This window comes from Pseudoxanthomonas sp. F11, from assembly GCF_037046485.1.
Taxonomy (GTDB): domain Bacteria; phylum Pseudomonadota; class Gammaproteobacteria; order Xanthomonadales; family Xanthomonadaceae; genus Pseudoxanthomonas_A.
Map to the genome: position 1 here is coordinate 339845 of NZ_JBANLZ010000004.1, position 57671 is coordinate 397515.

At 67.9% G+C, this 57671-nt stretch carries 49 protein-coding genes (2 of these 49 running past the window's edge); 32 read left to right on the forward strand and 17 right to left on the reverse strand.

Annotation, left to right across the window (positions count from 1 at the left end):
- From V8246_RS14435 to V8246_RS14460, 6 genes are all read left to right on the forward strand, one after another.
- Positions 1-422, forward strand: the final stretch of a protein-coding gene (locus tag V8246_RS14435; protein ID WP_336189872.1) for a glucoamylase family protein. Its footprint begins 1204 nt before the window's first position; the window shows 422 of its 1626 coding nt (coding positions 1205-1626); the start codon falls outside the window, past its left edge; it ends in the stop codon at positions 420-422.
- Positions 423-524: 102 nt separating this feature from the next.
- On the forward strand, positions 525-1787 hold the full coding sequence (locus V8246_RS14440; RefSeq protein ID WP_336189809.1) for a sugar ABC transporter substrate-binding protein: 1263 nt from the start codon (positions 525-527) through the stop codon (positions 1785-1787).
- Positions 1784-2668 carry a sugar ABC transporter permease gene (locus V8246_RS14445; RefSeq protein ID WP_336189810.1) on the forward strand — a complete coding sequence of 295 codons (885 nt, stop codon included), beginning with the start codon at positions 1784-1786 and terminating at the stop codon, positions 2666-2668. The genes V8246_RS14440 and V8246_RS14445 overlap by 4 nt, the downstream gene beginning before the upstream one ends.
- A complete protein-coding gene (locus V8246_RS14450) occupies positions 2665-3486 on the forward strand; it encodes a carbohydrate ABC transporter permease (protein ID WP_336189811.1) in 822 nt (273 codons plus the stop codon). The genes V8246_RS14445 and V8246_RS14450 overlap by 4 nt, the downstream gene beginning before the upstream one ends.
- A gap of 70 nt (positions 3487-3556) precedes the next feature.
- On the forward strand, positions 3557-6670 hold the full coding sequence (locus tag V8246_RS14455; protein WP_336189873.1) for a discoidin domain-containing protein: 3114 nt from the start codon (positions 3557-3559) through the stop codon (positions 6668-6670).
- Positions 6671-6722: 52 nt separating this feature from the next.
- Positions 6723-7400, forward strand: coding sequence for a hypothetical protein (locus tag V8246_RS14460; RefSeq protein WP_336189812.1), 678 nt, complete (start codon positions 6723-6725; stop codon positions 7398-7400).
- 148 nt (positions 7401-7548) lie between these two features.
- On the opposite strand, the gene V8246_RS14465 is transcribed toward V8246_RS14460, so the two are convergent.
- The 3 genes from V8246_RS14465 to glk all read right to left on the reverse strand — a co-directional run bounded on the left by V8246_RS14465 (position 7549) and on the right by glk (position 11473).
- Positions 7549-8205 carry a bifunctional 4-hydroxy-2-oxoglutarate aldolase/2-dehydro-3-deoxy-phosphogluconate aldolase gene (locus V8246_RS14465; protein WP_336189813.1) on the reverse strand — a complete coding sequence of 219 codons (657 nt, stop codon included), beginning with the start codon at positions 8203-8205 and terminating at the stop codon, positions 7549-7551.
- Positions 8206-8322: 117 nt separating this feature from the next.
- On the reverse strand, positions 8323-10233 hold the full coding sequence (gene edd / locus V8246_RS14470; RefSeq protein WP_336189814.1) for a phosphogluconate dehydratase: 1911 nt from the start codon (positions 10231-10233) through the stop codon (positions 8323-8325).
- A gap of 232 nt (positions 10234-10465) precedes the next feature.
- The gene (gene glk / locus V8246_RS14475; protein WP_336189815.1) at positions 10466-11473 is read right to left on the reverse strand and encodes a glucokinase; all 1008 of its coding nucleotides are present in this window, start codon (positions 11471-11473) and stop codon (positions 10466-10468) included.
- Between the two features lie 386 nt (positions 11474-11859).
- Here glk and ugpC point away from each other — a divergent pair, with 386 nt between their 5' ends.
- Positions 11860-12942, forward strand: a complete 1083-nt coding sequence (gene ugpC, locus V8246_RS14480) for a sn-glycerol-3-phosphate ABC transporter ATP-binding protein UgpC (RefSeq protein ID WP_336189816.1) — start codon at positions 11860-11862, stop codon at positions 12940-12942.
- 148 nt (positions 12943-13090) lie between these two features.
- On the opposite strand, the gene V8246_RS14485 is transcribed toward ugpC, so the two are convergent.
- Positions 13091-14293, reverse strand: a complete 1203-nt coding sequence (locus tag V8246_RS14485; RefSeq protein ID WP_336189817.1) for an amino acid aminotransferase — start codon at positions 14291-14293, stop codon at positions 13091-13093.
- A 274-nt stretch (positions 14294-14567) separates the two neighbouring features.
- On the opposite strand from V8246_RS14485, the gene smc reads away from it, so the two are divergent.
- From smc to V8246_RS14565, 16 genes are all read left to right on the forward strand, one after another.
- Positions 14568-18071, forward strand: a complete 3504-nt coding sequence (smc, locus tag V8246_RS14490) for a chromosome segregation protein SMC (protein ID WP_336189818.1) — start codon at positions 14568-14570, stop codon at positions 18069-18071.
- Positions 18072-18105: 34 nt separating this feature from the next.
- Positions 18106-18840 carry a cell division protein ZipA gene (gene zipA, locus V8246_RS14495; RefSeq protein WP_185896396.1) on the forward strand — a complete coding sequence of 245 codons (735 nt, stop codon included), beginning with the start codon at positions 18106-18108 and terminating at the stop codon, positions 18838-18840.
- A 50-nt stretch (positions 18841-18890) separates the two neighbouring features.
- A complete protein-coding gene (locus V8246_RS14500; RefSeq protein WP_336189819.1) occupies positions 18891-19319 on the forward strand; it encodes a PIN domain-containing protein in 429 nt (142 codons plus the stop codon).
- A gap of 140 nt (positions 19320-19459) precedes the next feature.
- A complete protein-coding gene (locus V8246_RS14505; RefSeq protein ID WP_336189820.1) occupies positions 19460-19813 on the forward strand; it encodes a DUF2200 domain-containing protein in 354 nt (117 codons plus the stop codon).
- 122 nt (positions 19814-19935) lie between these two features.
- Positions 19936-20607 (forward strand): hypothetical protein, encoded by a 672-nt coding sequence (locus tag V8246_RS14510; protein WP_336189821.1) that lies wholly within the window; start codon positions 19936-19938, stop codon positions 20605-20607.
- 4 nt (positions 20608-20611) lie between these two features.
- Positions 20612-20956: a low molecular weight protein tyrosine phosphatase family protein gene (locus V8246_RS14515; protein WP_336189822.1), complete on the forward strand. Its 345-nt coding sequence runs from the start codon at positions 20612-20614 to the stop codon at positions 20954-20956.
- A complete protein-coding gene (locus V8246_RS14520) occupies positions 20953-21312 on the forward strand; it encodes a GFA family protein (RefSeq protein WP_336189823.1) in 360 nt (119 codons plus the stop codon). Before V8246_RS14515 ends, V8246_RS14520 begins: the two co-directional genes overlap by 4 nt.
- A gap of 23 nt (positions 21313-21335) precedes the next feature.
- Positions 21336-21866, forward strand: a complete 531-nt coding sequence (locus V8246_RS14525; protein ID WP_336189824.1) for a hypothetical protein — start codon at positions 21336-21338, stop codon at positions 21864-21866.
- A gap of 432 nt (positions 21867-22298) precedes the next feature.
- Positions 22299-24644: an NAD-dependent DNA ligase LigA gene (gene ligA, locus V8246_RS14530; protein WP_336189825.1), complete on the forward strand. Its 2346-nt coding sequence runs from the start codon at positions 22299-22301 to the stop codon at positions 24642-24644.
- 154 nt (positions 24645-24798) lie between these two features.
- Positions 24799-25770 carry an EF-P lysine aminoacylase EpmA gene (epmA, locus tag V8246_RS14535; protein ID WP_336189826.1) on the forward strand — a complete coding sequence of 324 codons (972 nt, stop codon included), beginning with the start codon at positions 24799-24801 and terminating at the stop codon, positions 25768-25770.
- Positions 25771-25878: 108 nt separating this feature from the next.
- Complete coding sequence (locus V8246_RS14540; protein WP_336189827.1) at positions 25879-26628, forward strand: DUF3011 domain-containing protein; 750 nt, start codon at positions 25879-25881, stop codon at positions 26626-26628.
- Positions 26629-26675: 47 nt separating this feature from the next.
- The gene (mtnA, locus tag V8246_RS14545; RefSeq protein ID WP_336189828.1) at positions 26676-27734 is read left to right on the forward strand and encodes an S-methyl-5-thioribose-1-phosphate isomerase; all 1059 of its coding nucleotides are present in this window, start codon (positions 26676-26678) and stop codon (positions 27732-27734) included.
- Positions 27735-27810: 76 nt separating this feature from the next.
- Positions 27811-28920, forward strand: a complete 1110-nt coding sequence (locus V8246_RS14550) for a GGDEF domain-containing protein (protein ID WP_336189829.1) — start codon at positions 27811-27813, stop codon at positions 28918-28920.
- Between the two features lie 108 nt (positions 28921-29028).
- Complete coding sequence (locus V8246_RS14555; RefSeq protein WP_336189830.1) at positions 29029-30831, forward strand: ATP-binding protein; 1803 nt, start codon at positions 29029-29031, stop codon at positions 30829-30831.
- Positions 30828-31268 carry a response regulator gene (locus V8246_RS14560; RefSeq protein WP_336189831.1) on the forward strand — a complete coding sequence of 147 codons (441 nt, stop codon included), beginning with the start codon at positions 30828-30830 and terminating at the stop codon, positions 31266-31268. The genes V8246_RS14555 and V8246_RS14560 overlap by 4 nt, the downstream gene beginning before the upstream one ends.
- Before the next feature lie 3 nt (positions 31269-31271).
- The gene (locus V8246_RS14565) at positions 31272-32780 is read left to right on the forward strand and encodes an ATP-binding protein (protein ID WP_336189832.1); all 1509 of its coding nucleotides are present in this window, start codon (positions 31272-31274) and stop codon (positions 32778-32780) included.
- A gap of 36 nt (positions 32781-32816) precedes the next feature.
- On the opposite strand, the gene V8246_RS14570 is transcribed toward V8246_RS14565, so the two are convergent.
- From V8246_RS14570 to V8246_RS14580, 3 genes are all read right to left on the reverse strand, one after another.
- Positions 32817-33134: a hypothetical protein gene (locus V8246_RS14570; RefSeq protein ID WP_336189833.1), complete on the reverse strand. Its 318-nt coding sequence runs from the start codon at positions 33132-33134 to the stop codon at positions 32817-32819.
- Between the two features lie 81 nt (positions 33135-33215).
- The gene (locus V8246_RS14575; protein ID WP_336189834.1) at positions 33216-33692 is read right to left on the reverse strand and encodes a hypothetical protein; all 477 of its coding nucleotides are present in this window, start codon (positions 33690-33692) and stop codon (positions 33216-33218) included.
- Between the two features lie 274 nt (positions 33693-33966).
- Positions 33967-34317 carry a hypothetical protein gene (locus V8246_RS14580; protein ID WP_336189835.1) on the reverse strand — a complete coding sequence of 117 codons (351 nt, stop codon included), beginning with the start codon at positions 34315-34317 and terminating at the stop codon, positions 33967-33969.
- A gap of 174 nt (positions 34318-34491) precedes the next feature.
- Here V8246_RS14580 and V8246_RS14585 point away from each other — a divergent pair, with 174 nt between their 5' ends.
- The 4 genes from V8246_RS14585 (at position 34492) to V8246_RS14600 (ending at position 39977) form a co-directional block, all read left to right on the forward strand.
- Positions 34492-36912 carry a DEAD/DEAH box helicase gene (locus V8246_RS14585; protein WP_336189836.1) on the forward strand — a complete coding sequence of 807 codons (2421 nt, stop codon included), beginning with the start codon at positions 34492-34494 and terminating at the stop codon, positions 36910-36912.
- Positions 36909-37778, forward strand: coding sequence for a ribonuclease H-like domain-containing protein (locus V8246_RS14590; RefSeq protein ID WP_336189837.1), 870 nt, complete (start codon positions 36909-36911; stop codon positions 37776-37778). The genes V8246_RS14585 and V8246_RS14590 overlap by 4 nt, the downstream gene beginning before the upstream one ends.
- Before the next feature lie 83 nt (positions 37779-37861).
- Positions 37862-38686: a hypothetical protein gene (locus tag V8246_RS14595; RefSeq protein WP_336189838.1), complete on the forward strand. Its 825-nt coding sequence runs from the start codon at positions 37862-37864 to the stop codon at positions 38684-38686.
- Positions 38687-38855: 169 nt separating this feature from the next.
- On the forward strand, positions 38856-39977 hold the full coding sequence (locus V8246_RS14600) for an HDOD domain-containing protein (protein WP_336189839.1): 1122 nt from the start codon (positions 38856-38858) through the stop codon (positions 39975-39977).
- 218 nt (positions 39978-40195) lie between these two features.
- On the opposite strand, the gene V8246_RS14605 is transcribed toward V8246_RS14600, so the two are convergent.
- Positions 40196-40624: a type II toxin-antitoxin system death-on-curing family toxin gene (locus tag V8246_RS14605; RefSeq protein ID WP_162110344.1), complete on the reverse strand. Its 429-nt coding sequence runs from the start codon at positions 40622-40624 to the stop codon at positions 40196-40198.
- 10 nt (positions 40625-40634) lie between these two features.
- Positions 40635-40856 carry an AbrB/MazE/SpoVT family DNA-binding domain-containing protein gene (locus tag V8246_RS14610; RefSeq protein WP_336189840.1) on the reverse strand — a complete coding sequence of 74 codons (222 nt, stop codon included), beginning with the start codon at positions 40854-40856 and terminating at the stop codon, positions 40635-40637.
- Between the two features lie 111 nt (positions 40857-40967).
- Here V8246_RS14610 and lexA point away from each other — a divergent pair, with 111 nt between their 5' ends.
- The 5 genes from lexA to V8246_RS14635 are packed head-to-tail and all read left to right on the forward strand — an operon-like array spanning position 40968 to position 47475.
- Positions 40968-41573: a transcriptional repressor LexA gene (gene lexA, locus V8246_RS14615; RefSeq protein ID WP_336189841.1), complete on the forward strand. Its 606-nt coding sequence runs from the start codon at positions 40968-40970 to the stop codon at positions 41571-41573.
- 1 nt (position 41574) lies between these two features.
- On the forward strand, positions 41575-42201 hold the full coding sequence (imuA, locus tag V8246_RS14620) for a translesion DNA synthesis-associated protein ImuA (protein WP_162110341.1): 627 nt from the start codon (positions 41575-41577) through the stop codon (positions 42199-42201).
- 9 nt (positions 42202-42210) lie between these two features.
- A complete protein-coding gene (locus tag V8246_RS14625; protein ID WP_336189842.1) occupies positions 42211-43629 on the forward strand; it encodes a DNA polymerase Y family protein in 1419 nt (472 codons plus the stop codon).
- Positions 43626-46874, forward strand: coding sequence for an error-prone DNA polymerase (locus V8246_RS14630; RefSeq protein ID WP_336189843.1), 3249 nt, complete (start codon positions 43626-43628; stop codon positions 46872-46874). The genes V8246_RS14625 and V8246_RS14630 overlap by 4 nt, the downstream gene beginning before the upstream one ends.
- A 7-nt stretch (positions 46875-46881) precedes the next feature.
- Positions 46882-47475 (forward strand): alpha-ketoglutarate-dependent dioxygenase AlkB, encoded by a 594-nt coding sequence (locus tag V8246_RS14635; RefSeq protein WP_336189845.1) that lies wholly within the window; start codon positions 46882-46884, stop codon positions 47473-47475.
- 198 nt (positions 47476-47673) lie between these two features.
- Here V8246_RS14635 and flgL read toward each other — a convergent pair whose 3' ends face one another.
- From flgL to flgE, 8 genes are all read right to left on the reverse strand, one after another.
- Entirely contained in the window at positions 47674-48876 is a 1203-nt protein-coding gene (gene flgL, locus V8246_RS14640; RefSeq protein ID WP_336189846.1) for a flagellar hook-associated protein FlgL, read from the reverse strand.
- Complete coding sequence (gene flgK / locus V8246_RS14645; protein ID WP_336189847.1) at positions 48873-50753, reverse strand: flagellar hook-associated protein FlgK; 1881 nt, start codon at positions 50751-50753, stop codon at positions 48873-48875. The genes flgL and flgK overlap by 4 nt, the downstream gene beginning before the upstream one ends.
- A 14-nt stretch (positions 50754-50767) precedes the next feature.
- Positions 50768-51820, reverse strand: a complete 1053-nt coding sequence (gene flgJ, locus V8246_RS14650; protein ID WP_336189874.1) for a flagellar assembly peptidoglycan hydrolase FlgJ — start codon at positions 51818-51820, stop codon at positions 50768-50770.
- Positions 51821-52004: 184 nt separating this feature from the next.
- Positions 52005-53186 (reverse strand): flagellar basal body P-ring protein FlgI, encoded by a 1182-nt coding sequence (locus V8246_RS14655; protein ID WP_336189848.1) that lies wholly within the window; start codon positions 53184-53186, stop codon positions 52005-52007.
- Between the two features lie 8 nt (positions 53187-53194).
- Positions 53195-53881: a flagellar basal body L-ring protein FlgH gene (gene flgH, locus V8246_RS14660; RefSeq protein WP_336189849.1), complete on the reverse strand. Its 687-nt coding sequence runs from the start codon at positions 53879-53881 to the stop codon at positions 53195-53197.
- Positions 53882-53903: 22 nt separating this feature from the next.
- Positions 53904-54689 carry a flagellar basal-body rod protein FlgG gene (flgG, locus tag V8246_RS14665; protein ID WP_185896369.1) on the reverse strand — a complete coding sequence of 262 codons (786 nt, stop codon included), beginning with the start codon at positions 54687-54689 and terminating at the stop codon, positions 53904-53906.
- 1001 nt (positions 54690-55690) lie between these two features.
- The gene (locus V8246_RS14670) at positions 55691-56443 is read right to left on the reverse strand and encodes a flagellar basal body rod protein FlgF (RefSeq protein ID WP_336189850.1); all 753 of its coding nucleotides are present in this window, start codon (positions 56441-56443) and stop codon (positions 55691-55693) included.
- Between the two features lie 116 nt (positions 56444-56559).
- Positions 56560-57671, reverse strand: the 3' portion of a protein-coding gene (flgE, locus tag V8246_RS14675; RefSeq protein ID WP_185896367.1) for a flagellar hook protein FlgE. It continues 109 nt past the right edge of the window; 1112 of the gene's 1221 nt are visible here — the last part of the coding sequence; its start codon lies beyond the right edge, outside the window; it ends in the stop codon at positions 56560-56562.

A 57671-nucleotide genomic window follows, 5' to 3' on the forward strand; every position in this document is an offset into this window, starting at 1 on the left:
TGCACCGCCGTTACGGCGACTACCTGTATTCCAGCTACGGCTTTCTGGATTCGTTCAATCCCAGCTTCGACTACGACATTCCGCTGAAGACCGGCCGTATCGTGCCCGGCAAGGGTTGGGTGGCCAGCGACTACATCGGTATCGACCAGGGCCCGATCCTGGCGATGATCGCCAACTACCGCAACGATTTCGTCTGGAGCGTGATGAAGAAGAACCGCTACATCCGCGATGGGTTGAAGAAGGCCGGATTCCAGGGCGGCTGGCTGGACGCCGAGACCGGACCGGCGGTCCAGGCCCCGCAGACGTCGCCTTCGTCACCGGCGGATCTGGACGCGGCCGCGGCGCGCGCACTGGGTACGGCCGAATCGCGCGCAAACCAGGCCTCGCAACCCGAGGCGGCGCGTCCGCAGCAGCCGGAGTAAGCTGCGCGCATGATCGAGCGCGTGCCCGCGTCGTTCTCTCCAGCACGCATCAGGGCGGCCTTCTTGCGAAGGTCGACCCTGGTGCGCTGCTGTCTACTTCTGGTGGTCGCCGTCCTGGCCGTAGGCGCGGCCGGCTGCGCGCGCACCGACGACACACGTACCACGGTACGTTTCTGGGTGATGGGTTACGAAGGCGAAGTGGTGGCGAAGATGCTGCCGGAGTTCGAGCGCCAGCACCCCGACATCCATGTCGACCTGCAGATCGTCCCGTGGTTGTCCGCGCACGAAAAGCTGCTGACGGCGTTCGCGGGCGATTCGCTGCCCGACGTATGCCCGATCGGCAACACCTGGATTCCGGAGTTCGCCGCACTCGGCGCGCTGGATCCGCTGGATGACCGGATCGCCGCGACGCCCGGCTTCGACCAGGCGGACTTCTTCCCGGGAGTCTGGGATACCGGGGTGATCGACGGGCGCGCGTACGCGGTGCCATGGTATGTCGAGACGCGCCTGCCGTTCTATCGCCGCGACATGCTGGCGAAGGCCGGCGTGAAGACGCTGCCTACCCGCTGGGACGAATGGCGCGTGGCGCTGCGCAAGGTCAAGCAGGTGGCGGGTGAGGGCAACTATTCCATCCTGCTGCCGCTCAATGAGTTCGAGCCGTTGTTGAGCCTGGCCATCCAGCAGCCCGAACCCTTGCTCCGCGACGGTGGCCGCTACGGCAACTTCCGCAGTGCGGGCTTCCGCCAGTCGCTCGGGTTCTACAAGGAGATGTTCGAGCAGGGCTGGGCCCCGGTGGTGACCAACAACCAGATCTCCAATGTGTGGGACGAATTCGGCAAGGGTTTCTACTCGTTCTACATCTCCGGGCCCTGGAACATCGCCAAGTTCAAGGAGCGCCTGCCGGCCGCCCAGCAGGACGACTGGATGACGATGCCCTTGCCGGGACCGAAGGGCCCGGGCGCGTCGCTCGCCAACGGGACCAGTTTCGTCGTATTCAAGGACTCGCCGAACAAGGAAGCGGCCTGGAAGCTCATCGCCTGGCTGTCGTCGCCGCAGGTGCAGGCGGAATTCCATGCGCTGACCGGGGACCTGCCGCCGCGCCGTTCGCCATGGCTGACGCCGGCTTTGGCGGAAGATCCTCATGCGAAGGCGTTCCGCGAGCAACTTGAGCGTGCCGTCTCCACGCCCAAGGTGCCGGAGTGGGAGCGCATCGCCACGGAGATGCGGCTGGTGGGCGAGCAGGTGGCCAACGGGCGCATGACGGTGGACCAGGCGGCCGAGGAACTGGACCGTCGCGCCGACCGCATCCTGGAGAAGCGCCGCTGGATGCTGGATCAGGCCGACAAGGCAGGGGCCGCGCCGTGAGGTCGAACCACGCGCTCGCAGGCTGGCTGTTCGCCGCGCCGGCGCTGACGGTCATTGTGGTGTTCTTCGGCCTTCCGGTGCTGGCGGCGTTCGCATTGAGCCTCACCGATTTCGACATCTACGCGCTGGCCGATATCGGCAACCTGCGCTTCGTGGGGCTGGACAACTACCTGGGCCTGCTGCAGAACCCGTTGTTCTGGAAATCGCTGGTCAACACGGTCTACTTCGTCGTCGTGGGCGTGCCGTTGTCGGTCGCGGTGTCGCTGGGCGCGGCGCTGCTGCTGCATTCCAGACTGGGGCGCTTCAAGGGCTTCTTCCGCACCGCGTTCTTCGCGCCGGTGGTCACCACCGTCGTGGCGGTGGCGGTGATCTGGCGCTACCTCTTCCACACCAAGTACGGTCTGGTGAACTGGGGACTGTCGTGGGTGGGCATCGATCCGGTGGATTGGCTGGGCGATCCGGCCTGGGCGATGCCGACCATCATCCTGTTCGCCGTGTGGAAGAACTTCGGCTACAACATGATCATCTTCCTGGCGGGCCTGCAGAGCATTCCCGAGGATCTCTACGAGGCCGCGCGCATCGATGGCGCATCGCGCTGGGCGCAGTTCCGCCACGTCACCCTGCCGCAGCTCGGCCCTGTACTTTTGCTGGTCGGCATCCTGACCATGGCCGGCTACTTCCAGCTGTTCGCTGAGCCCTACGTGATGACCCAGGGCGGCCCGCTGGAGAGCACCAAGAGCGTGCTGTACCTGATGTACGAAGAAGGCTTCAAGTGGTGGAACCTGGGCAACGCGTCGGCGGTGGCGTTCCTGCTCTTCATCCTGATGACGGCCGTCACCAGCGGACTGCTGTGGTTCGCCCGCAGGCGGGGCGTGGAATGAACCATCGTCTCACCGCCATCGTCGTCAACGGCCTGCTGGTTGCGCTCGCCGCGATCAGTCTTGGGCCGCTGCTGTGGATGCTGTCGGTGTCCTTCATGCAGACCGGCGAAGCAGGGCACTTCCCGCCGCCGCTGCTGCCTGCCGCACCCACGCTGGACAACTACCGCGACCTGTTCGTGCGCGCCGGCATGGGTCGCTACCTGGTCAACAGCTTCATCGTCTCTACCAGCGTGACGCTGCTCTCGCTGCTGTTCAACACCATGGCCGGCTACGCGTTCGCCAAGCTGCGCTTCAAGGGGCGAGATCGCACCTTCCGTGCGCTGCTGGCCGCGCTCGTCATTCCTGCGCAGGTGGCGATGATGCCGCTGTTCCTGCTGCTGAAGCAGATGGGACTGGTCAATACGTATGCCGGCGCCATCGTGCCGGGCATTGCGGCGATCTTCGGCATCTTCCTGGTGCGGCAGTACGCGCGCTCGATCCCGGACGAACTGCTGGAAGCCGCCCGCATCGACGGTGCCGGCGAGGCGCGCATCTTCTTCCAGATCGTGCTGCCGGGCCTGAAACCGATCCTGGTGACGCTGGCGATCTTCAGCTTCCTCGGTGCATGGAACGATTTCATGTGGCCGCTGATCGTGCTGAGCGACGATGCGCTGCAGACCCTTCCCGTGGCGCTGGCGGCGTTGTCGCGCGAACACGTGATGGACTACGAATTGATGATGGCCGGTTCGGTGGTCACCATCCTGCCCGTGCTGCTGCTGTTCCTCGTGCTGCAGCGCTACTACATCCAGGGCCTGTTGCTGGGCAGCGTGAAGGGCTGATCCCTGTCCGCTGCGGCCCGTTGCCGGAGACGAAAACATGCTGTCGACCCATGCCCGGCGGATGGCCGGGATGCTGCTGCTTCCGCTGGCCGGTGCCGTCTCGGCCGAGCCGGTACGCATGCTGGACGCGTTCGACGACGCGTCCCCCTGGCGCGTGGTGACCTCCAACCAGGTCAGCGGTGCCCTGCGCCAGGTCGATGGCATGGCGGGCAAGGCGATGTGCCTGGACTACGATTTCAACGGCGTGTCGGGCCATGCGGGCATCCAGCGAGATCTGCTGATCGAGTATCCGCAGAACTACCAGTTCGGCTTCCAGTTGCGCGGCGATTCGCCGCGCAACGACCTGCAGTTCAAGGTCATCGACGCCAGCGGCGACAACGTGTGGTGGGTCAACCGCCCCAAGTATGAGTATCCGACGGTGTGGACGCCCGTGCGCTACAAGCAGCGGCACATCGACAAGGCCTGGGGGCCCGACCCGGACCGCGTGTTGCGCAAGAGCGTCAAGCTCGAGTTCACGGTGTACAACAACGTCGGCGGCAAGGGCTCGGTCTGCTTCGACCAGCTGACGTTCCAGCCACTGCCGGTGGATGACGGTGCGCCGCTGACAGGCAAGGCGAGTGCGAACCTCGCATTTCCGGCCGGCGCCGCGGCGCTGGCCGTGGACGGCAAGCTCGATACCGCGTGGTCCGCGGACCTGCATGGCGACACCGATCCGCAGCTGACGCTGGACCTGGGCAGGCTGCGCGAGTTCGGCGGGCTGGTGCTGGATTGGAAGCGGGGCCAGCACGCGTCGGACTACCTGGTGCAGCTGTCCGATGAGGGTGTGCGCTGGCGCGACGTCCGCACCGTGGTGGGCGGCAATGGGGGACGCGACTATCTGGCGCTGCCGGAATCCGAAGCGCGTTACATCCGCCTGACGGTGGGCGATGGTCCGGGCGCGTCGTTCGCCCTGGCCGGGCTGGACGTGAAGCCGCTGTCGTTCGCCGCGCACCCCAACGACCTGATCAAGGCGATGGCGGCCGATGCGCCGAAAGGCGGGTTTGCGCGCGGGTTCAGCGGTGAGCAGCCGTACTGGACCATCGTCGGCCTCGATGGCGGACGCGAGCAGGGTCTGATCGGCGAAGACGGCGCCATCGAGATCGCCAAGGGCGGCATCAGCGTCGAGCCCTTCGTGCAGGTGGATGGGCGCTGGATCGGCTGGGCGGACGTGCAGGCCACGCAGTCGTTGCAGGACGGCTACCTGCCGATTCCCACCGTCGCCTGGACGCACCCGCAGTTCTCGCTGACCACCACGGCCTTCGCCGCGGGCACGCCGGGCGATTCGCGCATCGTCGCGCGGCATCGCCTGACCAACACGGGCGCCGCGTCGCGCGAGTACGCGCTCGCGCTGGCCGTCCAGCCATGGCAGGTCAATCCGCCCAGCCAGTTCCTCAATACCACCGGTGGCTTCAGCCCGATCAACGCGCTCGCGCTGGGCGACGGCGTGGTGACCGTGAACGGGCGCGCCAGCTTGCGATTCGCGTCACCGGATGCCGTCATGGCGTCGCGTTTCGATGAGGGCATGGTGCGCGAGCGCCTGGACGCCATGGAGACGCCGACCGCGAAGACCGCCTCGGTCGATGGCGATGCGACGGGCCTTGCCTCCGGTGCCGTGCTCTACCGCTTCACCCTGGCGCCGGGCGAGAGCCGGGATATCGACTGGGTCGCGCCGCTCGAGGGCGTATTGCCCGCGCGCATCGATGCGGCGCGGGACCAGCAGGCGATGGCGGGCGTCTGGCGCAGGAAGCTCGACGAAATGAAGCTGCAGGTTCCGGCCGAAGGCCAGCCGGTCGCCGATACGCTGCGCACTGCGCTGGCGCACATGCTGATCTCGCGCATCGGTCCGCGTCTGCAGCCGGGTACCCGCTCGTACTCGCGCAGCTGGATCCGGGACGGCGCGATGATCTCCGAGGGCCTGTTGCGCCTGGGTCGCCCGGAGGTGGTGAAGGAATACGTCGAGTGGTATGCGCCTTACCAGTTCGAGAACGGCAAGGTGCCCTGCTGCGTGGACGACCGCGGCAGCGATCCCGTGCCCGAGAACGACAGCCACGGCGAGCTGATCTTCAACATCGCCGAGTATTACCGTTATACCGGCGACAAGGCGTTCCTGCGCAGGATGTGGCCACACGTGCAGGGGGCGTTCGCCTACATGGAAGAACTCCGGCTGAGCGAACGCACCGAAGCCAACCGGGCCATCAACGCCGCGTTCTACGGCATGATGCCGGCCTCGATCAGCCATGAAGGCTATTCGGCCAAGCCGATGCATTCGTACTGGGACAACTTCTGGGCGTTGCGCGGGTACAAGGACGCGGTCGAGGTGGCGGAAGCCTTGGGCGAGGCGGCCCAAGCAAAGCGCATGGCAGCGTCGCGCGACCAGTTCCGCGATGACCTCTACACCTCACTGCGTGCGGCAACGCAGCTGCATGGGATCCGCTATCTGCCTGGTGCCGCCGAGCTCGGCGACTTCGACCCGACCTCGACCACCATCGCGCTGGCGCCCGGTGGCGAGCAGGGCACGCTGCCGGTCGACCTGCTGCATGGGACGTTCGAACGTTACTGGACCGAGTTCGTGCAGCGCCGCGACGGCCTGCGCGAGTGGAAGGACTACACGCCTTACGAATGGCGCAATGTCGCCGCGTTCGTCCGCCTGGGCTGGCGCGAACGCGCATGGGAGGTGCTGGACTTCTTCTTCAAGGATCGCGCGCCGCAAGCCTGGAACCAGTGGGCGGAAGTGGTGTCGCGCACGCCGCGCAAGCCGTTCTTCGTGGGCGACCTGCCGCACGCCTGGGTGGCGTCCGACTTCGTGCGTTCGGCGCTGGACATGTTCGCCTACACCCGCGAAACAGACGACAGCCTGGTGCTGGCGGCGGGCGTTCCCACGGGCTGGCTGGACGGGGAGGGCATCTCCATCGACGGACTGCGCACGCCCAACGGCGTGCTGGGGTATTCGCTGCGCAGGCATGCGGGTGAGGTCGTGCTGGAGGCGAAAGCCGGATTGGCACTGCCCGCTGGTGGCCTGGTGCTGCCGTGGCCGTACAAGGAGCCCCCGGGCGAGACGCGTGTCAATGGCAAGCCCGCGCAGTGGAAGGACGGCGAGCTGCGTATCACCACGCTGCCGGCGAAGGTCAGCATCCGTACGCGATGAGCGGAGCCGAACGGGGATAGAGTAGGCGCGGCTCCTGTCCGCGCCTGCTGCCATGAACGCCGATGACGCCCGCTTACCCCTCTGGCCGCTGCCGCTGCTGATCGGCCTGCTGTTCGTGGTCGCGGCGCATGCGGCCTACCTGCTGTCGATCCAGGCGGGCCACGTGCCGGCCTGCATGCCGTATGTGGAGGGCTGCGTCTCGATCAGTCGCGCGGCCCGCCATGGGCTGGGAAACCATCTGTTCCGGTTGCTGGTAATTCCCTGCGCGGTGCTGCATGCGCTGGTCTGGTGGCTGGCCCGCCACTGGCTGCGCGGAGGCCGGCTGATGCTGGTGCTGGGCGTGATGTCGGCGATTGCGCTGGCGGTCTACGCAACCTTCCTCGGTACCGAAGGCGAGGCTTACCGCTTCCTGCGCCGCTACGGCGTGATCGTGTACTTCGGCTTCGGCTATCTCGCGCAGCTGTCACTGATGCGTCGCGCCGCGCGGACAGGTGCGTTGCCGGCCGGCGTCATCGCGGCCCTGTCGTGGATTGCCGTCGCCATGCTGGGGCTGGGTCTGGCGAATGTCGTGACGGGGCTGGCCGTCCCCGATCCTGCGGCGAAGGACCGCTGGGAAAACGTCTTCGAATGGTGGCTCGGCCTGCTGATGGTCGGCTGGTATGCCGTGCTGGCGTCGGGGTGGTGGCGACAGGAGCTGGCAATGGAACTCAAGCGTCATGACCCACTGTAGGAGCGACGTGAGTCGCGACCGCACGGCATCGCATGTCGCAGCATGAGGGCGAGCGCCATGTTTCCGGCAGTGACGGCGTGACTGCGCACACGCATCACGACACTTCACTTCTGCGGTCGCGACTTACGTCGCTCCTACAGAGAGCACGTCAGCCGCGCACGCCCTTGACGATGGCGGCGGCCTTGGCGGAACTGGCGGTGACCTTCTCCCACTCGCCGTTGTCCAGCCAACCCTTGGGCACCATCCACGAACCGCCGATGCAGACGACGTTCGGCTGCGACAGGTAATCGGCCGCGGTGTCCTCGGTGATGCCGCCGGTGGGGCAGATCTTCAGGTCCGACAGTGGGCCCGCCAGGCCCTTCAGCATCGCCAGCCCGCCGACGGCGGTGGCGGGGAACAGCTTGCAGACGCGGAAGCCACGCGCCATCAGCGACAGCAGTTCGGTCGGCGTGGCGGCACCGGGTACCACCGGGATGTCGGCAGCGGCCAGCGCTTCGGCCATCGCCGGCGGCGTGCCGGGTGTCACCAGGAAATCGGCGCCCGCATCGATGGACTGCGTGATCTGGTCCTGGGTCAACACCGTGCCGGCGCCGATCACGATATCCGGCAGTTCCTTCTTCAGCATCGCCAGCGCTTCCATCGCCACCGGCGTGCGCAGCGTCAGTTCGATCGCCGGAAGGCCGCCCTTCAACAGCGCTTCGGATACCTTGCGCGCTTCATCCAGCGTGTGGACGGTGACGACCGGCAGGATGCCGGCGGCGCGGAGGAGGGATTCGGCTTTCTGCTGGCGGGCTTCGATGGTCATGGTGGAATGTTTGGCTGGAAGGAGGACCGTAGGAGCGCCCTCGGGCGCGATGCTCTTCTTGGCGCCATGCCCGAAAAGCATCGCGTCCGAGGGCGCTCCTACAGAGGTAACAGGATGCTACGCATCCTTGGTTTCATGGGGCGCATCGGCGGCGTGCGCGGTGTCGCCCAGCTCGTACTCCGCGTCGTATTCCCAGGTGCCGTCGTGGTAGGGCAGGCCGCACGAGATCGACATCGCGCCACGGTCGGCGGGGGTCACGACGTCGCGGCTGACGGCAAACAGGTTGCGTCCCAGGTCCAGCGCGGCCGGCGACGTGTTGGGCGCGATGTCCCGAGAGGCCCATTCCGTGGCATCCACCAGGGCTTCCAGCGTGCCCGCTTCTGCGTCCAGGCGGATGATGTCGCCTTCGCGCAGCCTGGCCAGCGGGCCACCGCGCGCCGCTTCCGGGGTCAGGTGGATGGCGGCGGGAATCTTGCCGGAAGCACCGGACAGGCGGCCGTCCGTCACCAGCGCCACGCGGCGGCCCTGGTTCTGCAGCAGGCCGAGCAGCGGGGCCAGCGAATGCAGTTCGGGCATGCCGTTCGCACGCGGGCCCTGGTAGCGGACGACGGCGACGAAATCCTGCGGCAGCGCGCCGGCGGCATGCAGTTTGTTGAGCGCGCGCGGATCGTCGACGACCACGGCGGGCGCCTCGATGTAGCGGTATTCCGGCTTCACCGCCGAGGTCTTGATCAGCGAGCGCCCCAGGTTGCCGCGCAGCAGGCGCAGGCCGCCCTGGGCTTCGAACGCACGCGACACCGGGCGCACCACGTCTTCGTCGGCGCTCTGCGCGACGCCTGGCGCGTAGGCGAGCTTGCCATCCTGCAGGCGCGGCTCGTCGCAGAACGCGCGCATGCCGCCGGGCACGATGGTGGGCAGGTCGTGCATCAGGCCGGCGTCGAGCAGTTCGCGGAAGACGAGCTGCGTACCGCCGGCCGCGGCGAACCGGTTCACATCGGCTTCGCCGTTCGGATAGACGCGCGCCAGCAGCGGCACGGTCTGTGCGATCAGGTCCATGTCGTCCCAGGTCAGGATCACGCCTGCCGAACGCGCGACCGCGATCCAGTGGATGGTGTGATTGGTGGAACCGCCCGTCGCCATCAGCGCCACCATCGCGTTGACGATGGCCCGCTCGTCGATCAGGCGGCCGATCGGCCGGTAGTCGTCGCCCAGCGCGGTGATGCGCAGGGCGCGTTCGGCCGCGGCGCGGGTCAGCACGTCGCGCAGGGGCTGGTCGGGGTTGACGAAGGACGTGCCCGGCAACTGCAGGCCCATCGCTTCCAGCAGCACCTGGTTGGAATTGGCGGTGCCGTAGAACGTGCAGGTGCCGGCAGCGTGGTAACTGGCGGCTTCGGCCTCCAGCAGCTCTTCGCGCGTGGCTTCGCCGGCGGCGTAGCGCTCGCGCACGGCGGCCTTTTCCTTGTTGGGGATGCCGGGCGTCATCGGGCCGGCCGGCACGAACACCGCCGGCAGGTGGCCGAAGGCCAGCGCGCCGATCAGCAGGCCGGGGACGATCTTGTCGCACACGCCCAGGTACAGCGCCGCGTCGAACATGTCGTGGCTCAGCGAGATCGCCGTGGCCTGCGCGATCACATCGCGCGAGAACAGCGACAGCTCCATGCCCGGACGTCCCTGGGTGACGCCGTCGCACATCGCCGGCACGCCGCCGGCGACCTGCGCGGTGGCGCCCATCTCGCGGGCGAGCGTGCGGATGATCTCGGGGTAATGCTCGAACGGCTGGTGCGCCGAGAGCATGTCGTTGTACGCGTTGATGATGCCGAGGTTGGGCGTGACGTCGGCGCGCAGCCGTCCCTTGTCGGTGGGACCGCAGGCGGCGAAGGCATGCGCCAGGTTGCCGCAGCTCAGGCGCGCGCGCTGCGGGCCTTCACGGTGGGCGGCATCGATGCCGTCGAGGTAGGCGCGGCGCAGCAGTGCGCTGCGCTGGCGGATGCGTTCGGTGACTTCCTGGATGCGGGGGTGCAGGCTCATGGGCGTAGGGCTAGGCTGCAGACGCGGACATTCTGCATGGCGTGGCGAAAGGTGGCCGTGAGGCGCGGCCTTCCGGCATCTCCAGCGCGTGGAGGGGAAGGGCGGGTGACGACGGCGACGGCATGATGCTTTCTACCGCCTTTGGCGCAGGCGCGAAAGCGACCAAAGGCAGACCAGTCCGCGCATCGGAGCACTGCATGTGTTGCGTTGCAGCGCGCATCTGCGCAAAACCTCAGGCGTGCGGGGGTGTCTTCGATCCGAACAGTTCGACCGCGTAGGCCGCCGCGCCGAGCAGGCCGGGACGTGGGTGCATGTTCGCCAGGGTCGGCACGCGCGCCATCGCGGGCGAGAAGCGGCCCTTGTGTTCGAAGCGCTGGCGGAAGCCGGAGTGCTGCAGCGACGACAGCAGGCGGGGCACCAGGCCACCGGTCAGGAATACCCCGTCCCACGCGCCGGTGGTCAGCACCAGATCGCCCGCGATGGCGCCGAACACGGCGCAGAACACGTCCAGCGTGCGCACGCAGCGCGGATCGCCGGCGGCGGCACGTGCGGTGACGTCCTTCGGCTCCAGCGGGCCGCCGGGATCCTCGCCTGCGATTTCGCTGAGCGCGCGATACAGGTTGACCAGGCCCGGACCGCAGATCAGGCGCTCGTTCGACACCCGGCCGAACTGCGCCGACAGGATTTCCAGGATGCGGATCTCTTCCGGCGTGCCTGGCGGAAAGCTGACATGGCCGCCCTCGGTTTCCAGCGGATAGGCGCGGCCGTCGCGGATCACCAATGCCGCCACGCCCAGACCCGTGCCGGGGCCGATCACGGCATAGGTGCGAGGTACGGACAACGGCGATGGCATCCACTGCGCGCCGCCGATGGCGACCACGTCGCGCGGCGTCAGCAACGATACGGCCATCGCCTGCGCGGCGAAATCGTTGACCAGCTTCAGGCCCTGGAAACCCAGTGCCTGCCGCGTGCGGTTCACCGAGATGACCCACGGATGGTTGGTGATGCGGGCCTCATCGCCATCGACGCGGCCGGCGACGGCGAACACCCCGTTCTGGGCGGTGGCGCCGGTTTCATCCAGGTAGTGCTGCGCGGCGTCGGCGAGCGACGGGAAATCGGCCACCACGAACTCGCGCACGCTGTCGTCGAGCAGCGGCACGGCGGAAGCGGGATCGGCCAGCGCGAAGCGCGCGTTGGTACCACCGATGTCGGCGAGGAGGACCCGATCGGCGCTGCTCATGCGGCCGAGATCCTGTCCGGTGCGGGAAGGCTTCCAAAGGGGGTCCGCTGCATTCGCCTGGTCGATCCTGTTGTGCGGGGGTGGAGCCGCGTTGCGTGGGCCGCGCATGATAGCGCGCACCCATGCCGGCGCCAGGCAGGTGTCCGCGCGGATGCGGCGTGCGTATACGTATGCACGACGGCGCAGATGGAAGTCGGAGCGGCGGGCGTGCGGCGCGGCGGACGGGACATGGGCGGCCTGGACGATAAGGTGGACGTGCGGGTGTCGGCGCGCGGCCGCTTGCCTTGTGAAAACGGTTACATGGCAGAATAGCGCAACTTCCCCGGCCGCGGAACGGGACGCCGACCGCTGCGAACAACTACGGGCACCGCCCGACCGGAGCAATGATGGCCAGTGTCCAGCTCGACCGCGTGCGCAAGGTGTACGACAACGGCCAGGTGGCCGTGCACGGGGCCAGCTTCGAGATCGCAGACGGCGAACTCATGGTGCTGGTGGGACCGTCCGGCTGCGGCAAATCGACGCTGTTGCGGATGATCGCCGGGCTGGAGGACATCACCGATGGCAACCTGCTGATCGGCGGGCGCCGCGTCAACGACGTGCAGCCGAAGGACCGCGACATCGCGATGGTGTTCCAGAGCTATGCGCTGTACCCGCACATGACCGTGGCCGAGAATCTCGCCTTCGGCCTGAAGCTGCGTGGCGTGGCGCGCGCGGAGATCGACCGGCGGGTCAACGCCGCAGCCGACACGCTCGGCATGACCCACATGCTGCGCAAGCTGCCGCGGGAGATGTCCGGCGGACAGCGCCAGCGCGTCGCGCTGGGGCGCGCGCTGGTGCGCGAGCCGTCGGTATTCCTGCTGGACGAGCCGCTGTCGAACCTGGATGCAAAACTGCGCCATTCCGTGCGCACCGAGATCGGTCGCCTGCATCGACAGCTCGGCGCGACCATGGTCTACGTGACGCACGACCAGGTGGAGGCCATGACGCTGGGCCAGCGGATCGTGGTGCTGAAGGACGGCGAGATCCAGCAGATCGACACGCCGATGGCGTTGTACGAGAAGCCGGCCAACCTGTTCGTCGCCGGGTTCCTCGGCAGCCCGGCGATGAACGTGCTGCAGGGCAGCCTGCGCGTGGCCGATGGCCTGCACCTGGTGCTCGACAATGGCGCGTCGTTGCCGCTCAGCCACGCGTCCGTCTCCGACGCGTGGCTGGGCCGGCGCGTGGCGGTGGGCGTGCGCCCCGAGCACCTGCTGCCGGCCGGCATCGGCAAGCCGGCATTCGAGGCCCAGGTCGAGCTGATCGAGCCGGTGGGCAACGAAGTCTTCGTCAATCTGGTCTACGCCGGACAGACGCTCGTCGCCCGCATGCCGCCGCAGCGCCTGCCGGAACCCGGCGAGACGCTGCGCGTCACCGTCGAAGGCGCGACCCTGCATTTATTCGACCCGGATACCGGCCTGCGCCTGCCGTAGAACCGCGCGCGGCGCACGCCGGCAGGGGCACCCCCTACTGCCGCCTTTGTAGGAGCGCCCTCGGGCGCGATGCTCTTCGGTCCGTTGTGCAAAAGCATCGCGGGCATGGCCCGCTCCTACAATTTATTCCTGCACAGGGCAGGCCGAGTCAGCCGCGGCTGACCGTGCGCACCGCTTCCGCCACGTACCCGAGGTTCTTCTGGTTCAACGCCGCCACGCAGATGCGGCCGGTACCCACCGCATAGATGCCGAATTCATCGCGCAGCCGGTCCACCTGCGCCTTGCTCAAGCCGGAGTAGGAGAACATGCCGGCCTGCTGCTGGATGAAGGCGAATTCCGGCGCGCCGAGGGCGGCCAGCTTCTCCACCAGTCCCGCGCGCAGCGCGTGGATGCGCGTGCGCATCGCACCCAGCTCGCTTTCCCACAGCGCGCGCAGCTCGCTGCTCGCCAGCACCCCCGCTACCAGCGCCGCGCCGTGCGTGGACGGGCTTGAGTAGATGGTGCGGATGATGCGCTTGACCTGCGACTGCACCGCCTGGGTCGCGTTGGCGTTGGGGCCGACCACCGACAGCGCGCCGACGCGCTCGCCGTACAGCGAGAACGACTTGGAGTACGAATTGGCCACGATGAAGCTGTCGATCCCGGCCTCGGCGACGATGCGTACGGCGGCGCCATCTTCCGCGATGCCCTTGTCGAAGCCCTGGTAGGCCATGTCGATGAAGGGGAACAGGCCACGGTCCTTCAGCAGCGCTGCGACCTGCGTCCACTGCTCCACGGTCAGGTCGGCGCCGGTGGGGTTGTGGCAGCACGCATGCAGCAGGACCACGGTACCGGGCTCCAGCCGGCCCAGGTCGGTCAGCATGCCGGCGAAATCCAGGCCATGCGTGGCGGCGTCGAAATAGGTGTAGTCGACGATGTCGAAGCCGGCCGCGCTGAATACGGCGCGATGGTTTTCCCAGCTGGGGTTGCTGATCGCCACCGTGGCGTGCGGCAGCAGCTTTTTTAGCAGATCCGCGCCCACGCGCAGGGCGCCGCTGCCGCCGATGGTCTGGGTGGTGGCGACGCGGCCGGCGGGGACCAGCGCCGAATCCTTGCCAAATACCAGCTCGCGGGTGGCGGCGTCATAGGCCGCCAGGCCGTCGATGGGCAGGTAGCCGCGTGGCTTGCCCTCGGCGGCCAAGGCCTCCTCGACGCGGCGCACGCAGTCGAGCAGGGGAATGCGGCCCTGCTCGTCGTAGTAGATGCCGACGCCCAGATTGACCTTCCGGGTGCGTGGATCGGCGTTGTAAGCCTCGGTCAGCCCCAGGATGGGGTCGCCGGGCACCAGTTCGACAGATGCAAAAAGAGACACGGAGTGGGGACCGTTGGTGAGTGAGGGGAGGGGTGAAGCGGCCTGAGATGCTAGCAGGCGCGGGCCTCTCCGTACGCCGGCGGCGGTGCGGCGTATGTCGCCAGGAGGCCCGGACATCCCATGGCAGGGGCAGCTATACTCATCCGTTGGCGTGCCCCAAGGCAGGCCGGATTGTCAATCAAATCAATGGACTGGCAATCGAAGCTGATCCCATTTCACACTTGCGGCAGCGCGCCGGCCCGGTCCGGTCGCGGTGCCCGGAAGACACCGCCGCATGCGCCTTTCCACCATCAAGCTGTCCGGTTTCAAGTCGTTCGTCGATCCCACCGTGCTGCATCTGCCGACCAACATGACCGGCGTGGTCGGCCCGAACGGCTGCGGCAAGTCGAACATCATCGACGCCGTGCGCTGGGTGATGGGCGAAAGCTCGGCCAGCCGCCTGCGCGGCGATTCGCTGACCGACGTGATCTTTTCCGGCTCGGCCGCGCGCAAGCCGGTGTCGCAGGCCTCGGTGGAACTGATCTTCGATAACAGCGACCACACCATCAGCGGCGAGTTCGCGGCCTTCAACGAAATCTCGGTCAAGCGCCTGGTCAGCCGCGACGGCCAGAGCAACTACTACCTCAACGGCACCAAGTGCCGTCGCCGCGACATCACCGACCTGTTCCTCGGCACCGGCCTGGGCCCGCGCAGCTACTCCATCATCGAACAGGGCATGATCAGCCAGATCATCGAGGCCCGCCCGGAAGACCTGCGCATCTACCTGGAGGAAGCCGCGGGCATCTCCAAGTACAAGGAGCGTCGCAAGGAAACTGAAACGCGCATCCGCCACACCCGCGAGAACCTGGATCGCCTGAACGACCTGCGCGAGGAGATCGGCAAGCAGCTCGAGCACCTCAAGCGCCAGGCCAAGCAGGCAGAGCAGTACAAGGCCCTGCAGGAAGAGCGCCGCGTCAAGGACGCCGAGTGGAAGGCGCTGGAATACCGCGGCCTGGACGGCAGGCTGCAGGGCCTGCGTGAAGCGCTGTCGCAGGAAGAAACGAAACTGCAGCAGCTGATCGCCGAACAGCGCGAGGCCGAGCGCCTGCTGGAAACCGACCGCGTGCGCCGCGAGGAAGCGGCCGACGCCCTCAACAAGGCGCAGGGCGAGGTCTACCAGGTCGGCAGCACGCTGGCCCGCATCGAGCAGCAGATCCAGCACCAGCGCGAACTGGCCGAGCGCCTGAAGAAGGCGCGCGACGAAGCCCGCAACGCCCTGCAGGAACTGGGCCAGCACATCAGCGGCGACGAAACCCGTCTGGCCGTGCTGCGCGAATCCGTGGCCGACGCCGAACCGCAGCTGGAGCAGCTGCGCGAGGACGACGTGATGCGCCAGGACGCGCTGCGCGAGGCCGAGGCCGCATTGGCGGACTGGCAGCAGCGCTGGGAAGCGCACAGCCGCGAAACCGCCGAGGCATCCCGTGCCGGCGATGTCGAACGCACCCGCGTGGACTACCTCGACCGCCAGTCGCTGGAAGCCGAACGTCGCCGCGAAGCGCTCGCCGCCGAACGCGCCGGCCTGGACCTGGAAGCGCTGGCGTCCGCCTTCGAACAGCTGCAATTGCAGCACGATACCCAGAAGGAATCGCTGGAGACGCTCACCGAACAGGTCGAAGCCCGCAAGCAGGCGGCCGCCGACACCCAGGAGCAGCAGCGCGCCACCCAGGCCGAGTTGTCCGACACCCGCAAGCGCGCGCAGGAAGCCCGCGGCCGGTTGTCCTCGCTGGAAACGCTGCAGCACGCCGCGCTGGGCCAGGAACAGGGGGCCGCCATGACCTGGCTGAAGGCCCGTGGCCTGGACAACGCCGCGCGTGTCGGCGAAAAGCTGACGGTCGAGCCGGGCTGGGAAAATGCCGTCGAGGGTGCGCTGGGTCAACTGATCGAAGGTGTTCTGGTCGATGCGCCGGAAGCACTCGTGGAGGCGCTGGGCGAACTCGGCGATGGCCGCATCGCGCTGGTGTCCGACGATCGTGGCGACGTGGCGTTCGCGCCGACCTCGCTGGCGGCCAAGGTGCAGGGCCCGGCGGCGATCCGCCGCCTGCTGGCCCGTCTGCACACGGCCGAGGATTTGAATGAAGCCCGCCGCCTGCAGTCGCAGCTGGGCGACGGCGATTCGGTCATCACCCGCAATGGCGAGCGCCTCGGCGCCGGCTGGGTGCGCGTGCTGCGCTCCGGCGCGGCCAAGCAGGGCGCCTTGCTGCGCGAGCGCGAGATCCAGGCGCTGCGTGGCGAGATCGAAGCCCTGCAGGCCCGCGAGGCGGAACTGGAAGAGCGCCTGGCCCAGCTGCGCGACCAGTTGCTCGCTGCCGAGCAGCAGCGCGAGGAGGCGCAGCGCACGCTGTACATGGCGCACCGCGGCGTGTCCGAGCTGGCCGGCCAGCTGCAGAGCCACCAGGGAAAGCTGGAAGCCACCCGCGCCCGCCTGGACCGCATCGACGGCGAGATCGCGCAGCTGGTCGAAACGCTGGAAACCAGCCGCGAGCAGGCCCGTGAGGCCCGCGCCAAACTGGAGGATGCGGTCAGCCGCATGGGCGATCTGGAATCCGCACGGCAGGCGCTGGACAACGAGCGCCGCCAGCGGATTGAGGCGCGCGACCAGGCCCGCGAAGCCGCCCGCAGTTCGCGCGACACCGTGCACGCGCTGGCGCTCACCCTGGAGTCGCAGCGGGCGCAGATCGTCTCGCTCAGCCAGGCCCTGGACCGCATGGGCGGGCAGCGCGGCCAGCTGGACTCGCGCCTGGAAGAACTCACCCTGCAGCTCAACGAAGGCGATTCGCCGGTGCAGGAACTGGAGGCGCAACGGCAGGCGGCGCTGGAACACCGCGTCACCGCCGACCGCCAGCTGGCCGAAGCGCGGTCGCTGCTGGAAGGCATCGACAACGAACTGCGCCAATACGAACAGACCCGCCAGCAGCGCGACGAGCAGGCGCTGGCCCAGCGCGAGCGCATTTCCCAGCGCAAGCTGGACCAGCAGGCGCTGGCGCTGAAGGCCGAGCAGCTGTCGGAAGCGGTGGTGGCCGGCGGCTTCGTGCTGGAGGACGTCATCAACACGCTGCCCGAGGTCGCCGACATCCGTGAGTGGGAGCAGGCCGTCACCCAGATCGACGGCCGCATGCGCCGCCTGGAGCCGGTCAATCTGGCCGCCATCCACGAGTACGGTGAAGCCAGCCAGCGTTCGGAGTACCTGGACGCCCAGCACGTGGACCTCACGACCGCACTGGAAACGCTGGAAGAGGCCATCCGCAAGATCGACCGCGAGACCCGCGGCCGCTTCAAGGACACCTTCGACCGCGTCAATGCCGGCGTGCAGCAGCTGTATCCGCGCCTGTTCGGCGGTGGCCACGCCTATCTGGAACTGACCGGCGAAGACCTGCTGGACACCGGCGTGGCGATCATGGCCCGCCCGCCCGGCAAGCGCGTATCCAACATCTCGCTGCTGTCGGGCGGCGAGAAGGCGATGACCGCGGTGGCGCTGGTGTTCGCCATCTTCCAGCTCAACCCCGCGCCGTTCTGCCTGCTGGACGAGGTGGACGCGCCGCTGGACGAGGCCAACGTCGGCCGCTTCACCAACATGGTGAAGGAGATGAGCGAGAAGGTGCAGTTCCTGTTCGTATCCCACAACAAGGCCACCATGGAAGCCGCACACCAGCTCAGTGGCGTTACCATGCGGGAACCCGGTGTCAGCCGCCTGGTGTCGGTGGACCTCGAAGAGGCCGCCCGCCTGGCCGGCGCCGCCTGACCCTGATCGATCCCAACCTGCCGGAGAATCCCCTGTGTCCGACATGGCCATGCTTCGTATCGGAATCCTCGTCGCCGGCGTCCTGCTGCTGGCGGCGATCTTCCTGTTCGGACGCCCCAAGAAGCCCAGCCAGGGCCGTCGCATCGAAACCGCCGAGCGCGATACCGCGCGCGTGGAACCCAGCCTCGCCGGCGACGACACCAGCGAGCAGATGCAGGATTACAACGACGAACGCGTCAGCCAGCCCGAACTGGGCCTGGCCGGCGGTACGCCGGTCGCGGGCGTGGAGAGCGAGCTGGGCAAGCGCCCCAGCCAGGATTTCGACAAGATCGTCTCGCTGTATGTCGCGGCCAAGGCCGGGCAGGTGCTGCGCGGCGAGGACATCGTGGTCGCCGCCGAGAAGACGGGCCTGACCTTCGGTCACATGAACGTGTTCCACCGTCTGGTGGAAGGGCATCCGGAGCGTGGCCCGGTCTTCAGCATGGCCAACATCATGCAGCCCGGCAGCTTCGACATGGCCAACATCCGTTCGCTGGAAACCCCGGCCATTGCGTTCTTCCTCACGCTGCCCGCGCCGATGACCGCGCTGGAAGCTTGGGAAAAGCTGTTGCCCAACGTCGAGCGCATGGCCGAACTGCTGGGCGGCGTGGTCCTCGACGACAGCCGCAACACCCTCGGCCGCCAGCGCATCCAGCACATCCGCGAAGAGCTGCGTGCGTACGATCGCCAGCACGAAGCGCCGCCGCTGACGAAGGCGCCCCGGTGGTGAGTTACCTTGCAATCTAACTGGTTCTGCGGATCAACTGTAGTTGAGGCGCTATGGGGAAAGTCCTCGTCGATTCCTGCGTGTTTGTAAATGCGTTCGATCCGGACTCACATACCCATGCCGAGTCATTAGCTTTGCTCGAGTATCTGCGGGTCAAAGGCCGTGCAATCATCATGCCGGCGCACGCCTGGTTTGAGATCCAATGCTCGCTCCAGAAGCTCACGGATGAGGGTCGTTTTGTTGGTCCCGCATTCCAAGGGCAAATGAACTACCCCGTCGAGTTAATTCACATCGATAAGGAGTTCATTCTGCGCTACAGGATGACTGACATCCCATACATCAAGGCAGGGGATCATATCTTTCTTGCCATAGCCAAGCTTGATGGCTTGCCGCTCATCACGAGCGACGCGAAAATGATCTCCGTCGCAAAGCAGTGTGGCATTCGAGTGTTTCACACCAAAGAGCTCGTGGAGAGCACGTAGGATGGATTGAGCGAATCCGCTTTCAACGGCGAAGCAGATGCGCCCATCACAGTGGAAAGAATGGCTCATGATGGGTGTCGCCTCCAGCTCAACCCTTCCTACGATTGGCTTTCATCGCCTTATCGCGTCCTCTTGAAGGAATGACGATGGTCGGCCACCGCATCTTCACCACTTCGTTCGCCAGCGTGTATCCGTTGTACGTGCAGAAAGCCGAGCGCAAAGGTCGGACCAAGGCCGAGGTGGACGAGGTCATCCGCTGGCTGACCGGGTACGACCAGGCTGGGCTCGAACGGCAGATCGTGACGAAGACCGATTTCCAAACGTTCTTCGCCGACGCCCCGCATCTGCATCCCCGTGCATCACTCATCAAGGGCGTGGTCTGCGGCGTGCGTGTGGAACAAGTCGACGATCCCCTGATGCAGAAGATCCGCTACCTCGACAAGCTGGTGGACGAACTGGCGAAGGGGAAGGCGATCGAGAAGGTCCTGAGGTAGCATTGTTCTCGACTATTGGGCTGGCCAGACGTGTCGGTTATGGGGGCGTGGTGCGAAACAGGATCGCTGAATCCAGATCAACGGGCGATCGAAACCGCGGCTTGGTACGAATGACGTGGCTCATGCTGCTTGCAGTATCGACTGTTGCGTGCTCCGGTGAGGGATCTGGCATTGTCACGTGTGGAATGAGCGCGGATGCTGCGTCTCTGAAGGCTGTATTGGATTCGTCCGGCTCATGCCCCGAATGCTTCTTCAGCGAGGTGTCAAAGATTGCTCCGGCCTGTCCGGATGATCCGGCTGTAGGGATGCTCGGCTTCTACGCCTCGCTCCGTACCGATCGTCAGGATGAGGCCGTCCGTTTCTACCGGGGTGTGGCGAGATCACCCGCCCTCACGTCCGAGGTTCATGCGGACGCGGGTTTTACGCTTCGGGAAATGGGACGGGATACGGCTGCCCTTGAGGCATATGAAGCTTCGCTGCGAAGGCATGCAGACCCTTTCATAAGACTGGATGCTGCGATGCTACTGAAAGAGATGGGGAAGCAGGATGCCGCTGTCGAGGCCTTTCGCGCCGTTATGGCAGAGACCCGACAGGCAAAGCGTGATGCGCAGCCTGGGGTGATAGGCGTTGAAGTGGCACATGATGAAGCGGCTTTCGCCTTGGCGGAGGTTTTCGTCGAGCAGGGCGACGTTGCATCAGCAGGGGAGTTGTATGAGGGGATCCTGAAGTCCTCCCCTGGGAATGAGCGTGCATTGGTGGCTCGCCGCAAGCTGGATGGCGATCAGCCTCAGTAGACGCATGCCCCGCAACATCCTATTCATCTGCACCCAGAACCGCCTGCGCAGCCCGACGGCGGAGCAGGTATTCGCCGAGTGGCCGGGTGTGGAAACGGCCTCGGCCGGTCTGGGCAATGACGCCGAGGTGCCGGTCTCGCCCGAACTGCTGGCGTGGGCGGACATGATCTTCGTGATGGAGAAGGCGCACCGCAACCGGCTGTCGGCGAAGTTCGCGCGCCACCTCAACGGCAAGCGGGTGATCTGCCTGGACATCCCCGACGACTACGACTTCATGGACCCCATGCTCATCCGCTTGCTGAAGCAGAAGGTCGTGCGGTTCCTCCCCGCCAACGTGGAGACCTCATGACCCGTCCCCTGCAGACCTGGACCGGCCGTTGCCACTGTGGCGCGATCCGTTTCGAGATCGACACCGACTTTCCCGAACTGACGCAGTGCGACTGCTCCATCTGCCGCAAGAAGAATGCGCTGATGGTGAAGGTGCACGGAAGCGCCTTCCGCCTGCTCGCCGGTGCCGATGCGCTGGCCGAATACCGTTTCCACAGCCATACCGCGCACCACCATTTCTGCAAGGTGTGCGGCATCTACCCGTTCCACCGCAAGCGTGTGACACCGGACCACTACGGCATCAACGTGTACTGCCTGGACGGCTTCGACCCGGCGGGCATCCCGGTGCGTATGACGGTGGGTGCGGGCATGCCGTGAGGCGGGTCCGCTAGACTGCGTCCATGTGCCGATTCGTCACCGCCGTGCTGCCCGTCACCGCGCCGATCCCTGTGCTGGATGCGATTTCACGTGCGCATGATCGGCAGTTCCAGCGCTTGCCCAGTCCGTCGGTTGAGGGCCAATTGGAAGCGGGCGAGTCGTATTTCCTGACGACGCTCGGCCATTGCGACTGCGATGCGCCGCTGGGGCAATCGCGTTCGCGCGGGTCCGACGAAGGGGAAGATGCGCGAAAGCTCGCTCGCAAGGGCTGGAGTGCGGCGAAGGTCGCACGTGCCCTGGCGCAGAAGCGCGAGAGTGCAGAGGCGTCGTTCCAGGCCCGGGACGGGGAGGCGCTGGTGCGTTGGACGGATTTCGTGCGCGCGGTGCTGGCCTCGGGGCACGTCCGCGAACTCGGCCTGATGCTCCACCAGTACCACGGTCCGCTGGATGAAGACGTGACCCTAAGCGAACGCCGCCGCGTGAAAGTGACCGCGGCACTGCCCGAGGTCCTGCGCGACCTGGACGAGGACGTGCTGTACCTCTTCCACACCTGACCTGGCCCATAGCGGGCGTGCCACGCGCCGTGCTTCTCACATTCCTAGCGGCAGACGGCACGCGGAGCTCCATCGATGGTGCTCGGAGCCCCATCGGCCGGGCTCGGAATCCCACCGATCAAGCACAGGCGCCCGATCGATGGCTTTCAGAGCTCCATCGATCACACTCCGAGCCCCATCGATCACACTCCGAATGCCATCGATGGCTCCCTGAGCCCCATCGATCGGGCTTTGAGAGCCATCGATGGCTCTCCGAGGGCCATCGATGGAGCAGGTGAGCCTTGCGGTTGGCATTCCGAGCTCCATCGATGGGGCTCCCAGCGCTATCGTCCGACGGCGGACCCGGCAACGCCACGCGACGGAGGGCAGGGGCGGCCCTCGACCCCGCCGGCCTGCACCTCCCGTCACGGCCCACGGCCTTAGAATTCACCTATGACGCCGCCGACCCCTGCCGCACGCATCGCCGACCTCCGCCGCCAGCTGGAGGATGCCAACTACCGCTACTACGTCCTGGACGAGCCCAGCATCCCGGATGCGGAGTACGACCGCCTGCTGCGCGACCTCGAGGCGCTGGAGGCAGCGCATCCGGATCTGGTGACCGCCGATTCGCCCACCCAGCGCGTGGGCAATGCGCCAGCCGGCAAGTTCGCCGAAGTGCGCCACGCCATCCCCATGCTCTCGCTGGGCAACGCTTTCAGCGACGAGGAGGTCCAGGACTTCGTCCGCCGTATCGCCGACCGGCTGAAGCGCCCGGCGCTGCGGTTCTCGGCCGAGCCCAAGCTCGACGGCCTGGCGATCAGCCTGCGCTACGAAGGTGGCGCCTTCGTGCAGGGCGCCACCCGCGGCGACGGCGCCACCGGCGAAGACGTCACCCTCAACCTGCGCACCATCAAGGCCATCCCGCTGACGCTGCGCGGCACCGGCTGGCCGGACGTGCTGGAAGTGCGCGGCGAGGTGTACATGCCGCGCGCCGATTTCGAGACGTACAACGAGTACGCCCGCAAGCATGGCGGCAAGGTGCTGGCGAACCCGCGCAATGGCGCCGCCGGTTCGTTGCGCCAGCTGGACCCGCGCATCACCGCGCAGCGGCCGCTGGCGTTCTTCGCCTACGGCACCGGCCTGGTCGAGGGCGGCGAACTGCCGGATTCGCACTCGGCCACGCTGAAGCAGCTGCGCGGATGGGGCTTCCCGGTCAGCAGCCTCAGCGAGGTGGTGGAAGGTGTGGAAGGCCTGCTCGACTACTACCGTCGCATCGGCGAGGCGCGCGATGGGCTGCCGTTCGACATCGACGGCGTGGTCTACAAGCTGGACGACGGGGAAGGGCAGCGTGAGATGGGCTTCGTCTCGCGCGCGCCGCGCTGGGCGATCGCGCACAAGTTCCCGGCGCAGGAGCAGATGACGGTGCTGGAGTCGATCGAGGTCAATGTCGGCCGCACCGGCGCGGTGACGCCGTGGGCGCTGATGCAACCGGTGCACGTGGGCGGGGTGACCGTCACCCGCGCCACCCTGCACAACGCCGACCAAGTGGCACGCCTGGACGTGCGCAACGGCGACACGGTGATCGTGCGCCGCGCCGGCGACGTCATCCCGGAGGTCGTCGGCGTGGTGCCCGAACGGCGCCCGGCCGGCACCGTGCCGTGGCAGATGCCGACCCAGTGCCCGGTCTGCGGCTCGGAGATCGTCCGCGAGGAAGGCGAGGCGGTGTGGCGCTGCAGCGGCGAGCTGACCTGCCCGGCGCAGCGCAAGGAGACGATCATCCACTTCGCCTCGCGCCGGGCGATGGACATCGAGGGCCTGGGCGAACGTTTCGTCGAGGATCTCAGTGACTTGGGCTTCGTGCAGCACGTGGCCGACCTGTACAAGCTGACGCTGGACGACCTGCTGGAGATGAAGCGGCGCGTGGATGAGCGCGATGGCACCACGCCCGAGACGGTGAAATCGGGCAAGGTCGCGACCAAGTGGGCCGAGAACCTGATCGAGGCCATCGACCGCAGCCGCCGGACCACGCTGGAGCGCTTCCTGTTCGGTCTCGGCATCCAGCATGTCGGTGAGAGTACCGCCAAGGCCTTGGCGCAGTGGTTCGGCGACCTGCAGGTGATCCGTCGCCTGCCATGGCCGCTGTTCAAGCAGGTGCCGGACATCGGCGGTGAAGTGGCGCGCTCGCTGGGTCACTTCCTTGACCAGCCCGGCAACCAGCAGGCCATCGACGACCTGCTGGCGCGCGGGGTGGTGATCGGCGATACGCATCTCCCTTCGGGCAAGCTGCGCGCCGGCCTGGAGCTGGCCACGGTGCTGGTCGACCTGGAGATTCCCAAGGTCACCCGCGTGCGCGCCGAGCAGCTGGCGTCGGCATTCCCGTCGGTGCAGGCGTTGCTGGATGCGCCGGTGCACAACTTCGTCACCGCCGGTCTGCCCAGCGATGCCGCCCACGCCTTCGCCACCTGGCGGGAGGACGAGACCAACGCGCAGCTGCTGTCGCGCTGCGGTGCGGCCCTCGACGAACTGCGGGCGATCACACCGGCGGACGTGGCGGTGTCCGCCGGGCCGCTGGACGGCAAGACCGTCGTGCTGACCGGCAGCCTGGCGTCCATGAGCCGCGACGAAGCCGCGGAGAAGCTGGAGGCACTGGGCGCCAAGGTCGCCGGCAGCGTGTCGAAGAAGACGCACCTGGTGGTGGCCGGCGAAGCCGCCGGTTCCAAGCTGGCCAAGGCGCAGGAGCTGGGCATCGAGATCTGGGACGAGGCGCAGCTGCTGGCGTTCCTGGAGAGCCATGCATGAGGCGGAGCCCGCTTCTCTGTAGGAGCGACGTGAGTCGCGACCGGAAAAGTTCTCCTGTCATGGCGTATCGTCCACGCGGAGGGGGCGAAGCATCCCAGCGCTGTTGGTGTGCGGTCGCGACTTACGTCGCTCCTACAATGGCGGGAGGCTTGCCTTGACTTGGCAGCCTTCCGCCTCGATGGAGGCGCTGCGCCTGCGTGCCGCGCTCAACCGGCTCATCCGCGAGTTCTTCCTTGCGCGCGACGTGCTGGAAGTGGAGACGCCGATGATGTCGCGGGCGGGTAATACCGACCCCAACATAGCCTCGTTCGCGCTCGAATTCTCGGGTCGCACCGACGGCGCATCGCGCACGCGCTGGCTGCGGACGTCGCCGGAGTTTCCGCTCAAGCGACTGCTGGCCGCCGGCGTGGGCGATTGCTTCGAACTGGGGCGGGTATTCCGCGATGGCGAGGCGGGTGGGCGGCACAACCCGGAGTTCACCATGCTGGAGTGGTATCGCGTGGGCTGGACGCTGGAACCGCTGATGGACGAGACGGTGGCGCTGGTGCAGGCGGCGTTGTCGATGGTCGGGCGCTCGGCCACCGTAGCGCGTGTGAGCCTCCGCGATCTGTACCGGCAGCAGCTGGGGGTCGATCCGATGACGGCCGACCTGGAGACGGTCCGCAACGCCGCGGCCGGCATCGCCATCGACGGCGACGGCCTGACCCGCGACGACTGGCTGGACCTGCTGATGACGCACCGGCTGCAGCCGACGTTCGGCCGCGACGAGATCCGCGTGGTGCACGATTACCCCGCCAGCCAATGCGCGCTGGCCAAGGTGGTGGAGCGCGACGGCGTGCCGGTGGCGGAACGCTTCGAGCTTTACCTGGGCCCGCTGGAGCTGGCCAACGGCTACCACGAGCTCACCGATGCGGCGGAGCAGCGCCTGCGCTTCGAACGCGACGTGGCGACACGCAGCGTGCGGAGCGAGGATGCGCCCGCCATCGACGAAGGCCTGCTCGCCGCGCTGGCGTACGGCATGCCGGCGTGCGCGGGCGTGGCGCTGGGCGTGGACCGGCTACTGATGGCGATGCTCGACACACCGCGCATCGCGGATGTGGTCGCCTTCGATTTCGCGCGCGCCTGAAAGCCAGCCAAACACGCCGCGCGTGGGTGTTCCCTGCAAACGGTTACGTGGGCGCGCGTTCATCATCGCTGCGTAGATTGCGGTCCAACACCTACGAGGACGCTCGCCATGCAACGCTCGCTGATCGCAACACTGGTGCTCGGCACCGTCGCCCTGTTCGGCACCGTCGCCGCAAAGGCCGCACCGCAGTACGACGATCGCTATTACGGCGGCGGGCAGGTCGTGCGCTGCGACTCCAATGACAACCGCTACCGCGAGTGCCGCATGGATACTCGCGGCGGCGTGCGGCTGGTGCGGCAGGTCTCCAAGACGCGCTGCGAGGAAGGCCGCAACTGGGGCCGGCTGCGGGATGGCGTCTGGGTCGATCGCGGTTGCCGCGCCGAGTTCGCCAGCGGCCGCGGTGGCGGTTGGGACAGTGCGCAGCGCATCCGCTGCGAATCGATCGACGGGCGTTCGCGCAGCTGTCCGGTCAACGGCCGCGGCGAGGTGCGTCTGGTCCGCCAGTTCTCCAAGGCCCCGTGCAGTGAAGGGTACAGTTGGGGCCGCGATCGCAATGCGATCTGGGTGTCGCGCGGTTGCCGGGCCGAGTTCGAGGTGTACGGCCGGGGCAACGGCTGGAACGGCGGCGGCTGGAACAACGGCGGCTACGACAACGGATACGGGGACGGCTACGGCCGGACCTTCCGTTGTGAATCCGAGAAGGGACGCACCCGCACCTGCGGTGTGGACGGGCGTGGCCGCGTGCAGCTGGTCCGCCAGTTGTCCAACGCCGCCTGCATCGAAGGCCGCACCTGGGGCCGGGACGCCCGCGGTGTCTGGGTGACCGACGGTTGCCGGGCCGAGTTCCGCAGCTGGTGACGTCCTGGATGTGAGGAGAGGCGGGGAGGGGCCGGTACAATGGCCGCATGACCGACCCCATCGACTACGCCCGCTACGACCGCATCCGTCCCATCCGCTGGACCGGTAACGCGCTGGAACTGCTGGACCAGCGCAAGCTCCCCTTCGTGGTGGAGTACCTCAGCTGTACCACCAGCGACGAGGTGGCCGCGGCCATCCACGACCTGGCCGTGCGCGGGGCGCCGGCCATCGGGATTGCCGCCGCCTGGGGCGTGGTGCTGGCCGCGCGCGAGGTGATGGCCGCCACGCCCGCCGAAGCGGCGGACAAGCTGGAACCTGCGATGCAGCGCCTCAACGCCGCGCGTCCCACGGCCGTGAACCTGGGCTGGGCGCTGGCGCGCATGCGTGCGGCCTTGAAGACCGCCGGCAGCGACTGGCGTGGCGTGCTGGAGCTGGAAGCCCTGGCGATCGCCGAGGAAGACCTGGCCGCCAATCGCCACATGGGCGAGTTGGGAGCGGCGCTGATTCCGGTTGGCAGCGGCGTGCTGACCCACTGCAACACCGGTTCGCTGGCCACGGCCGGCTTCGGCACCGCGCTGGGCGTGATCCGCGCCGGCGTGGCGCAGGGCCGCATCGGCAAGGTGTATGCGGGTGAAACCCGCCCGTGGCAACAGGGTGCGCGCCTGACCGCCTGGGAGCTGCTGCAGGACGGGATTCCCGCCACGCTGATCGCCGACTCGGCCGCTTCGCACCTGATGAAGACCGGCGCCGTGCAGTGGGTGGTCGTGGGAGCCGACCGCATCTGCGCCAATGGCGACACCGCCAACAAGATCGGCACCTACCAGCTGGCCATCGCCGCGCGCCACCACGGTGCGAAGTTCATGGTGGTGGCGCCGTCGTCCACGGTGGACATGGCCACGCCGAACGGCGATGCCATCCATATCGAGGAGCGCGACCCCGGCGAACTGCTCGGCATCGCGGGCACGCGCACGGTGGCCGAAGGCGTGCCGGCGTGGAATCCGGTGTTCGATGTCACCCCGGCATCGCTGATCGATGCCATCGTCACCGAGAAGGGCGTGATCGAGCAGCCCGACGAAGCGCGCATGCGCGCGACCTTCGGCGGCTAGGTCGATGCTGGGGGAGCGCGCGAAGCCGGTGAGCGACGCGCCGCGTCGCACCCGCGTTCAGCCGCGGGCCCCTTCGATGGCGGCGCCGCGCGTGCAGCGCCTGCGCGGCTTCTTCGCCCGCGAGTCCACCCACGACCTGGACGGCACCGAGCGGGAGAGCCTCATCGAGGCCCAACTGCGCGCCACGCGGCCGATCGTCAGTGGCGTGTTGCTGTGCGGCGCGGTGTTGCTGGCGATCATCACGGTATTCGAGATGGCGGGTGCCACGCCCTCGATCGGCTACCCCGGCTGGCTGCAGATGCTGATGGCCAGCGTGGTGGCCGGCTGCGCGGCCGCGGTGGCCCGTCTGCCGCAGTGGCAGCACCGGCTGGTCCTGACGCTGCTGGCGACGTTGCTGTTGGGCATCTTCATGAGCATGCCGCTGCCTGGCGCGACCGGCCAGCTGGCCCTTCGTACCGGCCTGTTCCAGTTGCTGCCGCTGGCGCTGATGGCGCTGATGGTGCGCCCGGTATCGCTGTTGGCGTTCGCGCTGCTGATCGTGGCGATGGCCCAGCTGCGCATCGTGCTGTACGGAGCGCCCGGCACAGGCAGTGCGCTGTACTGGCTGTACACGCTGACCACCATCGGCTTCGGCCTGGTACTGGCCGGCTACCGCAGCGACTTTGCGGTTTCGGCCTGGCGCATGCGCCGACGCCTGGTTCAGCAGGCCAGCACCGATCCGGTGACCGGCCTGCTCAACCGCAACGGCTGGAGCGAGCGTGCAGAGGCCGCGCATGCGCGCGCCGCCGCCGCCGGCGTGCCGCTGGCACTGGTGGTGCTGGACATCGATTTCTTCAAGCGCATCAACGATCGGCTGGGACATGACGGGGGCGACGCGGTGTTGCAGCGCCTGGGCGCGATCATGCAGGCGCGCGCGGGCGTCCGCGGGTGTGCTGCGCGCATCGGCGGCGAGGAGTTCGCCGTGTTGCTGGAGGGGCACGACGCGGGCTCGGCGCGCACCTTCGCCGAGCACGTGCGCAGCCAGTTCGGTGTCGAGCACGAAGGCGCGGTCACCACGCTGTCTGCCGGCGTCGCCGAGCATCGGCCCGGCGAGACGCTGCGCGAGCTGATGCGGCGCGCCGATCTCGCCCTGTACTCAGCCAAGCGCGAGGGGCGTGACCGCGTGTGCGTGGCGCCCGTTCCCTGAACGGATTTTTCTTCATTCCCAATGTGACATTCCTGCGATAGCATCGTCCGACTTTCCACGCGCAGCGACTGTCGGGTCCGCTGCGCGTCCAACGGACGCCAGGGGACTATGAACGAGGATCGCACCCCGCATGCATGGGGCAAGGGACGCCTGCTGCTGCTGGGATTGGCCATCCTGCTGATCGTGGTGGGGCCGGTCATCCTGTTGCAGCGCCTTGCGCGCGACACCCAGGAAGCGGCCGACGCGGTCATCCACACGCATGAGGTGGAAGCCACCGTGCTGGGGCTGGCGCTGGACGTGCGCGAAATGGAATCGTCGGCCATGCTGATTGCACTCGGTGCGGACCATCCACTGGCGCGTGAGCGGCTGCGGACGGGACGCCACGCGTTGCCGGAGCGGTTCCAGAACCTCGCCCGACTCACGGCGGACAATCCCGAGCAGCTGATCCGGGTGGGGCGACTGCGCGAACTGGTCAACGCACGTGTCGAGGTGGTCGACCAACTGTTGCAGGCCCCGGAAGCCTACCGCGGCACCGTGGTCGCGCCACTGGCCACCCGATTTCCGATCCGTGGCCTGCTGGACGAGATCCTGAACGATGAGCGGGCGCTGCTGCAGCAGCGCAACAGCGAGGCCACCGAACAGCGGCGGCGCATGGAATGGATCCGCATGATCGCGCTGGGCGCGCAGCTGCTGTTGCTGTCGCTGGTGCTGATGTCGCTGGGAAGGCAGGCAGCGCGACGCCTGAATGCCGAGAAGCGGACCGCACAGGCCAGTCAGCGCGCCCTGGTGGTGCTGGATACGGTCCGCGAGCCCATCGTGTTGCTGGACGGCGAACAGCGCATCCAGATGCACAACAGCGCGTTCGCCGAACTCTACGGCATCGAGAAGGGGCGAAAAGTGTCCAGCCTGGACGAGTTGGGCGCCGCCTGGCAGGACAAGGTGATGCGGCAGCGCCTGGACGACGTGCTGGCGCGAGGCCGCGAGCTGTGGGACTACGAACTGCAGCAGGAGACCGCAGATGGCCTCCGCCGCACGGTGCTGCTGAACGCCCGGCGCATGCCGCTGCCAGAGGGCGACGACCACGCCGTGCTGGTCACGGTCAGCGACATCTCGCTGCAGAAGACCGCACAGCAGGAGATCGCCGCGCTGAACCGCCAGCTGGAAGGCAAGGTCGAGCAGGTGTCCGAGGTCAACCGCGAACTGGAGGCGTTCAGCTACTCCGTTTCGCACGACCTGCGTGCGCCCCTGCGGCACGTGGCCGGTTTCTCGGACAAGCTGGGCCGCCACCTGGGCGAGGGCATGGATGAGAAGACCCGCCACTACCTGGAGGTGATCGGCGGTTCGGCAAGACGTATGTCGCAGCTGATCGACGACCTGCTGGTGTACTCGCGGCTGGGCCGCGGCGCGCTGCGGCTGCAGGCGGTCGACATGCAGTCGCTGGTGGCCGAAGCGCGGGCCATGCTGGATGCGGGCGAACAGGGCGAGGGCCGCGCGGACCGCGTGGAGTGGCGTATCGCGCCAATGCCCATCGTGCTGGCCGACGAGAACATGATGCGCCAGGTATGGAGCAACCTGCTCGGCAACGCCGTGAAGTACAGCAGCCAGCGCGAGCGTGCGGTCATCGACGTCGAGCACCGGCGCCAGGACGACGGCAGCCACTTGTTCAGCGTGCGCGACAATGGCGCCGGGTTCGACATGGCGTATGCCGGCAAGCTGTTCGGCGTGTTCCAGCGCCTGCACAAGGCCAGCGACTTCCCCGGTACCGGCATCGGCCTGGCCAGCGTGCGCCGCGTGCTGGGCCGGCATGGCGGCCGGATCTGGGCCGAATCGGCGCCCGACCAGGGCGCGACCTTCTTCTTCACCCTTCCCGCGGCGCTCGACGCTCCGCCTTCCCGAGAGAAAGACGCATGAGCGACATCCGCACCATCCTGTTGGCCGAAGACAGCCTGGCCGACGCCGAAATGGCGATCGACGCGCTGCGAGAGGCCAACCTGGCCAATCCCATCGTCCACGTGGAGGATGGCGTGGAGGCGCTGGACTACCTGCTGCGCCGCGGCGCCCATGCGCAGCGCGAGGACAGCTTGCCGTCGGTACTGCTGCTGGACATCAAGATGCCGCGCATGGACGGCCTGGAGGTGCTCAAGCACATCCGCAGCGACGAGAAGCTCAAGCACCTACCGGTGGTGATCCTGTCGTCCTCGCGGGAGGAGAGCGACCTGGCGCGCAGTTGGGACCTGGGCGTGAATGCGTACGTGGTCAAGCCGGTGGACATCGACCAGTTTTTCCAGGCGGTGAAGACGCTGGGCACGTTCTGGGCCGTCATCAACGAAACACCGATCAGGGACTGAGCCGTGCCGCATTCCGGTGCCCCGTTGGGCCGCGTCCGCATCCTGCTGGTGGAAGATTCGGAGCTCGATGCGGAACTGTTGATCGAACAGCTGCTCGACGCCGGCCTGGACGCGGAGTTCGTCCGCGTCGACAGTGCCGACGACATGCGCGCGGCGCTGGGCGGCGATCCGTTCGACCTGGTGTTGTCGGACATGGAGCTGCCGGGTTTCTCCGGCTACCAGGCACTGGAGATCCTGCGCGCGCACGACTCGCGCCTGCCGTTCGTGTTCTTCTCCGGCACCATCGGCGAGGAGGCGGCGGTCAGGGCGCTGCAGCAGGGCGCCAGCGACTACGTGCTCAAGCACACGCCGGCCCGGTTGCCGTCGGCGGTGGCGCGCGCCATCCGCGAAGCGCGCACCGAGCGCGAACGCGAGCACGCAGAGAAGGAACTGATGCGCTCGCAGAGGCTGGATTGCCTGGCCATGCTGGCCGCCGGCCTGAGCCATGACCTGCGCAACATCCTGCAGCCGCTGCTGATCGTGCCGGACCTGCTGTCCACGTACAGCGACGACCCCAAGATCCTGCGCCTGGGCGCGGTGATCTCCGAAAGCGGCAAGCGCGGCCACGAGATGGCCGATTCCATGCTCTCGTTCGTGCGCGGCTCGCGCAAGGCCAGCGAGACGATCAGCGTGGCCGCGCTGTTCAGCGCCGTGCAGTTGCTGCTGCAAGGCAGCCTGTCGCGACAGGTCCGCCTGGTGGTGGAGCCGCCGCCGGAGGATCTGCTGATCGAGGGCAACTACACCGAGTTCCAGCAGTGCCTGATCAACCTGTGCCTCAACGGCATCCAGGCCATGGCCGAGCGCGGTGGACGGCTGACGCTGTCGGCCGCGTCGACAGTGGCCGGCGACGGACAGGAGTACGTGTTGCTGCGCGTGTCCGATGAGGGTACCGGGATGGACGAAGCCACGCGCGGGCAGCTGTTCACGCCGTTCTTCACCACCAAGGCCAGTGGGACCGGACTGGGCCTGATGTCCTGCAAGCGCATCGTCGAGTCGGTGCGCGGACGCATCGAAGTGCGCAGCACGCCGGGCGAGGGCACCGTATTCGAGCTGCATCTGCCGGCACCGGTTGCCGAGGAATGGTCCACGGCCGAAGATGCCACGTTCCTCGACGGCGGTGGTCGCCGGATCCTGCTGGTCGATGGCGATGCGACGCGCCTGTCGTTGCTGGGCAACGCGCTGGCCGCGCAGGGCTACGACCCGGTGATGGCGCCCGATGGCGCCAACGCGCTGCAGCAGATCGAGCGCAACGGCCTGCCTGCGCTGTCGGTCATCGACGACGACATCCTGTTGCTGTCGGCGGCGGACGTGCTGGCGGTACTGAAGGAGGCGGGCTTCGAAGGCCCCGTGGTGCGTCTGCGCGAACCCGACAGGCAGGCCGACCGACACGACTGCGCGGCAAGCGTGGTGAAACCGGTGCAGGTGCAGGCGCTGTTCGGGGCGATCGAGCACGCGCTGGGATTGCGCGCCTGAGGCCCGGACGCCTGTCGGCGCGCCGGACCGGACCGGTCAGGTGTGGCCCACCGACGGCTTCAGCCGCTGCCAGACCGCGCGCATGATGGGTTGGGCGCGGTACCAGCCGATCGGCGTATCGGGGCAGTAGCGCTGCAGCCGGTCGCGCAGGGAGGGCGCGATCTCGTCGAACTCGTGCCGATGATGCAGCAGATAAGCGTCGTAGCCGATCTTCAGGCACTTTTCCAGGTCGCTGACCGTGGCGCCGACCACCTGGAACGTATCTTCATTGAGACGCGTCTTCCAATAGGCGAGTTCGGCATCGATGTCGACGATCTGCGCAGTGGCGTGGCTGTCTCGGTACTGGCTGGCCATGGTGAATCCCCGTGTCGATGTGGTGGTGACCGGCGAAGTTTTTGTTCCGGGCAGTGATGCTTAAGTGAAATAAAGGGCGTTCTAACGCGTATTTAACCGCGTAGGGCCTTTTTCGTTCACGTTTGCCATGGTGGCGTGAACATGGCTTCGTCGTTGCATGGCGCGGTCAAGCAGGGCGCGCTCTTCCAGCAGCGCCGGCGGCAGAGCGAACAGGGGTGGATCCTCTTCCAGCGGTGCGTTGAGCCGTGCCCACACGCGTTCGATGATCGCCCTGGCCCAGGGCCAGTCCAGGCGGGTGCCGCGCACGATGGCGGCGTCGTACCGCGCGGGGAGCGTGGGCAGGAGTTCCTGCAGCGAGCGTCTGCGCGAGAGCAGGTAGGTGTCGTACGCGAACTTGAGCGTGGGGACGTAGCAGCGGAACGGCGTTCCGGGCCGGTGGAAGGGCTGGCACGCGAAGGTGTCCTCCCAGAAGCGCAGTTCGGACTGGATGTCGATCACGGCGCACGGCATGGTGGTGTCCGTCCAGGCATGAGCGAACGGATCGGGCGGGCGGGGCATGGCTTCGCCTCCATGGCGCAAGACCTGGCCGAAGGTGGACCCGTCGGATGAAGCGCGGCTTGCAATGCCATGACAGCCGCGTGCGCCTGCCCATCGCGGCAGCGGATGCTGTCGCAAGGCCCCCTGTGGCAACGCGTCACCCCTTCCTCCCCAGGGAGGCGCGTGGTCACGCCCTTGCCGGTTCTTGTCGTTGTTGTCGCCCCTGCGCCCATGAACACGACCGCCCTCGCGACGAACGGCCAACCGTTCGTCGTCCCGTCATGAGCGGCCTGGGTCAATGCGTGCGTGGCGCGACCGGAGCGTGTTCGTCCAACCAGCGCCAGGCTTCGCGCAGCAGCGTGCGTGCGACAGGCCACTCCGGGCCGGCATCCCCGCGCAGGCGGTCCCACTGGTCCTCCAGGCGCAGTTCGGTGTCCAGGTCGAGCGTGCCTGCGTGCTCGGCGTAGGACGCGGCGGCGAACGCGTAGACCCGGCAGGCATCTTCCCAGCCCACATCCGGGTGCAGGCGCCTGCGCCGGCCATAGTCGTACGCCGTGAAAGCGGCAAATGCATCGTCCTGGACGAGAGGGGAGCGGGGCGCCTGTCGCAGCGTGTGCAGTTGTGCGTGATAGAGATGGGGGTCCATGCGGATTCTCCGGTGACGCCGGCAGTGGTATCGCGCAAACCGTTACCCGAGGGTGAGAAATGCCTTCAATGGCCGATCACGAAGCTGAGGCCACGCATCCCGATCAGTCGCCGGTCAGTCTCAGCGGCTGAGACGCACGAGGCGTCATATGAGCGGCATCATCGAGAGCCCGACATGCCCGCCCAGACCGCGCTTATCCGACGCCAGGCCGACGAGGCCGCACTCCTGCCCGCAACCCCTGCCGATGGGCGCGGGCTGGCCGAGCGACTGGCGGGCAAGTACCGCGACCGCGTCACCGGACAGTTCGTCATTCCTGCGCGGGAAGGGCGCTACGAGGCGCTTCCCGACGACCTGCCGGCCGCACTGGCCGTGGCCCTGCGCAGCCGCGGCATCGAACGGCTGTACTCGCACCAGGCCGAGGCGTGGCGACATGCGCAGGGCGGCGATCACCTGGCGGTGGTCACGCCCACGGCCTCCGGCAAGTCGCTGTGCTACACGTTGCCGGTGGTGGCCTCGGCGCTGTCGCGCAAAGGCAAGGCGCTGTACCTGTTCCCGACCAAGGCGCTGGCGCAGGACCAGGTGGCCGAGCTGCTGGATCTGAGCAGGGCCGGCGACCTGGGCCTGAAGGCGTTCACCTTCGATGGCGACACCCCGGGCGATGCCCGCCAGGCCATCCGCCTGCATGGGGACATCGTGGTCAGCAACCCGGACATGCTGCATCAGGCCATCCTGCCGCACCACACCAAGTGGGCGCAGTTCTTCGAGAACCTGCGCTACGTGGTGATCGACGAAGTGCATACCTATCGTGGCGTGTTCGGCAGCCACGTGGCCAACGTACTGCGACGGTTGAAGCGGATCTGCGCGTTCTACGGCGCCACCCCGCAGTTCATCGTCTGCTCGGCCACCATCGGCAATCCGCAGGCGCACGCGGAAGCGCTGCTGGAACTGCCGGTGCACGCGATCACCGAGTCAGGCGCACCGACGGGCGAGAAGCATGTGCTGTTGTGGAATCCGCCGGTGGTCAATCCCGACCTGGGCCTGCGCGCGTCGGCCCGTTCGCAGAGCAACCGCATCGCAAGGCTGGCGATCAAGGCCGGGCTGAAGACGCTGGTGTTCGCCCAGTCGCGCACCATGGTCGAGGTGCTGACCAAGTACCTGAAGGACGTGTTCGACAGTGATCCGCGACTGCCGGCACGCATCCGCGCCTACCGCGGCGGCTACCTGCCCACCGAGCGGCGCGAGGCCGAGCGTGCGATGCGCGACGGGCGCGTGGACGGCATCGTGTCCACCTCGGCGCTGGAGCTGGGCGTGGACATCGGCAGCCTAGATGCGGTGGTGCTGAACGGCTATCCGGGCTCCATCGCGGCGACGTGGCAGCGCTTCGGACGCGCGGGGCGACGGCAGCAGGCGTCGCTGGGCATCCTGGTGGCCAGTTCGCAGCCATTGGACCAGTACGTGGTGCGGCATCCCGAGTTCTTCGCCGACAGCCCGCCGGAGCATGCGCGCATCGCGCCGGACCAGCCGATGATCCTGCTGGATCACATCCGCTGCGCGGCCTTCGAGCTGCCGTTCCTCGCCGGCGAACCGTTCGGCCCGGTCGATCCTTCCCCGTTCCTGCAGCTGCTCGACGAAGACAGCGTGGTGCATCGCGAAGGCGACCGTTACGAGTGGATCGCCGACAGCTATCCGGCTAACGCGGTCAGCCTGCGGTCGGTGGCCGACGGCAACTTCGTCGTGGTGGACCGTACCGATGGCCGCCAGGCGATCATCGCCGAGGTCGATTTCAGCGGCGTGCCGTTGACGCTGTACGAAGGGGCCATCCACATGATCCAGTCCACGCCCTACCAGGTGGAGCGGCTGGACTGGGAAGGACGCAAGGCCTACGTCACCCGCACCCACGTGGACTACTACACCGACGCCATCGACTACACCAAGCTCAAGGTGCTGGAGCGCTTCGATGGCTGCATCGCCGGGCAGGGCACCTGCCACCACGGCGAGGTGCATGTGGTGCGCCGCGTGGCCGGGTACAAGAAGATCCGCTACTACACGCACGAGAACATCGGCTATGGCCCGGTGAACCTGCCCGACCAGGAGATGCATACCACCAGCGTGTGGTGGCAGCTGCCGCCGGCGCTGCTGGAATCGTCCTTCGAATCGAGGCAGGACGCGCTGGACGGCTTCCTCGGCGCAGCGTACGCGCTGCACATCGCCGCCACCGTCGCCGTGATGGCCGAAGGACGCGACCTGCAGAAGGCGGTGGGCGATGGCGACGGGGCCTGGTTCGCTCTGCCGGATGCCCAGGGGCGTGGCCAGTTGCGCGGCACCGAAAGCCAGGTGCTGTCGCCGGTGTCGGGGGACCGTTTCATCCCCACCGCGTACCTGTACGACAACTACCCTGGCGGCATCGGCCTGAGCGAGCCCTTGTGGCGACGGCAGCGCGAACTGGTGCAGCGCGCCGCGCAACTGGTCTCGGCCTGCGACTGCCGGGCAGGATGTCCGGCCTGTGTCGGTCCGGTACTGGCCAACGACGAGGACGCCGAAACCACGCCGCGTACGCTGGCGGCACGCGTACTGCAGCTGCTGGACGCCGCATGAGCGTCAGCCTGGAGAAACTGCAGCGGCTGCGTCGCCAGGCCGGGCACGGCAGCGGCGTGTCGCCGTCCGCGCCGCTGCCGCCGCCGCATGACCCGTTGCCGGCACTGCGTCGCATGCTGGGCATCCGCGAGCGCTCGCAACCTGCCGTCCCCGCACGCGCCTGCGATCGCGCGCTGCCGGGCGACGAGATCGCTCCGGGTCTGCTGCGACTGGAGCAGGTCCTGGCGTTCGACGGGGTTGGGACGCAGGTCGACGGTACGTTCGCCCGGACAGGCATGCTCCCCACGGCCAACATGCTGTTCTTCGATACCGAGACCACCGGTCTGTCCGGCGGCACGGGCACGCGCGCCTTCATGGTGGGGGCGTCGGATTTCGTGCCCGGGGGACTGCGCGTGCGCCAGCTGCTGATCACCCACCTGTCGGCCGAGCCGGCGATGCTGCGCGAATTCTCGCGCTGGCTGGCGGAGGGCACGCGCCTGGTCAGCTACAACGGCCGCTGCTACGACGCGCCGCTGCTGGCCGCACGCTATCGACTGGCGCGGCAGGGCACCCCGCTGGCCGGCATCGAGCATCTCGATCTGCTGTTCCCCACGCGCCGCCGCTACCGCGGCGTCTGGGAGAACTGCCGGCTGGCGACCATCGAACGCCGCGCGCTCGGCATCGTGCGCGAAGACGACCTCCCCGGTTCGGAAGCGCCCGGCGCATGGCTGCAGTACCTGCGCGGGGGCGATGCCGGCCTGCTGCGGCGGGTGCTGCAGCACAACTTCCAGGACGTGGTGACGCTGGCGCACCTGCTGCTGCATCTCGCGCAGCCGGCGGGCGGGGGAACGGATACGCAGCGGCCGTTCGCCGGCGATCCATCTTGACCCCTTCCGGCCTCCGGCGGATGCTGGCCCGGTCGGGCTGCCGATCACGACGTACGCCTGTTCTCCGCCACGGGAGTCGTCCCATGCACCGTACCGTTGCCCTCGGACTACTGGCCTGCGCAGGCCTGCCATCCCCTGTCCTTGCCCAGGACACGCTTCCTGCGGTGGATCGCTTCTATCTGGCCGCGGGACGCTACCGGGCCGACCACGACCTGGACACGCGCTGGGACGCCAGCGATGGTTCGCTCGGCACAAACGTCGATTTCCAGCGTGACCTGGGATTCGTCGGCCGGCAGGATGCATGGGCATGGCGCATCGGCGGAAGCTTCGGCCAGGCGCGCCACCACACGCTGGATGCGTTCGGTTACGACTACGAGGACGCCAGCGCGCGCTTGCTGGATCGCGATCTGGAGATCGGCGACAACACGTACCCGGTGGATGCCGCCTTCACCGGCCGACTGGATCTGGACATCACCGGTGTGTCGTACACCTGGATGTTCCTGCAGGACGGCAGGCGTGCCCTCGGCATCGGCCTGGGCGCGATGCGCTACGACATCGCCGCCGACCTGGATGCGGCGGCCACCGTCGGTGGCACGCCGGTGGCGTACGCGAACGACCTGTCGGAAGACGCCTGGGCGCCGATGCTGCGTGCGGAGTACGCCCATGTGCTGTCCTCGCGGTGGCGCTGGGGTGCATCCCTGGCCTATACGCGCAAGAACGGCGGCAACGTCACCGGGGATGCGATGGATGCGCAGGTGGAACTGGAGTACTTCCCCTGGGAGCGTTTCGGGTTTTCGCTGCGCTACAACTACAACCACGTGGACCTCGATTTCGCGCGTTCCCGTTTCGATGGCAATCTCAAGCTCGGCAACCGGGGACCGCAGTTGCTGGGGAAACTGCGCTTCTGAAGGGCCGCATGTCGGGGATCCACCGACAGTGGAGTGTGAAGGACTGCGCATTCCCCGCATCGCGTCTCAAGAATGCGCCGCCGCGGCCGACACCCTTGCTAGATTTCATCCGGTCCGTGTCCTGCGAGCAGGGCGCGTGTTGAAGGTTGCACGAACAAGGGGAAGTGCTTTGCGCATTCTGTACGTTGGCGATACCGCCTGCCTGCCTGACGATCTGTCCGATTACATCGGCGACATGGGAGACGAGTGGACCGTGGAAACGGTGGCCGACGGCAAGTCGGCGATGTTCGCGGTGGCCAACGGTCCGGTCGATGTGGTGATGGTGGGGCCCACGCTGGCCGATCTGCCGCCGGCCACACTGCTGGGGCAGATCCGCACGCTGCGTCCCGAGACCATCCGCATCGCGCTGCTGGAAGGCAGTACCGACAGCCTGGCGGCCCCGATCAAGCTGATCGGCGTGGCGCACCGCTTCCTGCCGCTGCCGTTGTCGTCGGAAACCGTGCTGGAGGCGATCCACAGCCTGGAGGAGCTGCGCGACCTGCTGGACAGCCCGCGCTTGCGCCGCGCCATCGGCCGCGTCGAACACCTGCCGTCGCCGCCGCACCTGTACTTCGCGCTGACGCGCGCGCTGGAGGAGGACGAGGGCACCGCCAACGACATCGCCAAGCTGGTGGCGGGCGATCCGGCCATCGCCGCCAAGGTGCTGCAGCTGTGCAATTCGGCCTACTTCTCCAACGGGCGCGCGATCACCGATCTGCGCGCGGCCGTCACGCGGCTGGGCCTGGGCACGCTGCGCGACCTGGTGCTGGCCAGCGAAGTCTTCTCGATGAAGACCGCCTCCAGCGTGGACCGCACCGCCCTGCAGCACCGTGCGCTGCTGGCCTCGCGCCTGGCCGCGAAGATCCTGCCGCGCACCAGCTCCGAACTCGGCGCCACCGCTGCGCTGCTGGCCGACATCGGCCTGCTGCTGCCGGGCGTGCGCGACGAGCGCGACACGCCGGTGGCCGATGACGACGACCGCCCCGGCCATACCGAGGCCGGCGCCTACCTGCTGGGCCTGTGGGGCCTGCCGATGCCCATCGTCGAGGCGGTGGCGTTCCATCGCCAGCCGCAGCGCTCCAGCCTGCGCAGCTTCTGGGTGCCCGGTGCCGTGCATGTGGCCGGCGCACTGGCCAGCAACGAGCCGGTGGACGAGAGCTACCTGAAGTCGCTGGGCGTGCTGGACCAGCTGCCCAGCTGGCGCCAGATGGCCGAGACCATGGTCGAGCGCGCCGAGGAACAGGCCGCCTGACGCTTCATCCGCGACAGGAAAAGCAACGGCAGGATGGGTCCCAGCTTTCGCTGGGACGACGGGGCTGGCGTATCCGAATCCGTGCGCTCACTGGCTTGCCGTCATTCCAGCGCAAGCTGGAATCCATTGCCCCAGGTGATGACCCTCCTTCCGTATGTCGGAAGGTAAAGGCAAAGTGGGTCCCCGCTTTCGCTGGGACGACGGTGAGTGTGTCGCCGTCAGGGACGGTAGGCGGGAGAGGGTTCCTGCACCTTGCCTGGAGCCTTTGCGATGATCCGGGGGCGTAGCCACGCGGCGAAGTCGGCTTCGCCGAGACTGCCTTCCGATAGGCCCAGATACAGCGGATAGAGCTCGTGGTCTTCCGCCGACAACGTGGCGCCATTGAGCCCGAGGAAGACTTCGCAGGCCACGGCCGCCATGCGTTTGTTGCCGTCCACGAAGGGATGGTTGCGCGCCAGGCCGAAGGCCGTGGCGGCCGCCAGATCGGCCAGATCCGGCGCGGGTTGCCCGTCGGTATGCAGCTGCCTGGGACGCGCGAGCGCCGATTCCAGCAAGCCCTCGTCGCGGATGCCGGTCGCGCCGCCATGCTCGGCCAATTGCCGGTCATGGATGGCCAAGGCCAAGGCCCGGCTGATCCAGACGATCATCCGGGCTGCTTCATTGGGCCAGCTTGTGAAGCAAGGTGCGGCGGCTGCGCATCACCTGCTCGGCCACCTCCATCTGCTCGGCGAGGGTGGGGTCGTAGACCGTCAGGCGGATGCCGTCCGGGGTTTCGAGCGCGTGGAGTTCATCGCCTTTTTTCAGGCGGAGGCGTGCCAGGAGATCCTTGGGCAGGATGACGCCGGCAGAGTTGCCGACCGTGGTGATCTTGAGCTTCATGGTCGCCTCCTTGGCGTTATAACCATAGTTATATTGAGATGTGTGGGGCTGGGAGGCAAGCCGCATGTCTTTCTCGCCATGTGAGACCTTAGGGTGTACAAATGTACACCCATGAACCCCGTCGACCTTCCCCCCCAACGTGCCGCCGTCCTGGCCTTCCTGCGCCGGGAACTGGCAGCCGGACGCGCGCCCAGTCTGGCGGACATTGCCGGGGTCTTCGGCTTCGCTTCGCGTAATGCCGCACAGAAGCATGTGCAGGCGCTGGTCGCCGATGGCCTGCTGGAGCAGGCGCCCGGCCAGAAGCGTGGCCTGCGCCTGCCGGGCGGCATGGCGGACCTGCTGCCGCTGCCCGTATTGGGGCGGGTGGCCGCCGGCCAGCCGATCGGGGCCGACATCGGCCTGGACGAACAGCTGTGGCTGGACCGCCGGCTGTTCTCGCCGCAACCCGATTACCTGTTGAAGGTGCAGGGCGATTCGATGATCGACGACGGCATCGTCGATGGCGACCTGGTCGGCGTGCACCGCACGCCAGAGGCGCGCGACGGACAGACCGTCGTGGCGCGCATCGATGGCGAACTGACCATCAAGCGCCTGCAGCGCGAACGTCGCCGCATCCGCCTGCTGCCGCGCAATCCCGCGCACGCGCCCATCGAGGTGCAGTCGGGGCAGGACTTCGCCATCGAAGGCGTGTACTGCGGCCTGGTGCGCCGGGGTTGAGATGGGTGCCGTCGTCGCCCTCGATACGCTGCTGGCCGCGCGCACGCTATGGCACGCGGGCCGCAGTGCGGCGATCGCCGCCGATGGCGAACCCACCGGGCATACCGCGCTGGACGCGCTGCTGCCGCAAGGCGGCTGGCCCCGCCGCGCCCTGACCGAACTGCTGCTGCCCGCCGACGGCGTGGGCGAACTGGCGCTGCTGTTGCCGACGCTGGCGCGTCTGACCCAGGCCGGCAGCGCCGTGGCGGTGATCGCGCCGCCGTACATTCCGTATGCGCCGGCCTGGCAGGCCGCCGGCGTGGATCTGGCGCTGCTGGAAATCGTGGAAGCCGCGCCACGCGATGCATTGTGGGCCTTCGAACAATGCCTGCGCAGTGGCGCCTGTGCGGCCGTGCTGGGCTGGCCAGCGCACGCCGACGGGCCGGCGCTGCGCCGGCTGCAGGTGGCGGCCGACAGTGGCGAATGCCTGGGCTTCGCGCTGCGCGATCGTCGCCATGCGGCCAATCCCTCGGCGGCCGCGCTGCGTGTGGAAGCCACCCGCGATGCGCAGGGCGGTACGCAATGGCGGGTGCGCAAATGCCGCGGTGGTCCGGCGCCTGCGCAACCCTTCGCGCTGGTCGCGCATTGAGGCCTATCGATGCTCTGGGCCTGTGTACTGCTGCCGCAGCTGGCGCTGGATGCCGTCCTCCGGCGTCTGCCTGATCCCGACGCACCGCTGGCGCTGGTCGGCGGCACCGCGCAGTTGCGCACCCTGCAGGCAGTGAATGCGTCGGCCGCGCAGGCGGGCCTGCGGGCGGGCATGCGCCTGACCGCCGCGCACGCGCTGCTGCCGGAGTTCGCGATGGTCGAATACGACCCCTCGGCCGAAGCGCGCTGGCAGCGCTTCCTCGCCGCCTGGGCGTACCGCCACAGTTCGCTGGTCAGCGCGCAGTGGCCGGGCTGCCTGGTGCTGGAGGTGCGCGCCAGCTTCCGCCTGCTGGGGCCCTGGCCGCGTATCGAGGCGCGGTTACGCGAGGAACTCGGTCTGCTGGGTTTCCAGCATCGTCTCGCGCTGGCGCCCACGCCGCGCGCGGCGCATGTGTTCGCCGGCCTGCGCGATGGCCTGGCGGTGATGCAGCCGGCAGCGATGATGGAGATGCTGGACCGCGTACCGGTGCGCCGTGCGCGCCTGCCGGACGACGCCGGCGAACGCCTGCACCGCATGGGCATCCGCGACCTGCGCACGCTGCGCGGCCTGCCGCGCGACAGCCTGCGGCGCCGCTTCGGCCTGCCGGTGCTGGAGCACCTGGACCGGTTGTACGGCCAGGCCGACGATCCGCTGGCGTACTACGCGCCGCCGGACCACTTCGATGCACGCATCGAGCTCGGCTACGAGGTCGAGAGCCACATGGCGCTGCTGTTCCCGCTGCGCCGGCTGATCGGCGACCTGTGCACCTACCTGTCCATCCGCGACGGCGGCGTGCAGCGCTTCGTGCTGCGCCTTGAACACGAAAAAGGCCACACCGATGTCGAGATAGGGCTGCTGGCCGCCGAGCGCGAGCCGGCCATACTGTTCGAACTGACCCGCAACCGTCTGGAGCGCGTGCAGATCGCGCAACCGGTGGTGGGCGTGCGTCTGCTCGCGCGCGAACTGCCGCCGTTCGTGCCGGCCGCGCGCGATCTGTTCGATACGCGACCGCAACAGCAACTGCCGTGGCCGCAATTGCGCGAACGCCTGCGTGCGCGCCTGGGCGACGAAGCGGTACATCGCGTGGCCCCGGCCGGCGATCCGCGCCCGGAACGCGCATGGCGACGTGTGCAGGGCGATGGCGGGCGCATCGAACAGGCGCCCCTGCGTCCGCCCCGCCCGACCTGGCTGCTGCCGCAACCGGTGCCGCTGCGCGATCCGCATCCGCGCATCGTGTCCGGGCCGGAGCGGCTGGAAAGCGGCTGGTGGGATGGTGAGGACGCGCGCCGCGACTACTACGTGCTGGAAACCTCGCAGGGCCAGCGCGCCTGGGCCTTCGCGCCGCCGGGCGAGCGGGACGGCTGGATGTTGCACGGGTGGTTCGCATGAGTCGCGATGAGGGACGCGGCGACTACCCGGGCGCGCACGTTCCGCGCGCCTGGGAGACCGCGCATCGGCTGCGGGCGCATGCGGCGGCCAATGACGACGCGCCGGTCGATGACGGCCTGCCGGCCTATGCCGAACTGCATTGCTTGTCGGATTTCTCCTTCCTGCGTGGCGCTTCCAGTGCGGAGGAGTTGTTCGTCCGCGCCAAGCATTGTGGCTACGAGGCGCTGGCGATCACCGACGAATGCTCGCTGGCCGGCATCGTGCGCGGACTGGAGGCCTCGCGCGCCACCGGGCTGAAACTGATCGTCGGCAGCGAGTTCACCTTGAAGTGCGGCTTGAAGTGCGTGCTGCTGGTGGAAACCCTGGCGGGGTACGTGCGCCTGTGCGAGCTGATCACCACCGCGCGTCGCGCGAGCCCCAAGGGCGCGTATGCGTTGACGCGACAGGACATGGAGCGCGTGCTGGGAGACGGCGACCCTGAGGCCGGCGGGCTGTTCGCGCTGTGGGTACCGGCGCGCGTGCCTGACGAAGCGCAGGGGCGCTGGCTGCGGCAGATCTTCGGCGCGCGCACGCATCTGGCGGTGGAGCTGCACCGCGAACAGGACGATGCCGCGCGCCTGCAGCAGCTTCTCGAACTGTCGGCGCGGCTGTCGATTACGGCCGTGGCGGCCGGCGACGTGCACATGGACATGCGCCGGCAACGCGTGCTGCAGGACACGATGACGGCGATCCGCCATGCGCTGCCGCTGGCCGAATGCGGCGGGCACCTGTTCCGCAACGGCGAACGCCACCTGCGTACGCGCCGGGCGTTGGGCAACATCCATCCGCATGCGTTGCTCGAAGGGGCGGCCGCGTTGGCACGGCGCTGCACCTTCTCGATGGAGGAGGTGAAGTACAAATATCCGGCCGAACTGGTGCCGGACGGCCACACGCCGGCCAGCTGGCTGCGCGTGCTGACCGAACGGGGAATGCGCGAACGCTGGAAGGACGGCGTGCCGCCCGCGATCGCCGCGCAGATCGACGACGAGCTCGCCCTCATCGCCCGGTTGAAGTACGAAGCGTTCTTCCTGACGGTGGAGGACATCGTCCGTTTCGCCAAATCGCAGGGCATCCTCTGCCAGGGTCGTGGCTCTTCGGCCAATTCCGCCGTGTGCTACGCCCTGGGCATCACCGTGGTGAATCCCGGGGAGAGCCGGTTGCTGATGGCGCGGTTCCTTTCAGAGGAGCGCAACGAACCGCCGGACATCGACGTGGACTTCGAGCATGCCCGGCGCGAGGAAGTGTTGCAGTACGTCTACGGCAAGTACGGCCGCCGTCGCGCGGCACTGGCCGCCACCGTCATCCGCTATCGCGGCAAAAGCGCGGTGCGCGATGTCGCCAAGGCCTTCGGCCTGCCGCCGGACCAGATCGCGCTGCTGGCCGAATGCTTCGGCTGGGGCAACGGCGAGACGCCGATGGAACAGCGCCTGCGGGAAGCCGGCTTCGATCCGGATAATCCGCTGATCCGTCGCGTAATGGCAGTGACGGCGCAGCTGCGCGGCCATCCGCGCCACCTTTCCCAGCATGTCGGCGGTTTCGTCATCAACGACGGGCCGCTGTCCGAGGTCGTGCCGGTGGAGAACGCGGCGATGGCCGACCGCACCATCATCCAGTGGGACAAGGACGACCTGGAGACGATGAAGCTGCTGAAGGTCGATTGCCTGGCCCTCGGCATGTTGACCTGCATCCAGAAGGCGGTGGAGCTGGTGGCCAAGCATCGCGGTTACACGATCGATCTTGCGCACGAGCCGCCCGCAGGAGACGAGCCTACCTACGCCATGATCCAGGCCGCCGACACGGTGGGTGTGTTCCAGATCGAGTCGCGCGCGCAGATGAGCATGCTGCCGCGGTTGAAGCCCAGGAATTTCTACGACCTGGTGATCGAGGTCGCCATCGTGCGTCCCGGCCCCATCCAGGGCGGCATGGTGCATCCGTACCTGCGGCGTCGGCAGGGGAAGGATCCGGTGACGTATCCGTCCGAAGGCATCGAGGCCATCCTCGGCAACACGCTGGGCATCCCGCTGTTCCAGGAGCAGGTGATGGAACTGGTGATCCATGCGGGCTACACGCCGTCGGAGGCCGACGGCCTGCGCCGTTCGATGGCGGCATGGGGCCGGGGCGGGGACATGCAGCCGCATCGCGAGAAGATCCGCCGGCTGATGGAGGACAAGGATTACTCCTCGGAGTTCATCGACCAGATCTTCGAGCAGATCAAGGGCTTCGGTTCCTACGGCTTCCCGCAGAGCCATGCGGCGTCCTTCGCCAAGCTGGTCTACATCAGCTGCTGGCTGAAGCGGCACGAGCCGGCCGCTTTTGTCTGCGCGCTGCTCAATGCGCAGCCGATGGGGTTCTATTCGGCCAGCCAGATCGTGCAGGACGCGCGGCGGGGTCATCCGGCGGGGCGGCCGCGTGTTGAGGTTCGACCCGTGGACGTGGCCCGCAGCGACTGGGACAACACGCTGGAAGGTGGCCGGATGCGAAGCGAGGCCGTTCGAGGAGGACAAGCCGCGGTGCGTCTCGGTTTCCGCCAGGTCAGCGGCTTATCGGAAACGGTGGGCAAGGCGATCATGGCCGCTCGCGCACAGCGACCTTTCACCGATGTGCGCGACCTGTGCCTGCGCGCCCATCTCGACGAGAAGGCGCGCAGCGCGCTGGCCGAAGCGGGCGCACTGCAGTCGCTGGCCGGCCATCGCCACACGGCGCGCTGGGCCGTCGCCGGCATCGAGCGCCAGCGCCCGCTGCTGCCGGGCAGTCCGGAGGAGGACGATATCGCGCTGCCGGCACCGACGCGGGGCGAGGACGTACTGTCGGATTACCGCATGACCGGGCTGACGCTGGGTACGCATCCGATGTCGCTGTTGCGCGAACGCCTGCGCCGGCAACGCGTGGTGGATTCGCGCCAGCTGCAGGACCTGCCGCACGGGCGCGGGGTGCATGCGGCCGGCATCGTCACCCAGCGCCAGCGTCCGGGGACGGCCAGCGGCGTCATCTTCGTCACCCTGGAAGACGAGCATGGGGTGGTCAACGTGGTGGTCTGGCCGCGCATCGCCGAGCGTCGGCGCAAGGCTCTGCTCGGCGCGCGTCTGCTGGGCGTGCGCGGACGCTGGGAGCACGTGGACGGCGTGCAGCACCTGATCGCCCACGACCTGCACGATTTCAGCCATCTGCTGGGCGAACTGCAGGCCAGTTCGCGCGATTTCCACTGAGCCCCTCATGCGCGCCCTGTCCGCCCTCGCCGATGACCTGTTCGCGCCCGAAAGGGTGCAACTGGTGGACGACGCCGAAGGTGGCATCCGTTACTGGCCGGATGCCATCGACGCCGCGACCGCACAACGCTGGTTCGACCTGCTGCACGCGGGCGCAGCCTGGACGCACCTGCAGCGTCCGATGTACGACCGCATCGTCGACGTGCCGCGGCTGCTGGCGAACTATGCCGTGGATGCGCTGCCGCCGGGCCTGCCGCTGGCGCACCTGCTGGCCTGCGTGCAGGCGAGGGCGCCTGCGCCCTATACGCGCATCGGCATGAACCTCTACCGCGACGGCCACGACAGCGTCGCCATGCACGGCGACAAGCTGCATACGGTGGCGGCCGGCCATCCGATCACCCTGGTATCGCTGGGTGCGCCGCGGCGGATGCTGATCCGTGCCCGCGAAGGCCGCCGCGAGACCCTGGCAGTGGATCTGGCGCCGGGCAGCGTGCTGTCGATGAGCCATGCCTCGCAGAGTACGCATGAGCACGGCATCCCGAAGACGCGTCGCGCGCAGGGGCCGCGGATCAGCGTGGTGTTCCGGGTGAGGCCGGTCTGAGGGGAAGCTTGTAGGAGCGACGTGAGTCGCGACCGCGGAGGATCGTGGTCAGGAACGTGTCTCAAGCACGCTCAAATTCCGCGTCACGGCTCACCAGGTGTGCGGTCGCGACTTACGTCGCTCCTACAGAAAGCCAAAAAATCGCCGCGTGGGCATCGCAGAGTGAGGGGAAGGACTGCATGAAAAGGAGAAGGGCGGTCAGCCCATCAGCTTGAACAGCGACAGCGACTGCATCTGCATGAAGACCGTCTGCGCGGCCTGCAGCGCGGTGCTCTCCATCTGGTAGCGGCCGATGGCCTCGGCCCAGTCCAGGTCGCGCAGGGTGGACAGCGTGCCCTGCAGGGTGACGTTGTTGGCTTCGCGCAGCGCCGCCGCATCGTCGATGGCCGACAGCTGCGCACCGCCGCTGGCGCGCGCGTCGATCATTTTGCTCTGTGCGGTGGCGACGTCGCGCATCGCGGCCTGCAGGGCGTTCTGCATGGCGGCGCGCTGCGCATCGGTGGTGGGGTTGGTGTCCAGCGTGGTAATCAGCCCCTGCACGGTGGCGAAGATGTCGCGCGAGCCGGCCGGGCCGAGGGTGAAGCTGTCGCCGTTGGCCGGCTGCCCTTCGATCCGCATCTGCACGCCCGCGAAGGCGATGCTCTCGCCCTTGGCGTAGGTGCCGGTGGTGACGACGGTACCTCCGGCGTCGGTCACCTGATAGGTGTCGCCCGCGCCGAAGCTCAGGGTGTAGGTGCCTCCGTCCCAGGCCGTGGAATCGGTCACGCCGAAGCCCATCAGCAGGCCGGTACCGGTATTGCCCGCGGCCGGCTGGCCGTCGATGCGGCCGTCGCCGGTGCGCAGGCGCAGGAACACCTCGCTGCCGGGCAGGGTGTCGGCGACGAACATGTCCGGCGCCACTTCCACCTGCCGCTGGGTCTGGTCGCCGCTGTAGATCACGCTGCCGCCGGCGATCGCGAACGGCGCGCTGCCGTCGCTCGTGCCACCGAACAGGTACCGTCCGGCGCCATCGGTGCTGTTGGCCAGGTCCAGCAGGCCGGCGTAGATCGCCTTCAGTTCGGTGCTGATCGCCTTGCGGCTGTCTTCGCCCATGGCGGCGTTGTTGGCCTGGATGACCAGTTCGTTGACGCGTGCCATCGCGTCGCCGACCTGGGTGAGCGCGTTCTCCTGCAGGCCCAATCGGTTCTGCACGGCGCTGGCGTTCATGCCGAAGCGTTCCAGTTCGGCCACGGCGCGGTCCAGGCCGACGGCGGTGCCGGCGGCGACCGGATCGTCCTTGGCGGTGACCAGGCGCTGGCCGCTGGCGAGCTGCTGTTGCGTATGCGCCAGCTTCGCCTGCTTGGCCAGCATCGTGGTGATCGACTGCTGGTACATCATGCCGGTGGAGATGCGGTAGTTCATCGGCGGGTCGCGGCCAGGAGGGACTGGAAGAGGGTGTCGGCGGTGGCGATGATCTGCGACGCCGCCTGGTAGGCCTGCTGCAGGCGCATCAGGTCGGCGGCTTCCTCGTCCAGGTTGACGCCGGACACCGCATCGCGCGCGGCCTGCGCCTGGTCGTGGATCACCTGCTGGGCCTGCGCGGAGTAGTCGGCCTGGCGCGCCGCCGAACCGACCTGGGTGGTCAGGCCGCCGATGGCGCCGTTGAGGGTCAGCGTGCCGCCATTGAGCACGCGCGCGTCGTCGAGGTTGGACAGTAGCTTGGCGTTGCCGTTGTCGCTGGAATTCGCGCCGGTCGGGCCCACGCTGAAGGTGTCGCCGGCGGCGGGCGCGCCATCCAGCACCACGCTCCAGCCGTTGTAGGCGATGGTCTGGCCCGGCGTGTAGGCGAACGGACCGGTGCCGTTGATCGTGTACTGGGTGGCGTCGATGAATTCGATGTCGGCCGGCGCCAGCAGACCGGCGTTGGCAGCGTCGGTGACCTTGAGGCCGCTGAGCTTGCCGCTGCCGGTATTGGCCAGGTCGGTCGTCGCCTTCACCGGCGTGGCCGCCGCGATGCGGCCGGGATCGGTGATCGCCACGCCCAGGTTGCCGGCGGCGCCGGCGGTGGGCTGCAGCAGGAAGCGGTCATTGGCCGCCGGTGTGCCGGAGGCGAGCACCACCTCGATGCCGTTCACCACCAGCGGATCGGCGGCGGTGCCGGTGCCCGTCATCGGGATGCTGGCGCCGGTGTCGGGGTGGGTGGCTACCCAGGCCGCGCCGTCGAAGCGCAGCAGCACGTTCTGCGCGTTCAGGCCGGCTACGCTGCCCACGGACGTCGTCAGGCTGGCGTTGCCAGTGTTGTTGGCGTTGGAGGAAAGGCGGGGCGCGGGCAAGGTGAAGAAGTCCGCACCCATCTGACCGTACTGGTCCATGCCTGCGCGGTGGCCTTCGTTGAAGGTCTGCGCCAGCGACGTGGCGATGCGGCCGAGTTCGGCCATCGCCGGGTCCAGCACCGTGGTGCGGAACTCCACCAGGCCGCCGATCTGGCCGCCCAGCGCGCGCTTGTCGAGGGTCACGCGTTGGCCGTTGGTTTCCAGCGCCACCTGCAGCCGTTCCGGACGGTACGGGTCGGGTACGGTCACCAGCGTGCTGGCGGTGGCACCGACCACCAGAGGCTGGCCGCCCGCACTGAACACGTTCACCAGGCCGCCGTCCTGGGTGGCCGCATTGCCGCCGGTGAAGGCGACCAGTTCGCTGATCAGCTGGTCGCGCCGGTCCAGCAGGTCGCCCGACGGGCGGGTGCTGCCACCGATCTGTCCGTTGAGCTGGGCGATCTCCTTGGCCAGCCGGTTCACCTCGTCGGTCGCCGCCGTCAGGCCCGCGTTCACCTCGATATCCAGGCTGTCCAGATGCTGGTCGATCTGGCGGAAGCGCGTGACCAGCGCGTTGGCCTGCGCGAGCACGCTTTCGCGATCGGCCGAGCCCGCGGCATTGGACGACAGCGCGTTGACCGAATCGAAGAAGCTGGACCACGGCGCGCTGATGCCGGTGGCCTTCTCGGAGAACAGCTGGTCCAGGCGCGAGGACAGCGTGGACAGCTGCTGCAGCCGCGCCAGCTCGCCGCCGCTGTCGAGCAGGCGCGAGGTCGCCAGCGAGTCGGCCATCCGGCGCACGTCGACGATCTGCACGCCGTTGCCCTGGTAGCCGTAGCCGAAATAGGTGGCGTCGCGGGCTTCGAACTCCACCCGCTGGCGCGAATAGCCCGGCGTGTTGATGTTGGCCACGTTGTGGCCGACGGTCGACAGCGCGCGCTGGAAAGCGATCAGGGCGCTGCTGCCGGTGGCGAGAAGATTGGACATGCGTTATCCCCTGGTCAGCGCCGCAGCGCGTTGCCGATGGCGTTGCCCACCGCATTGCCGACCGGGCCGGCTACCGTGGTGCCGATGGCCGACAGCACCTTGCCCAGGGTGGGGCCGTGGGCGATGGAGGCGATCTTGTTGGCGTAGGTCGGGTCGGTGGCATAGCCAGCGCGCTGCAGGCCGCGCGCGAAGCCGGCGATGTCCTTGCCGGCCGCCAGCGCCTGCTGGTAGCGCGGGTTGTTCTTCAGCAGCCGCACGTAATCGGCGAAGCTCTCGGCGGGAGAGGCGTAGGCCCGGAAATCCGCGGTCTCGGTGCGCTTCACGCCGTCGACGTATTCGTGCGTGGCCGTGCGGGCGCGCTCGCCCTTCCAGCCGGTGGCCTTGATGCCGAACAGGTTGTGCGCGCTGCCGCCTTCGCCGGTCTTGATCTGGCGCTTGCCCCAGCCGGTCTCCAGCGCCGCCTGCGCGACCAGCGCGCGCGGATCGACGCCGAGTTCCTTCGCGGCCTTCTGCGCGTGGCCCCAGATCTCGGCGACGAAGCGTTCGGGCGTATTGCGGGCGTACTTGGCCGGATCGGCCGAGGCGACCTGTTCGACCTCGTCACACGCCGCGTCGGGGCGCACGGTGATGGTGTCCAGCGTGATCGTGTCCGGCACACCGGACGACGCATGCGCGCTGCTGCCGATGCCGCGACCGGCGATCGCATCGAGCATCGAATCGGCATCGGTGCCCGGCAGCAGCCGCTTGTAGGCCGACAGCGCGGTGGTGGCCGGCACCGCGGGCGTGGCCGCGTCGGTGGCACCCAGCTGGCGCGCGATCATCGGGGCCAGGCCCAGGCCGCGGCCCTGCGACATCGCCGTGGCGATCTGCTGGTCGTACATGTCGCGGAAGATCTGGTTCTCGCCGGGAAACAGCGAGTCGCCGAAACCCGCTTCGCGCATGCACTTGATCATCATCTGCGCGAACTGGCCCTCGAGCTTGCGCGCGACCTCGTGGATGCGCGCGTCGTCCGGCTTGCCGCCGGCGTCGGCCAGCGGCAGCGAGGGATTCAGCGTTCCGATGGGCATGCTGGCCATGGCAGTCAGGGGCCGGGATTGGGGAGGAGGGATTCGGGATTCGGGAAAACGTTGCCGCGTCTGGGGTCAGGCAAGCCCTGTGCCAAAGCAACTCCGCATGTCGGGCAGGGCCTTGCGCCGTGCGCGAAGCGCACGACACGCATCCCCAATCCCGAATGGCGAATCCCGGCTCCCATCAGATCACCTCGAGCTCCGCGCGCAAGGCGCCGGCCTGCTTCAGGGCTTCCAGGATCGCGATCAGGTCGCCGGGCGCAGCGCCGACTTCGTTCACCGCGCGGACGATCTCGTCCAGCGAGGTGCCGCCCTCGAACTTGAACATGCGGTTGCCTTCCTGGCTGACCGACACGCTGGACTGCGGCGTCACCACCGTCTGGCCGCCACGCGAGAATTCGTTCGGCTGGCTGACGTTGGCCGATTCGGTGATCGTCACCGTCAGCGAGCCGTGCGTGACCGCGGCCGGCATCACCTGCACCTGCGCGCCGATCACGACCGTGCCGGTGCGGGCGTTGACGATGACCTTGGCCGGCGCGCTACCGGGCGTCAATTCCAGGTTCTCGACCTGGGCGAGGAAATTCACCCGGCGCGACACGTCGGCCGGCGCGCGCACGGCGACGGTCACGGCGTCGACGGCGTAGGCGCTGCCGCTGCCGAAGCTCTGGTCCAGTGCAGCGACCATGCGCGACACCGTGGTGAAGTCGGCGCGGTGCAGGTTGAGCGTGATGGTGCCTTCGCCACTGTCCAGCGCGTTGGGGATCGCGCGCTCGACGGTCGCGCCGTTGGGAATGCGGCCCACGCTGGGCACGTTGACCGACACCCGCGAACCGTCGCGTCCCTGCGCCCCGAATCCGCCGACCACCAGGTTGCCCTGGGCGATGGCGTAGACCTCACCGTCTGCGCCGCGCAGCGGCGCCATCAGCAGACTGCCGCCGCGCAGCGAGGTGGCGTTGCCGATGGAGGACACGGTGATGTCGATCGGCTGGCCCGGCTTGGCGAAGGCCGGCAGGTCGGCGTGGATGGCCACGGCGGCGACGTTCTTCAGCTGCGGATTGACGTTGGCCGGGACATTGACGCCCAGCTCGCCCAGCATGTTCTTCAGGCTCTGCACGGTGAAAGGCGCCTGGCTGGTGCGGTCGCCGGTGCCATCCAGGCCCACGACCAGGCCGTAGCCGACCAGCGGGTTGCTGCGCACGCCGCCGACCTGGGCCAGGTCCTTGATGCGCTCGGCGCGTGCGGCCGGCGCCAGGCAGATCAGCACCAGGCCGATCCAGGCCAGCAGGCCCAGCAGCGTGTAGGTGTCGATGCGGCGCGGCTTCTTCGCCGGTGCGTCGCTGGAACGTTCGGAGTTCGGCGGGTGCATGGCGGCGCTCAGTTCGGGAAGATCGGCGAGTTGAAGAAGCGGCCCAGCCAGCCCATGGAGTTGGACTGCGCGATCGCGCCGCGGCCGCCGTAGGCGATACGCGCGTCGGCGACCTTGCCGGAGGAGATGGTGTTGTCCGGGTTGATGTCGGCCGGACGCACGATGCCCTGGATCTGCACCAGTTCGTCGCCCTGGTTCAGGCGCATGTTCTTCTGCCCCTGCACGACCAGGTTGCCGTTGGGCAGGCGCTGGATCACGGTGACCGTCACGCTGCCCTGCAGCCGGTTGCTCTGTGCACTGTTGCCCGCGCCGCTGAAACCGCGGTCGCCGTTGACCGATGCGCTCAGGAGGTCGCGTCCGTTCAAGGTGACCGGCGCACCGGCGATGTTCGGCGCGGCCAGGCTGACCTCGCTCTGCTTGTCCACCGAGGTGGTGGCCGAGGTCTGTGCGGCCGTGTTCTCCACCAGGTTGATCGTCAGCAGGTCGCCCACGTCGCGCGCACGGCGGTCGGCGTACAGGTTCAGGCCCGGGCCGGCGCGGTAGAGGGAGCCGGCCGTGGCGGGTGCCTGCACGGCGACCACCGGCTGGATGGGTTGCATCGGCGCGTACGGTCGCACGTCGCCGTAGTAGCGCGCGCAGCCCGGCAGCAGGAGCAGCGCGCAGGCGAGGGAAGTGGCGGACGTGGTGCGCTTCATGGCGAATCCCGGAATGCGTGGATCAGACGTTGTTGTTGAGGTAGCCCAACATCGAGTCGGTGGTGGAGATGGCCTTGGCGTTCATCTCGTAGGCGCGCTGGGTTTCGATCATGCTGACCAGCTCTTCCACCACGTTGACGTTGGAGCCTTCCAGCGAGCCCTGCACCAGGCTGCCCAGGCCGTTGAGGCCGGGCGTCCCGTTCTGCGCGGGACCGGAGGCGGTGGTTTCGACGTAGAGGTTCTCGCCCTTGGCCTGCAGGCCGGACGGATTGACGAAGTCGGTCAGCGTCAGCGAACCGATTTCCAGCGCCTGGGCCTGGCCGGCCATGGTCACGCTGACGGTGCCGTCGTTGCCGATGGTCATGGACTGCGCGCCCTCGGGCACCTGGATGCCGGGCTGGACGGGATAGCCGCTGTTGGTGACCAGCTCGCCCTGCGCGTTGATCTGGAACGAGCCGTCGCGCGTGTAGGCCGGCGAGCCGTCGGGCAGCAGCACTTCGAAGAAGCCGCGGCCATTCACCATCACGTCCAGCGAGCGTCCGGTCTGCTGCGGGTTGCCCTGCTGGAAATCCTTGGAGGTGGATACGACGCGCACGCCGGTGCCGAGTTGCAGGCCGGAGGGCAACTGGGTCTGGGAGGACGTGGAGCCGCCGGGCTGGCGGACCTGTTGGTAAAGCAGGTCTTCGAAGCTGGCGCGGTCGCGCTTGAACCCGGTGGTGTTGGTGTTGGCCAGGTTGTTGGAGACCACGGACATGCGCGTCTGTTGCGCGTCCAGTCCGGTCTTGGCGACCCAGAGGGCCTGGTTCATGGCGTGGTTCCTCGCTGGTGGAAAGGGCGGAGCCGCGCGATGCGGTTCCTCGCCTCCTCTCAGGCAAGTCCTGTGCCGGAATGGGTGTCGTGGTTCTGGCGCCGGGATCCGCGTCGAAGTGGGACGGGGTTTCCGGTCGCGGCGGAGGTGTGGCGGAAAACCGGCGGACCCGGGCCTTAACCCCTCTCCCATCGGGATAGGGGTTGTGAGGGGCAACGGAGTCCACCGTCCGTGCGGACATTGGACCTTTCGAGAGGCACGCTGCCGCTCTTGCTTTCAGGGCCTAACGGGATGGTTGCCTAACTTGCCAGCATGGCGCCGCCTGCCGCGGGGGCCCTACTTTTCTTTGCTTGTGCAAAGAAAAGTAGGCAAAAGAAACACACCCCAGGCGGCACGCCCTCCGCGCTGCGCGCTTCGGGTCCGCGAGCGGGCCGGGAATTTCCGTAAGGCACATCCCTGTGCCATACGGAAACGCCGTCATCCATGACGGCGCCCTTCGGGTTTTACCCGACCCACTCGCCGCGCCTCATGGGGACCCGAAGGCAACATCAACAGCAAAGACGCGCGGCGATCCGTCAGGCGCGGCTCTTGGGGCCCCTTAGGTCCGGCAGTCCCGGCGGGCAAAACCCCGTAGGGGCGGCGCACAGGACGTGCGCCTTTTTCGGCCGGGGCAGGATGCCCCGTCCGAAAATTCCCACCGGGACTGCGCACCCGCCGCGCAGCGGCGGGCGGACCGCCGGGGGGTGTTTCTTTTGCCTACTTTTCTTTGCACAAGCAAAGAAAAGTAGGGCCCCCACGGCGAGCGGCACCATCTAAAGGCAACAGAAAACCCGTCCCGCAAGGCCATCCAACCCAAGCCAATCGCGGCCGTGGTTGATGCCAGAAATCGGGAAGGGAACGGTCTTCGTTGCCCCTTACCCCAACCCCTCTCTCCCACAGGGACTTCCTTCGGTTGCCGGAGGGAGAGGGGCTCCCAATGCAGAGAGAAGGGCTTACGAGCATCAGCCGCCTAGGCGCAGCAGCTGGTTCGACGACTGCGCCATCTCGTCGCCGCTGCGGATCACCTTCACCTGCATTTCGAACTGGCGTTGCAACTGGATCATCTGCACCAGCGCGCCGGCCGCATCCACGTTGCTGCCTTCCAGCACACCGACCGTCAGACTGTTGCCGGTGGCGGGCGCCAGGGCCGGAGCCTGTGGATCGGAGGGGCGCATCAGGCCGTCGCCGCCGCGGGTGAGTTGCGACTGCGCCGCTTCCACGATGCGCATGCGGCCGACCACGGCCATCGTCTGCGGGCCTTCGCCCTGCGGGATGATCGACACCGTGCCGTCGGCGCCGACATCGATGGACTGCGCCGGCGGCACCGCGATGGGATTGCCATTGTCGTCCAGCACCGCGCGGCCGCCTGCCGTGACCAGCTGGCCGTTCGGGGTCACGCTCAGCTCGCCGTTGCGTGTGTAGGCCGTGCCGCCGTCCGCGGCCTGTACGGCCAGCCAGCGGTTCGGCTGCAGCGAGATGTCCAGCGAACGGCCTGTGACCATCTGCGAACCGGTGCGGCCATCGAAGCCGGGATCGATCAGCACCGCGTCCACGCGCGAGGGGAAGCCCTGGCCCTGGATCTTGAAGGCTTCCGTGCCGGCCAGTGCGGCCTTGAATCCCTTGGTGTCCACATTGGCCAAGTTGTGCGACACGGTGCCCTGCGCCTGCAGCGAAGCGCGGGCGCCGGTCATGGCGACGTAGAGGGCTTTGTCCATGGGGAAGGGCCAGAAGTGAGTAGAGAGGAGTGAGAAGTGAGGAGAAGCGGAGGAGTGCGTTCAGCGAGTGCAGGAGGTTCCACTCACTCCTCACTCCTCTCCGCTCACTCCTCGCCTCACCTGATGTTGATCACCGCCTGGGTGATCTGGTCCTGCGTGGACAGGGCCTGCGAGTTCGCCTGGAAGTTGCGCTGCGCCACGATCATGTTGACCAGCTGCTCGGTCAGGTCGACCGTCGAGGCTTCCAGCGCGCCGGAAGCCACCTGGCCGAAGTCGGAGGTGCCCGGCGCACCGATGCGCGGTTCGCCGGAGGCGTAGCTGTGCGTCCAGGTGTTGTTGCCCTGCGACACCAGCCCCTGCGGATTGCTGAAGTTGGCCAGCGCGACCTGGCCCAGCGCCTGGTCTTCCCCGTTGGAGTAGCGCGCGTAGACCACGCCAGTCTCGGACACGCTGAACTCGTTGAGCTTGCCGGTGGCGTAGCCGTCCTGGTTCTGGATGCGCTTGGCGAACTGTTCGCCGTATTGGGTGGTGCCACTGATGTCCAGCGTCATGTTCAGCACGCCCGCGCCGGTGCTGGGCGTGAACGGCGACAGGGTCACCAGACCGTTGGCCGGCGCGGTCAGGGTACCGTTGTTGTCGAACTGCACCGTGGTGGGCGCGCCCATTGACGTCCCGTCCACGTACGTATGCATCTGCCATTCGTTCGGGTTGGGCGTCTTCACGTAGTAGACCGTCTGCTGGTGGGCCACGCCCAGCGAGTCGTACACGGTGACCGAGGTGGTTTCGTTGTAGCTGGCGCTGTCGGTGGGGGAGAACGGCGCGATGGTCGGCTGGGCGGCGTTGCCCGGCAGGGTGACGCCCAGCTCGACGCGCGTGGTGGGCGAGGGCGGGCTGTCGGTGGTCAGCAGGCGCAGGTCGGTCAGGTTGCCGGTGTCGAAGCCGATGCCGTCCGCACGCGGCGGGAACACCTGCAGACGGTAGCCCTCGGGCGTGGTGACGTAGCCGTTGGGATCGCGCTGGAAGTTGCCGGCACGCGTGTAGACATTGGTGCCGTTGTTGCTGACGGTGAAGAAGCCTTCCTTGTCCACCGCCATGTCCAGGTAGCGCCCGGTCTGGTTGATGTCGCCCTGCGAGAACTGCTGGGCCACGTTGGTCAGGCGCACGCCGGCGCCGATGCCGTTGCGCAACAGGCCGTAACCGGTGGACGAGAACACCTCGGCGAATTCCG

Coding starts and splice junctions, on each gene's coding strand:
- smc (WP_336189818.1), top strand. CDS start 14,568: ATGCGCCTTTCCACCATCAAGCTGTCCGGTTTCAAGTCGTTCGTCGAT.
- lexA (WP_336189841.1), top strand. CDS start 40,968: ATGAACCCCGTCGACCTTCCCCCCCAACGTGCCGCCGTCCTGGCCTTC.
- V8246_RS14465 (WP_336189813.1), bottom strand. CDS start 8,205: ATGACCATCGAAGCCCGCCAGCAGAAAGCCGAATCCCTCCTCCGCGCC.
- V8246_RS14510 (WP_336189821.1), top strand. CDS start 19,936: ATGCTGCTTGCAGTATCGACTGTTGCGTGCTCCGGTGAGGGATCTGGC.
- flgJ (WP_336189874.1), bottom strand. CDS start 51,820: ATGCCCATCGGAACGCTGAATCCCTCGCTGCCGCTGGCCGACGCCGGC.
- V8246_RS14590 (WP_336189837.1), top strand. CDS start 36,909: ATGAGCGTCAGCCTGGAGAAACTGCAGCGGCTGCGTCGCCAGGCCGGG.
- V8246_RS14550 (WP_336189829.1), top strand. CDS start 27,811: ATGGCGGCGCCGCGCGTGCAGCGCCTGCGCGGCTTCTTCGCCCGCGAG.
- V8246_RS14505 (WP_336189820.1), top strand. CDS start 19,460: ATGACGATGGTCGGCCACCGCATCTTCACCACTTCGTTCGCCAGCGTG.
- ugpC (WP_336189816.1), top strand. CDS start 11,860: ATGGCCAGTGTCCAGCTCGACCGCGTGCGCAAGGTGTACGACAACGGC.
- V8246_RS14605 (WP_162110344.1), bottom strand. CDS start 40,624: ATGATCGTCTGGATCAGCCGGGCCTTGGCCTTGGCCATCCATGACCGG.
- V8246_RS14515 (WP_336189822.1), top strand. CDS start 20,612: ATGCCCCGCAACATCCTATTCATCTGCACCCAGAACCGCCTGCGCAGC.
- V8246_RS14540 (WP_336189827.1), top strand. CDS start 25,879: ATGCAACGCTCGCTGATCGCAACACTGGTGCTCGGCACCGTCGCCCTG.
- glk (WP_336189815.1), bottom strand. CDS start 11,473: ATGAGCAGCGCCGATCGGGTCCTCCTCGCCGACATCGGTGGTACCAAC.
- flgL (WP_336189846.1), bottom strand. CDS start 48,876: ATGAACTACCGCATCTCCACCGGCATGATGTACCAGCAGTCGATCACC.
- V8246_RS14450 (WP_336189811.1), top strand. CDS start 2,665: ATGAACCATCGTCTCACCGCCATCGTCGTCAACGGCCTGCTGGTTGCG.
- V8246_RS14630 (WP_336189843.1), top strand. CDS start 43,626: ATGAGTCGCGATGAGGGACGCGGCGACTACCCGGGCGCGCACGTTCCG.
- V8246_RS14525 (WP_336189824.1), top strand. CDS start 21,336: ATGTGCCGATTCGTCACCGCCGTGCTGCCCGTCACCGCGCCGATCCCT.
- flgH (WP_336189849.1), bottom strand. CDS start 53,881: ATGAAGCGCACCACGTCCGCCACTTCCCTCGCCTGCGCGCTGCTCCTG.
- V8246_RS14580 (WP_336189835.1), bottom strand. CDS start 34,317: ATGGACCCCCATCTCTATCACGCACAACTGCACACGCTGCGACAGGCG.
- V8246_RS14570 (WP_336189833.1), bottom strand. CDS start 33,134: ATGGCCAGCCAGTACCGAGACAGCCACGCCACTGCGCAGATCGTCGAC.
- V8246_RS14555 (WP_336189830.1), top strand. CDS start 29,029: ATGAACGAGGATCGCACCCCGCATGCATGGGGCAAGGGACGCCTGCTG.
- V8246_RS14670 (WP_336189850.1), bottom strand. CDS start 56,443: ATGGACAAAGCCCTCTACGTCGCCATGACCGGCGCCCGCGCTTCGCTG.
- V8246_RS14560 (WP_336189831.1), top strand. CDS start 30,828: ATGAGCGACATCCGCACCATCCTGTTGGCCGAAGACAGCCTGGCCGAC.
- V8246_RS14455 (WP_336189873.1), top strand. CDS start 3,557: ATGCTGCTGCTTCCGCTGGCCGGTGCCGTCTCGGCCGAGCCGGTACGC.
- ligA (WP_336189825.1), top strand. CDS start 22,299: ATGACGCCGCCGACCCCTGCCGCACGCATCGCCGACCTCCGCCGCCAG.
- V8246_RS14610 (WP_336189840.1), bottom strand. CDS start 40,856: ATGAAGCTCAAGATCACCACGGTCGGCAACTCTGCCGGCGTCATCCTG.
- V8246_RS14500 (WP_336189819.1), top strand. CDS start 18,891: ATGGGGAAAGTCCTCGTCGATTCCTGCGTGTTTGTAAATGCGTTCGAT.
- V8246_RS14520 (WP_336189823.1), top strand. CDS start 20,953: ATGACCCGTCCCCTGCAGACCTGGACCGGCCGTTGCCACTGTGGCGCG.
- flgK (WP_336189847.1), bottom strand. CDS start 50,753: ATGTCCAATCTTCTCGCCACCGGCAGCAGCGCCCTGATCGCTTTCCAG.
- V8246_RS14585 (WP_336189836.1), top strand. CDS start 34,492: ATGCCCGCCCAGACCGCGCTTATCCGACGCCAGGCCGACGAGGCCGCA.
- V8246_RS14655 (WP_336189848.1), bottom strand. CDS start 53,186: ATGCACCCGCCGAACTCCGAACGTTCCAGCGACGCACCGGCGAAGAAG.
- mtnA (WP_336189828.1), top strand. CDS start 26,676: ATGACCGACCCCATCGACTACGCCCGCTACGACCGCATCCGTCCCATC.
- imuA (WP_162110341.1), top strand. CDS start 41,575: ATGGGTGCCGTCGTCGCCCTCGATACGCTGCTGGCCGCGCGCACGCTA.
- V8246_RS14635 (WP_336189845.1), top strand. CDS start 46,882: ATGCGCGCCCTGTCCGCCCTCGCCGATGACCTGTTCGCGCCCGAAAGG.
- edd (WP_336189814.1), bottom strand. CDS start 10,233: ATGAGCCTGCACCCCCGCATCCAGGAAGTCACCGAACGCATCCGCCAG.
- V8246_RS14595 (WP_336189838.1), top strand. CDS start 37,862: ATGCACCGTACCGTTGCCCTCGGACTACTGGCCTGCGCAGGCCTGCCA.
- V8246_RS14460 (WP_336189812.1), top strand. CDS start 6,723: ATGAACGCCGATGACGCCCGCTTACCCCTCTGGCCGCTGCCGCTGCTG.
- V8246_RS14625 (WP_336189842.1), top strand. CDS start 42,211: ATGCTCTGGGCCTGTGTACTGCTGCCGCAGCTGGCGCTGGATGCCGTC.
- flgG (WP_185896369.1), bottom strand. CDS start 54,689: ATGAACCAGGCCCTCTGGGTCGCCAAGACCGGACTGGACGCGCAACAG.
- V8246_RS14575 (WP_336189834.1), bottom strand. CDS start 33,692: ATGCCCCGCCCGCCCGATCCGTTCGCTCATGCCTGGACGGACACCACC.